General features: G+C 44.1%; 59 protein-coding genes, 1 tRNA gene and 1 pseudogene (1 of these 61 running past the window's edge). 35 read left to right on the top strand and 26 right to left on the bottom strand.

Translation table 11 applies throughout. The features are described 5' to 3' along the window. Nucleotides 1-273 carry the 3' portion of a DsrE/DsrF/DrsH-like family protein gene (locus tag IT392_02520; protein ID MCC6543359.1) on the top strand. It extends 168 nt beyond the left edge of the window, so 273 of the gene's 441 nt are visible here — the last part of the coding sequence; its start codon lies off the left edge, out of view; its stop codon occupies nucleotides 271-273. A gap of 119 nt (nucleotides 274-392) precedes the next feature. On the opposite strand, the gene IT392_02515 is transcribed toward IT392_02520, so the two are convergent. Together IT392_02515 and IT392_02510 are read right to left on the bottom strand one after the other, a co-directional pair. After that, nucleotides 393-1,163 carry a carbonic anhydrase family protein gene (locus tag IT392_02515; protein MCC6543358.1) on the bottom strand — a complete coding sequence of 257 codons (771 nt, stop codon included), beginning with the start codon at nucleotides 1,161-1,163 and terminating at the stop codon, nucleotides 393-395. A 128-nt stretch (nucleotides 1,164-1,291) separates the two neighbouring features. Then, on the bottom strand, nucleotides 1,292-1,792 hold the full coding sequence (locus IT392_02510; protein MCC6543357.1) for a ferritin family protein: 501 nt from the start codon (nucleotides 1,790-1,792) through the stop codon (nucleotides 1,292-1,294). A 281-nt stretch (nucleotides 1,793-2,073) separates the two neighbouring features. Here IT392_02510 and IT392_02505 point away from each other — a divergent pair, with 281 nt between their 5' ends. Then, nucleotides 2,074-2,424, top strand: coding sequence for an acyl-CoA thioesterase (locus tag IT392_02505; protein ID MCC6543356.1), 351 nt, complete (start codon nucleotides 2,074-2,076; stop codon nucleotides 2,422-2,424). 228 nt (nucleotides 2,425-2,652) lie between these two features. Here the strand turns inward: IT392_02505 and IT392_02500 are convergent, their stop codons facing one another. The 3 genes from IT392_02500 to IT392_02490 all read right to left on the bottom strand — a co-directional run bounded on the left by IT392_02500 (nucleotide 2,653) and on the right by IT392_02490 (nucleotide 4,113). Next, nucleotides 2,653-3,105: an SRPBCC family protein gene (locus IT392_02500; GenBank protein ID MCC6543355.1), complete on the bottom strand. Its 453-nt coding sequence runs from the start codon at nucleotides 3,103-3,105 to the stop codon at nucleotides 2,653-2,655. A 40-nt stretch (nucleotides 3,106-3,145) separates the two neighbouring features. After that, nucleotides 3,146-3,925 (bottom strand): HesA/MoeB/ThiF family protein, encoded by a 780-nt coding sequence (locus tag IT392_02495; protein ID MCC6543354.1) that lies wholly within the window; start codon nucleotides 3,923-3,925, stop codon nucleotides 3,146-3,148. Between the two features lie 113 nt (nucleotides 3,926-4,038). Beyond that, nucleotides 4,039-4,113 (bottom strand) — tRNA-Val (locus IT392_02490). Between the two features lie 331 nt (nucleotides 4,114-4,444). On the opposite strand from IT392_02490, the gene IT392_02485 reads away from it, so the two are divergent. Both IT392_02485 and IT392_02480 read left to right on the top strand, forming a co-directional pair. Continuing rightward, complete coding sequence (locus IT392_02485; protein MCC6543353.1) at nucleotides 4,445-4,705, top strand: hypothetical protein; 261 nt, start codon at nucleotides 4,445-4,447, stop codon at nucleotides 4,703-4,705. A 193-nt stretch (nucleotides 4,706-4,898) separates the two neighbouring features. After that, a complete protein-coding gene (locus IT392_02480) occupies nucleotides 4,899-5,417 on the top strand; it encodes a winged helix-turn-helix domain-containing protein (GenBank protein ID MCC6543352.1) in 519 nt (172 codons plus the stop codon). A 226-nt stretch (nucleotides 5,418-5,643) separates the two neighbouring features. Here the strand turns inward: IT392_02480 and lpxC are convergent, their stop codons facing one another. Beyond that, nucleotides 5,644-6,510, bottom strand: coding sequence for a UDP-3-O-[3-hydroxymyristoyl] N-acetylglucosamine deacetylase (lpxC, locus tag IT392_02475; GenBank protein ID MCC6543351.1), 867 nt, complete (start codon nucleotides 6,508-6,510; stop codon nucleotides 5,644-5,646). A 201-nt stretch (nucleotides 6,511-6,711) separates the two neighbouring features. Between lpxC and IT392_02470 the strand changes: the two genes are divergently transcribed. The 4 genes from IT392_02470 (at nucleotide 6,712) to IT392_02455 (ending at nucleotide 10,545) form a co-directional block, all read left to right on the top strand. Next, nucleotides 6,712-7,347, top strand: a complete 636-nt coding sequence (locus IT392_02470) for a radical SAM protein (GenBank protein ID MCC6543350.1) — start codon at nucleotides 6,712-6,714, stop codon at nucleotides 7,345-7,347. Further along, nucleotides 7,331-8,182: a squalene synthase HpnC gene (gene hpnC, locus IT392_02465; protein ID MCC6543349.1), complete on the top strand. Its 852-nt coding sequence runs from the start codon at nucleotides 7,331-7,333 to the stop codon at nucleotides 8,180-8,182. The genes IT392_02470 and hpnC overlap by 17 nt, the downstream gene beginning before the upstream one ends. Before the next feature lie 3 nt (nucleotides 8,183-8,185). After that, entirely contained in the window at nucleotides 8,186-9,037 is an 852-nt protein-coding gene (gene hpnD, locus IT392_02460; GenBank protein ID MCC6543348.1) for a presqualene diphosphate synthase HpnD, read from the top strand. Between the two features lie 152 nt (nucleotides 9,038-9,189). Then, nucleotides 9,190-10,545: an FAD-dependent oxidoreductase gene (locus tag IT392_02455; protein MCC6543347.1), complete on the top strand. Its 1,356-nt coding sequence runs from the start codon at nucleotides 9,190-9,192 to the stop codon at nucleotides 10,543-10,545. Between the two features lie 10 nt (nucleotides 10,546-10,555). Here IT392_02455 and IT392_02450 read toward each other — a convergent pair whose 3' ends face one another. From IT392_02450 to IT392_02440, 3 genes are all read right to left on the bottom strand, one after another. Continuing rightward, nucleotides 10,556-12,175: an FAD-dependent thymidylate synthase gene (locus IT392_02450; protein MCC6543346.1), complete on the bottom strand. Its 1,620-nt coding sequence runs from the start codon at nucleotides 12,173-12,175 to the stop codon at nucleotides 10,556-10,558. A gap of 136 nt (nucleotides 12,176-12,311) precedes the next feature. Then, on the bottom strand, nucleotides 12,312-13,310 hold the full coding sequence (locus IT392_02445; protein ID MCC6543345.1) for a molybdopterin molybdotransferase MoeA: 999 nt from the start codon (nucleotides 13,308-13,310) through the stop codon (nucleotides 12,312-12,314). Then, the gene (locus IT392_02440; protein ID MCC6543344.1) at nucleotides 13,291-13,920 is read right to left on the bottom strand and encodes an HAD family phosphatase; all 630 of its coding nucleotides are present in this window, start codon (nucleotides 13,918-13,920) and stop codon (nucleotides 13,291-13,293) included. The genes IT392_02445 and IT392_02440 overlap by 20 nt, the downstream gene beginning before the upstream one ends. 103 nt (nucleotides 13,921-14,023) lie before the next feature. On the opposite strand from IT392_02440, the gene tldD reads away from it, so the two are divergent. From tldD to IT392_02405, 7 genes are all read left to right on the top strand, one after another. Then, nucleotides 14,024-15,469, top strand: a complete 1,446-nt coding sequence (gene tldD / locus IT392_02435) for a metalloprotease TldD (protein ID MCC6543343.1) — start codon at nucleotides 14,024-14,026, stop codon at nucleotides 15,467-15,469. A gap of 30 nt (nucleotides 15,470-15,499) precedes the next feature. After that, the gene (locus IT392_02430; GenBank protein ID MCC6543342.1) at nucleotides 15,500-16,843 is read left to right on the top strand and encodes a TldD/PmbA family protein; all 1,344 of its coding nucleotides are present in this window, start codon (nucleotides 15,500-15,502) and stop codon (nucleotides 16,841-16,843) included. A 2-nt stretch (nucleotides 16,844-16,845) separates the two neighbouring features. Beyond that, on the top strand, nucleotides 16,846-17,448 hold the full coding sequence (locus IT392_02425; protein MCC6543341.1) for a TetR/AcrR family transcriptional regulator: 603 nt from the start codon (nucleotides 16,846-16,848) through the stop codon (nucleotides 17,446-17,448). A 29-nt stretch (nucleotides 17,449-17,477) separates the two neighbouring features. After that, nucleotides 17,478-17,870: a fluoride efflux transporter CrcB gene (crcB, locus tag IT392_02420; GenBank protein MCC6543340.1), complete on the top strand. Its 393-nt coding sequence runs from the start codon at nucleotides 17,478-17,480 to the stop codon at nucleotides 17,868-17,870. Beyond that, nucleotides 17,870-18,211, top strand: a complete 342-nt coding sequence (locus IT392_02415) for a DUF190 domain-containing protein (protein MCC6543339.1) — start codon at nucleotides 17,870-17,872, stop codon at nucleotides 18,209-18,211. The genes crcB and IT392_02415 overlap by 1 nt, the downstream gene beginning before the upstream one ends. A 366-nt stretch (nucleotides 18,212-18,577) precedes the next feature. After that, nucleotides 18,578-22,003: a CoA activase gene (locus tag IT392_02410; protein MCC6543338.1), complete on the top strand. Its 3,426-nt coding sequence runs from the start codon at nucleotides 18,578-18,580 to the stop codon at nucleotides 22,001-22,003. Further along, complete coding sequence (locus IT392_02405; protein MCC6543337.1) at nucleotides 21,966-23,420, top strand: hypothetical protein; 1,455 nt, start codon at nucleotides 21,966-21,968, stop codon at nucleotides 23,418-23,420. The genes IT392_02410 and IT392_02405 overlap by 38 nt, the downstream gene beginning before the upstream one ends. 31 nt (nucleotides 23,421-23,451) lie before the next feature. Here the strand turns inward: IT392_02405 and IT392_02400 are convergent, their stop codons facing one another. Both IT392_02400 and ispH read right to left on the bottom strand, forming a co-directional pair. After that, nucleotides 23,452-24,336, bottom strand: a complete 885-nt coding sequence (locus IT392_02400) for a DUF4438 domain-containing protein (GenBank protein MCC6543336.1) — start codon at nucleotides 24,334-24,336, stop codon at nucleotides 23,452-23,454. Continuing rightward, nucleotides 24,337-25,191 (bottom strand): 4-hydroxy-3-methylbut-2-enyl diphosphate reductase, encoded by an 855-nt coding sequence (gene ispH / locus IT392_02395; protein MCC6543335.1) that lies wholly within the window; start codon nucleotides 25,189-25,191, stop codon nucleotides 24,337-24,339. 271 nt (nucleotides 25,192-25,462) lie between these two features. Here ispH and IT392_02390 point away from each other — a divergent pair, with 271 nt between their 5' ends. The 17 genes and pseudogenes from IT392_02390 (at nucleotide 25,463) to IT392_02310 (ending at nucleotide 41,336) form a co-directional block, all read left to right on the top strand. Then, nucleotides 25,463-26,317: a polysaccharide biosynthesis/export family protein gene (locus IT392_02390; GenBank protein MCC6543334.1), complete on the top strand. Its 855-nt coding sequence runs from the start codon at nucleotides 25,463-25,465 to the stop codon at nucleotides 26,315-26,317. Between the two features lie 130 nt (nucleotides 26,318-26,447). After that, nucleotides 26,448-27,368 (top strand): ketopantoate reductase family protein, encoded by a 921-nt coding sequence (locus IT392_02385; GenBank protein MCC6543333.1) that lies wholly within the window; start codon nucleotides 26,448-26,450, stop codon nucleotides 27,366-27,368. Between the two features lie 66 nt (nucleotides 27,369-27,434). Further along, nucleotides 27,435-28,013: pseudogene (locus IT392_02380) on the top strand (gliding-motility protein MglA). Nucleotides 28,014-28,419: 406 nt separating this feature from the next. Next, nucleotides 28,420-29,163: a YebC/PmpR family DNA-binding transcriptional regulator gene (locus tag IT392_02375; protein MCC6543332.1), complete on the top strand. Its 744-nt coding sequence runs from the start codon at nucleotides 28,420-28,422 to the stop codon at nucleotides 29,161-29,163. A 79-nt stretch (nucleotides 29,164-29,242) separates the two neighbouring features. After that, nucleotides 29,243-29,728 (top strand): crossover junction endodeoxyribonuclease RuvC, encoded by a 486-nt coding sequence (gene ruvC, locus IT392_02370; protein ID MCC6543331.1) that lies wholly within the window; start codon nucleotides 29,243-29,245, stop codon nucleotides 29,726-29,728. Continuing rightward, nucleotides 29,725-30,312, top strand: a complete 588-nt coding sequence (gene ruvA / locus IT392_02365) for a Holliday junction branch migration protein RuvA (protein MCC6543330.1) — start codon at nucleotides 29,725-29,727, stop codon at nucleotides 30,310-30,312. Before ruvC ends, ruvA begins: the two co-directional genes overlap by 4 nt. Before the next feature lie 87 nt (nucleotides 30,313-30,399). Then, nucleotides 30,400-31,422: a Holliday junction branch migration DNA helicase RuvB gene (ruvB, locus tag IT392_02360; GenBank protein ID MCC6543329.1), complete on the top strand. Its 1,023-nt coding sequence runs from the start codon at nucleotides 30,400-30,402 to the stop codon at nucleotides 31,420-31,422. 142 nt (nucleotides 31,423-31,564) lie between these two features. Continuing rightward, entirely contained in the window at nucleotides 31,565-32,632 is a 1,068-nt protein-coding gene (gene pheA, locus IT392_02355) for a prephenate dehydratase (protein MCC6543328.1), read from the top strand. 58 nt (nucleotides 32,633-32,690) lie between these two features. Continuing rightward, a complete protein-coding gene (locus IT392_02350) occupies nucleotides 32,691-33,773 on the top strand; it encodes a histidinol-phosphate transaminase (GenBank protein ID MCC6543327.1) in 1,083 nt (360 codons plus the stop codon). A gap of 14 nt (nucleotides 33,774-33,787) precedes the next feature. Then, nucleotides 33,788-34,801 carry a 3-deoxy-7-phosphoheptulonate synthase gene (gene aroF, locus IT392_02345; protein ID MCC6543326.1) on the top strand — a complete coding sequence of 338 codons (1,014 nt, stop codon included), beginning with the start codon at nucleotides 33,788-33,790 and terminating at the stop codon, nucleotides 34,799-34,801. Then, a complete protein-coding gene (locus tag IT392_02340) occupies nucleotides 34,798-35,661 on the top strand; it encodes a prephenate dehydrogenase/arogenate dehydrogenase family protein (GenBank protein MCC6543325.1) in 864 nt (287 codons plus the stop codon). The genes aroF and IT392_02340 overlap by 4 nt, the downstream gene beginning before the upstream one ends. Before the next feature lie 9 nt (nucleotides 35,662-35,670). Beyond that, the gene (gene aroA / locus IT392_02335) at nucleotides 35,671-36,963 is read left to right on the top strand and encodes a 3-phosphoshikimate 1-carboxyvinyltransferase (GenBank protein ID MCC6543324.1); all 1,293 of its coding nucleotides are present in this window, start codon (nucleotides 35,671-35,673) and stop codon (nucleotides 36,961-36,963) included. 54 nt (nucleotides 36,964-37,017) lie between these two features. Beyond that, a complete protein-coding gene (locus IT392_02330) occupies nucleotides 37,018-37,701 on the top strand; it encodes a (d)CMP kinase (GenBank protein ID MCC6543323.1) in 684 nt (227 codons plus the stop codon). Nucleotides 37,702-37,750: 49 nt separating this feature from the next. Further along, nucleotides 37,751-38,362, top strand: coding sequence for a 1-acyl-sn-glycerol-3-phosphate acyltransferase (locus IT392_02325; GenBank protein ID MCC6543322.1), 612 nt, complete (start codon nucleotides 37,751-37,753; stop codon nucleotides 38,360-38,362). Nucleotides 38,363-38,444: 82 nt separating this feature from the next. Next, nucleotides 38,445-40,118: a 30S ribosomal protein S1 gene (locus tag IT392_02320; protein MCC6543321.1), complete on the top strand. Its 1,674-nt coding sequence runs from the start codon at nucleotides 38,445-38,447 to the stop codon at nucleotides 40,116-40,118. 15 nt (nucleotides 40,119-40,133) lie between these two features. Beyond that, nucleotides 40,134-41,036, top strand: coding sequence for a signal peptide peptidase SppA (gene sppA / locus IT392_02315; protein ID MCC6543320.1), 903 nt, complete (start codon nucleotides 40,134-40,136; stop codon nucleotides 41,034-41,036). Nucleotides 41,037-41,045: 9 nt separating this feature from the next. Continuing rightward, complete coding sequence (locus IT392_02310) at nucleotides 41,046-41,336, top strand: integration host factor subunit beta (GenBank protein MCC6543319.1); 291 nt, start codon at nucleotides 41,046-41,048, stop codon at nucleotides 41,334-41,336. Nucleotides 41,337-41,341: 5 nt separating this feature from the next. On the opposite strand, the gene IT392_02305 is transcribed toward IT392_02310, so the two are convergent. After that, nucleotides 41,342-42,598 (bottom strand): histidine--tRNA ligase, encoded by a 1,257-nt coding sequence (locus IT392_02305; protein ID MCC6543318.1) that lies wholly within the window; start codon nucleotides 42,596-42,598, stop codon nucleotides 41,342-41,344. A 36-nt stretch (nucleotides 42,599-42,634) separates the two neighbouring features. Further along, on the bottom strand, nucleotides 42,635-43,390 hold the full coding sequence (locus IT392_02300; protein MCC6543317.1) for a hypothetical protein: 756 nt from the start codon (nucleotides 43,388-43,390) through the stop codon (nucleotides 42,635-42,637). Between the two features lie 152 nt (nucleotides 43,391-43,542). Here IT392_02300 and IT392_02295 point away from each other — a divergent pair, with 152 nt between their 5' ends. Next, entirely contained in the window at nucleotides 43,543-44,358 is an 816-nt protein-coding gene (locus tag IT392_02295; GenBank protein MCC6543316.1) for an NYN domain-containing protein, read from the top strand. Nucleotides 44,359-44,380: 22 nt separating this feature from the next. On the opposite strand, the gene atpC is transcribed toward IT392_02295, so the two are convergent. The 12 genes from atpC to IT392_02235 form a co-directional block, all read right to left on the bottom strand. After that, on the bottom strand, nucleotides 44,381-44,653 hold the full coding sequence (atpC, locus tag IT392_02290) for an ATP synthase F1 subunit epsilon (GenBank protein MCC6543315.1): 273 nt from the start codon (nucleotides 44,651-44,653) through the stop codon (nucleotides 44,381-44,383). Between the two features lie 10 nt (nucleotides 44,654-44,663). Then, on the bottom strand, nucleotides 44,664-46,070 hold the full coding sequence (atpD, locus tag IT392_02285; protein MCC6543314.1) for a F0F1 ATP synthase subunit beta: 1,407 nt from the start codon (nucleotides 46,068-46,070) through the stop codon (nucleotides 44,664-44,666). Nucleotides 46,071-46,089: 19 nt separating this feature from the next. Then, nucleotides 46,090-46,941, bottom strand: a complete 852-nt coding sequence (gene atpG / locus IT392_02280) for an ATP synthase F1 subunit gamma (protein MCC6543313.1) — start codon at nucleotides 46,939-46,941, stop codon at nucleotides 46,090-46,092. A 7-nt stretch (nucleotides 46,942-46,948) separates the two neighbouring features. After that, complete coding sequence (locus IT392_02275; protein ID MCC6543312.1) at nucleotides 46,949-48,457, bottom strand: F0F1 ATP synthase subunit alpha; 1,509 nt, start codon at nucleotides 48,455-48,457, stop codon at nucleotides 46,949-46,951. A gap of 158 nt (nucleotides 48,458-48,615) precedes the next feature. Next, nucleotides 48,616-49,161: an ATP synthase F1 subunit delta gene (gene atpH / locus IT392_02270; protein MCC6543311.1), complete on the bottom strand. Its 546-nt coding sequence runs from the start codon at nucleotides 49,159-49,161 to the stop codon at nucleotides 48,616-48,618. After that, the gene (gene atpF / locus IT392_02265; protein MCC6543310.1) at nucleotides 49,158-49,643 is read right to left on the bottom strand and encodes a F0F1 ATP synthase subunit B; all 486 of its coding nucleotides are present in this window, start codon (nucleotides 49,641-49,643) and stop codon (nucleotides 49,158-49,160) included. Before atpF ends, atpH begins: the two co-directional genes overlap by 4 nt. A gap of 23 nt (nucleotides 49,644-49,666) precedes the next feature. After that, entirely contained in the window at nucleotides 49,667-49,903 is a 237-nt protein-coding gene (gene atpE, locus IT392_02260; protein ID MCC6543309.1) for an ATP synthase F0 subunit C, read from the bottom strand. A 31-nt stretch (nucleotides 49,904-49,934) separates the two neighbouring features. Then, nucleotides 49,935-50,717 (bottom strand): F0F1 ATP synthase subunit A, encoded by a 783-nt coding sequence (atpB, locus tag IT392_02255; GenBank protein MCC6543308.1) that lies wholly within the window; start codon nucleotides 50,715-50,717, stop codon nucleotides 49,935-49,937. Further along, a complete protein-coding gene (locus IT392_02250) occupies nucleotides 50,704-51,099 on the bottom strand; it encodes a hypothetical protein (protein ID MCC6543307.1) in 396 nt (131 codons plus the stop codon). Before IT392_02250 ends, atpB begins: the two co-directional genes overlap by 14 nt. Nucleotide 51,100: 1 nt before the next feature. Continuing rightward, the gene (locus IT392_02245) at nucleotides 51,101-51,334 is read right to left on the bottom strand and encodes an AtpZ/AtpI family protein (GenBank protein MCC6543306.1); all 234 of its coding nucleotides are present in this window, start codon (nucleotides 51,332-51,334) and stop codon (nucleotides 51,101-51,103) included. An 81-nt stretch (nucleotides 51,335-51,415) separates the two neighbouring features. Beyond that, nucleotides 51,416-52,570 (bottom strand): aminomethyl transferase family protein, encoded by a 1,155-nt coding sequence (locus tag IT392_02240; GenBank protein ID MCC6543305.1) that lies wholly within the window; start codon nucleotides 52,568-52,570, stop codon nucleotides 51,416-51,418. Between the two features lie 9 nt (nucleotides 52,571-52,579). After that, entirely contained in the window at nucleotides 52,580-53,068 is a 489-nt protein-coding gene (locus IT392_02235; GenBank protein ID MCC6543304.1) for an Hsp20/alpha crystallin family protein, read from the bottom strand. A 95-nt stretch (nucleotides 53,069-53,163) separates the two neighbouring features. On the opposite strand from IT392_02235, the gene IT392_02230 reads away from it, so the two are divergent. Together IT392_02230 and IT392_02225 are read left to right on the top strand one after the other, a co-directional pair. After that, a complete protein-coding gene (locus IT392_02230; protein ID MCC6543303.1) occupies nucleotides 53,164-54,351 on the top strand; it encodes a sigma-70 family RNA polymerase sigma factor in 1,188 nt (395 codons plus the stop codon). 103 nt (nucleotides 54,352-54,454) lie between these two features. After that, nucleotides 54,455-55,351, top strand: coding sequence for a hypothetical protein (locus IT392_02225; GenBank protein ID MCC6543302.1), 897 nt, complete (start codon nucleotides 54,455-54,457; stop codon nucleotides 55,349-55,351). A 172-nt stretch (nucleotides 55,352-55,523) separates the two neighbouring features. Here the strand turns inward: IT392_02225 and IT392_02220 are convergent, their stop codons facing one another. Next, nucleotides 55,524-57,608: an EAL domain-containing protein gene (locus IT392_02220; protein ID MCC6543301.1), complete on the bottom strand. Its 2,085-nt coding sequence runs from the start codon at nucleotides 57,606-57,608 to the stop codon at nucleotides 55,524-55,526. Between the last annotated feature and the right edge of the window lie 63 nt (nucleotides 57,609-57,671).

Genomic DNA, 57,671 nt, shown 5'->3' with positions numbered 1-57,671 from the left:
TTTAGAAAAAAGGATAGGGTTGAATTCAATCTTGACAGTGAGGGTGAGACTCATAAAGATATTCTTGAAGACAATATCAGAAAAGGCCACATACATAAGATATCAGGACTGATCACAGAGGCCAGTGCAATGGGGGTGAAGCTTTATTCATGTACAAGTTCAATGGGGCTTCTTAACATCTCAAGGGATGAACTCATTGATGAGGTTGACATGAGCATGGGAATGACGACATTCATGACTGAGGCCATAAATGACCAGATATTATTTATATGATGAGGAAAAGTAAAATAAATCTGTCCCCTTTCCTTCCTTTACTTCAAAAAACAATGCCCCCGGACGTCATTAAGATCCCCGGGGGCAATTAAACTGACAAAGTTCTTCCGGACTGGACGCTACATCGTATTTATCTTGCGCTCGTTAAGTGGCTGGATCGGTCTGTTGTTGACGTTAATAAGCTTTTTAAACGCCTTTATCTGCGCCGCCGACATCTGTATAGGTTCCTTCAGGACGAGCCATGTCACACTCTCGGTACACGGAGGTGTGGTAAGAGAGCCGGGATAGGTATAGTATGCAAGGGATTCTGGCAGGAGCGTGGAAGCGTCTATGGATGCCCCCTTTACCTCTTTCTTCTCATCCGCCTTCTTTGGCATATTGGCCCATATCTGTTTGAAGGCGTTGTTCTCCTTGCCTTCTTCTATTAACACCCCGATGACTGCCAGGTCGCCATTGTCGTTCTTGTGAACGAGGTGGAGTTCCATACCGTAAGACTTGCCGTCTACCGTGTGCTCGCTGGGGTCGTGGAAGTGGAACTGGAGGAGTTTATACTCGGAGGCGTCAAGGACAATGCTGCTGCCTTCCTCGTAGTTGACCTGTATGGTGTGTCCGTTATTGAGTATGTTGAGCTTCGAGGGCTTGTATTTTATGTCTATATTCGGCAGGCTTGACGTCTCTGCGCCAGTGATGTTTACCGGCGACTGCCTCTTGCCTTCAGCGCAGGCTTCGCCGAATTCTCCCCAGTGGGCCGGGCCATGGTCACCTTCATAAGACCAGTGCGGAGCCGCATGAGAAGCCGCGTGATCAGCGGCAGCCCCATATCCGCCGATCCCAATGACTGCCGACATAATACCCGTTACTATCAACCTCTTAAACAGATTACGCTTCATAAAATTCTCCTTTCTCTATTTGGACTTCGTTTATTTACCGCCTAAGTATCTGCTTTTCAGCGGATAAGGTAGCAGGACGGGATTTTGCTGTCAACAAATATTTAGATTCAAACTACTATTGGACAGTATCAGTCCATAGTGAACTCCGGGAAACCCAGCCAGAAGCCGCTGCCCTTGATACCGTCTATTTCAGCTTCCAGTATCTTGTAATGAGCGTCTTCCATTTCGGCGAGCCTAAGGTACATTTTTTTAGCCGCTGCGTCTGTCATCAGCCCGGCCTGTTTCAGGTAATATTCATTGGCCGCCTGTTCCTCGCTGAGTGCCGTAGATAGAGCTTCGAGGTCGCCTATTCCGGATTCCCGACTTGTATTTTTTCTGGTTTCCTTCAGTTTAGGTATTAATAATTCAATTTCCGATTTAGAGATTTCAGCTCTATCCCAATTGCCCCGGCTCGAAAGGCTTGCCAGCTGTTTCTCGAGTATAGACATATGGTCCCACTCATCTAGTGCTAATATGATGAACATGTTCTTCCCAGCTACATTATTTGTCGCCCTCGCGTATTCCATATATTTTTTCATTGCTTCTTTTTCAACCATGATTGCCTTCTTTAATGCGTTTTCAACTTCCATATTATTTCCTCCTATTCAGTTTGCTTTACTGTTATGATCCGAATGCTTGTTATTTTCTGGAATTATGTCATTCATGAATATCTCTTTAATGCGTCAGAGTATCAGGTAGGGATTTATGTGTCAATCGAGAATTGACCTTACAAATGGGATTGGATAGAATATCCTGCCGGGGCAGCATAAGAAATGTATGCGGGTATTGCAGTGCCGTATAGCAAACCTGCGGCAAGTAAACAAAAAGGGCAAGACCTTTAATAACACAGCCAGGGGAAAGGTACGTAACCATGATAAACCACAAGCTTGTATTACCTGAGCACCTTAATCACTACGGTTTCCTGTTCGGCGGTTACCTGTTACAGTGGGTTGATGAATACGGCTACATCACAGCTAATCTGGATTTTCCCGGTCACAGGTTCGTGACCATTGGACTCGATAAAGTCGTATTCAGGAAGAACATCCGCCTGGGGTCGGTCTTAAAATTTGATATTAACCGTACTCGAAAAGGCAACACTTCAGTGACTTACTATGTCAAAGTTTACTGCGACTACATCGAATCTGGAGAGGAGGAGCTCGTATTCGATACGAACATAACATTTGTCAACGTAGACGAGGACGGAACCAAGAAAGCGATTTAGGAAAAGTCTGTCCCGGTTTTAATACTGGGGGCAAAAAAACGGGCTTCAAATGGAGATTCTGAAGAGTTTCAATAAGGACCATCTGATGGCGCTGTTTCTTGAGATTACATAGAATCAATGCGGGGGTTGTTGTTGCGCATTGGCGAATAGTGTCCATGGGTTGTCCTTCAATATTAATCCTGGTGGAGCAGAGCGTGATAAATTGGACATAGACCAATCAGCATACGGCTATGCGCCATCCGGAATTTCCGGTTCCACCAAATGTGCCAGCTGCGACAAGGATTCCTGCCATCCAAGGTAGCAATACTCGACTGGAATTGCTGCCGGGAGCCCTTCCTGAACTATCGTCAGCTCTGTTCCGCAGGCGACCTTCTTTAGCGATATCGTGACATGCATCAGTCCGGGCATGTTGGGGTCATCAAACTGGTCGGTGTATCTGATATGCTCATGCGGAGTAAGTTCGGCATACTTGCCGCTGAAAGATTGGCTCTTGCCTGTACTGAAGTTCGTGAATGACATTCGATAGCCGCCACCGGGGCGCGCTTCCATGTGATGAACCTTAGCGGTGAAGCCATGCGGGGGAAGCCACTTAGACATCGCGTCAGGATCGAGAAATGCCCTGTAGACACGTTCGGGCGGCGCGCCAAGCACGCGGTGAAGACGGACAGTGTTGGTTGAGATGCCGGACATGGTCAGGTCCTCCTGTGAGTTTGGGAGAAGATTACCCTGCATTTGTTGTGTAAAGGAGTGAACACTCGTCACAATTCTCTCTTCTATTTATCTTAATAATGTCAAAAGACATGCTTTCTCCATCGAATATCAGCAGCCCTCCGGTTAATGGGGTACCTATTCCAAGAATAAGTTTGAACGCCTCCATAGCCTGAAGGGTTGCAAACATAGCCGGAGTTGTACCAAGTACAGGAAATATCTTTTGTTCGACAGGAGGTGTTGGGAATATACATTTTAAACAGGGACCCTTGCCAGGCGCTATCGTAGTCAGTTGTCCCGCAAGTCCATAAATCCCAGCGTGGACAAAAGGAATCTGGTAATGTACACAGGCCTTGTTAATAAGGTACCTGATGCGGAAATTATCCATTGCATCAATTACAACGTCTGCCCCTTTTATCATGTCATATATATTTTCTTCGTTAATTTCGGCTACAACACTCTCAACAAGTATATCTGAATTCATCTGTTCTATTTTTTCTTTCGCAGAGATGGCCTTGTATTTACCGTTACCTTTTATGTCCTCCTCCCAATGTAATACCTGACGATTCAAATTAGTCAGTTCCGGTTTTTGCATGTCAATAATTGTTAGATATCCGATGCCGCCCACAGCAAGGTATATTGAAGCAGGACATCCCAGCCCACCGGCCCCCAATACTACTACTTTAGAGTTTTTAAGCCTTTTCTGTCCTTCAGCGCCCCATCCATTGATCATCATTTGCCGGTTATATCTGTCCAGATCATATTGCGTCAATTCTTTTTGATTATTAATCATGACCCCCTTCACGCGTAAATTTGTTAGAGATAGAATATACAACGATTATCAAGAAATTAACACAATATAGAAGAATGCTGATGTGTAACGGGATCGTAACCAATTGATTTCATTGGTGGGCGATACAGGTATCGAACCTGTGACCTCTTCCGTGTGAAGGAAGCGCTCTACCACTGAGCCAATCGCCCTCAATTTTGCCGTATTATTAACATAACTTGTCTGACCGGTCAAGAGATTTATCAATAGCACTACCAATATATACCCTTCCCTTGAAGGAGACGGTCTTTACAAAATATTATAATCATAACTTATGCTGATTAAGCAGGAGTATGTTGACGGCTATCGTCATGAAATTGGCTATAAATTATTGAAACTTAAATCGTATCGTAAAAACACTTCTCGTAACTAATTGATAACATAAAGAAATAAAAATTATGCTCAAGTATTCTATCTGGTATGCCGTTTGTATATATATTTAACCAAAACACAAGCCCATTAATATAGTAAAAGGAGAATATTATGAAAGAACCTCTCAGCAATGTATCAAGGCAGATCAAAAACCTGATAGACAAAAACGGCAGTATTACCCTTTTTGAATTAGAACAAAACCTGGATACTTCATACAACCTTATATTCCTTGCAATTGACTACATGGTTTCAAGGAACGAGATATCTCTTAGAAGATGCGGAAAGGATTATTTTATATCCAATGCTATAACGGAAAAGAAACTCCCAGTAGTTGATACATATGTAAATGAGTTTCTTTGCCAGGATGTATAATATTTCTTATCTTCCATATAGTTAAGCTACCCCGCATGCAATGCAATCCAGAAAATATTTCTATGACTTCAATAGCTATATTCATTCAACAATACAGATATTCATACAAATCTCTATGTATCTATACAAGCAAGATTCCTTGTATTAAATATTTCTTGACAAATCTTCTTTATAGCGTGTATAGTATGATTGTATGCTTAAAGATGGAAGTTTGATTGAAGAATTAGAAGATATCCTTGGTGGTCTCGAACAGCGAATAATGATGTATCGCAACAGGCTGATAGAGTTGCAGAAAAAACGTGACCGTCTGGATGATGAGATTAAAACCGGAAAAAGATACTTGGAATTAGCAGAAACACTTTATAAGGTAGAAAGAAATAAGTCCCGCGCATCACAGCAGGCCCAGCCGGAAGACAGTGAAAAAAATTCATCAAAACAGTCTGAAGAGACGAAAGACCTGTTATTAAACCAATTCAAATTTTCTGGCCTCAGCATACCCCAGGCCACATATATCCTATTGAAGGAAGAAGGAAGGGCCCTTCATGCAAAGGAAATATACCTGCGCCTACTCGAAGGCGGGGTAAAAATAAGGAGTAAAACACCGATAACGTCTGTGTCAATATCTTTAAACAGGGATAAGAGGTTTCTGAGAGTTTCTCCTAACACGTATAGCCTCTCAGGAGAAGAGACACAGGGTCACGAAAGGAGGTGATATTCATTGGCAACAGCAAAGAAAAAGGCTCCGGCTAAAAAGAAGGCAGCAGCAAAAAAGCCGGCAGCAAAGAAACCAGCAGCAAAGAAACCAGCAGCAAAGAAAACGGCAAGCAAAAAGAAATAATATTTTTGTTCAATTATATCAATAAATGGGGGCTTTAAACATATTTAAAGCCCCCCATCTTTTTCTAATTATTTTGCTATGAAGATTTATTATAATATAGTCAATTAACGTCAACTTCCCGGTGTCCTACCTCAATCCATTTCTCATTGCTGGCAAGTATGGCAGCGGCAAGTCGTGTATTTAGTGTATGGCCGGTACGGCAGGCGGTCACATGTCCGATAAATGACCTTGAAAGAAGGGATAAATCACCAATAAGATCAAGTATCTTGTGGCGTATAAACTCATCTTTAAATCTCAAACCCTCTTTATTTAATATGTCATGCTCACCAAGAATGATAGCGTTCTCAAGTGATCCTCCCTTACCCAGCCCTTTTTTCTTAAGGGTCAGGAGATCCCTTTGAAAGGCAAAGGTACGGGCTGGCGCTATTTCACTTATAAAACCATCTATGGAAGGATGATATAAAAACTCCTGTTTCCTGAGTAACGGGTGATCAAAATCCATCAGGTACGTAATGACAGGGAAAGGTGACGGTTCTATTTTTATATACCCGTTTCCACTTATTATCTCAATAGTATCAAGAATCCTGATGTGGGTCCTGATCTTGTCCTGTTGAACTATACCGCTATTTAGAATAAGTTCTACTAATGGGGATGAACTCCCATCCATAATTGGAACTTCAGGGGCATTTAACTCTACAAGCATATTATCAATGTTAAGACCTGCTGCAGCAGCCAGGAGGTGTTCTACTGTCCCTACGTTATAACCATTTATGCCGAGGGTAGATGAGGACTCAGTTGAAACTACCTTGTCAGCCGTTGCTTCAATCCGCACATTTTTATCACTCCTGATAAATATGATTCCTGTATCAGGCGGGGCAGGATGCAATCTCATGCATACTTTAACACCCGAATGCAATCCTATTCCATTACATTCAACACTATTTTTGATGGTCCTTTGGTAACGCATGATTAACTGTATTAGAGCAAAATTTATGCCACTTGGTACCAACACAGATATATCAATGTAATCAAATGGTTATGGTATTCAAGTGACATCCTGATGGTGTATTATATTTGCAATGTCAACCTTACAGGTGTGTCGTTATTACATCACCTCATTATTTTTATTACCTTGACTTGAAATACTATTATCTGATACAAACGCCTTATGAAGGTATGTGAGATATTTAAAAGTATTCAGGGCGAAACGTCATACGCTGGTATCCAGGTTTTGTTTGTCAGGACTACAGGCTGCAATCTCAGGTGCAGGTGGTGTGACACAACCTATGCGTACAATGAGGGAGAAGACTATTCTATTGACGAGATAGTACGAATCCTTGACAAATATGATTGCAGAAATGTTGTCATCACAGGCGGCGAACCACTATTGCAGGAAGAGGCGCCCCTACTGGCAGAAAATCTCGTAAAAAATGGTTATAAAGTCTTTGTTGAGACAAACGGGAGTATGGATGTGTCTCAACTACATCCGGATGTAATAAAGATATTAGACATTAAGTGTCCGGGAAGCGGCATGGCCGACAATATTATGTGGGATAACCTGAATTTTATCTCCTCCAATGATGAGATAAAGTTCATTGTTGCAGATAATAATGACTATGTTTGGGCAAAATCTGTTATTGACTCATGCCGTCTTACAGATATATGCAATGTACTGATATCACCTGTCTTCAGTAGTCTTGACCCTAAGCAGCTTGCAGCGTGGATAATTAATGACAATCTGGGGGTCCGTCTGCAATTGCAACTGCACAAATATATTTGGGGGCCGGATGTCAGAGGCGTCTAATGCATTCAATTACTGCAGTAAGGTAGCCTTAGAACATTATGAAAACTTTCCCGTGGGTTCATGGCTTATACCAAGGAATAAAAGGAAATATGTGCACGCAATTTATGCCTTTGCCAGAACTGCTGATGATTTTGCCGATGAAGCCGGATACGGAGATGATGAGCGCGAATTACTCCTGGCTGACTGGGAAAAGAGGCTTGATGAATGCGTAACCGGTAATCCTAATCATCCCGTGTTTATTTCTATTAAAGAGGCTATAGAAAGATTCCATATCCCGGACTCCTTGCTTAGAGACCTTATTACTGCCTTCAAGATGGACACCGTTAATAAGCGGTACCTGTCAATGTCAGATGTCCTTAATTACTGCCGCTATTCTGCTAATCCCGTGGGGCGGATTATCCTCTCACTTTTTGAATACAGAGATCCTGAATTGCACAGGTTGTCTGACTTCATATGCACTGCCCTCCAGCTTACTAATTTCTGGCAGGATATCGCGATAGATCTTAAGAAAGACAGGGTATATATTCCATTGGAAGATATGAAGAGGTTTGGCTATACGGTTAATGAGCTTAAATCTCACACATTAAACGATTCATTCAGAGCTCTTTTATCCAGTGAAATAGAATTTACAAGAGATCTTTTCAATATGGGCCGCCCTCTCTGTACCAGTGTCAGAAAAGGTCTTTCTATCGAATTGCAGTCTATCTGGTCAGGCGGTATGAAAATACTTGAGAAAATAGAGCACAATGGATATGACATCTTTACAAAGAGACCGGTGATAACAACGTTTGATAAAATAAATATATTATTACGTGCTCTGACTACAGGACACTAAGCTTTGCAAAATAATCAAATAAAATCAGGAGTAGGCTACAGGATTACAAAAGAGAGCAACTCGAATTTCTATTACTCTTTCTTTTTCCTCCCTTCTGAGAAAAGAAGGGCGCTCTACTCAATATACGCATTGTGCCGCTGTCTGGATGATGTTGCAGATAATTCAGGCAGCAGGCCAGAGGCATCAGAGTCTCTTAAGAGGTGGACGGCAGAGATAATCAATCTTTATAACGGAATACCCTCTCACCCGGTAACTGTTGAACTTAAGACATATATTGACAAATACGGTATCCCGCAAAAATATTTTCTTGAACTCATCAAGGGGGTGGAAATGGACCTTGCAATTAACAGATACAATACATTTGAGGAATTGCATAAGTATTGCTACAGGGTGGCATCCATTGTCGGACTGATCTGTGCGGAGGTCTTTGGGTATAAGAATGCAGAGACTATGGGTTATGCCGTTGACCTTGGCATAGCAATGCAGCTTACCAATATACTCAGGGATATTAAGTCTGACGCTGAGAGGGGACGTATTTATCTCCCGACTGAGGACCTTGAAAAATTTCATTACACTGAAACAGAACTCCTCTCCTCTAAATATAATAAGGCATTTGCGGAGCTGATGAAGTTTGAAACACAACGTGCCCGGGATTTGTACATACGGGCAGAGAAGACACTGCCCCGGGAGGACAGAAAGGCGATGGTTGCCGGAGAAATTATGCGCGCCATATACAGCCGGATACTCGATAAGATTGAGGCTTCCAACTATAATGTTTATGACAATCCACCGAAACTTTCAAAGCTGCAAAAGATTTATATTGCCATCAGCACATGGATCAATATCAGGTTATAGTCAAGCGGCATGATAATCCAATGTTTCATCCCGCCACCCCGTCATCATGATTTTACTTCAGGTTCTCAAAAGTTGCAGGTTCTGGAGATTCCGAAACATGTCCGGGATACCAGTCAGGGTGCTTAAGGATAGGGTTAAACGGGTATTATAAAGTGAAAAGTGTAATCATCATAGGCGGCGGTTTCGCCGGTCTTTCTGCCGCGGCAGAACTCTCGTCTGCCGGATACAGTGTAACCCTTATAGAGCAAAGAAGATTCCTCGGCGGCAGGGCATACTCTTTCTTTGACAAAAATACAGGTCTCGAACTTGATAATGGTCAGCATATCCTTATGGGTTGTTATGAACAGACCTTCAGGTTCTTTGAAAAGATCGGGGCTTCAGATAATCTATTCTTTCAAAAAAATCTTTCTGTTGATTTCCTGGATACAAACGGAAGCACATATAGATTGGATTGTCTGCCTTTGCCAGCCCCTTTTCATATCCTGTCAGGAATCCTGAGATTCAAGGCCATAAGCATTGCACAAAGGTTTCAGATGCTGAAGATGGCAAAGGGGCTGTTGTTCGGCAACGCAACTGATTCATCACATGATTTAACAATTACTGAATGGCTTAAACAGCTCGGACAGGGGGAAAAGGCCCGTGAGACACTGTGGGATATTATTACCCTTGCAACCATGAATGAACATCCTGATAAGTCATCTGCATCCATCTTCAGGAATATCATGAACAAGGCATTTTTCTCACACCGCAGCTATTCCAGGATCGTATTACCAGCAGCGCCTCTAAGCAGAATTTACCCTGAGGCATCAGAAGATTATATTAGAAACAATGGCGGCACTATAGAAAAAGGGTTTGCAGTATCAGGACTGCTGACTAACAAAAATTCAGTATCTGGTGTTAAATTAACTGATGGACGTGTCTTCAGAGGAGACTACTATATCAGTTCAGTTCCATATGACTCTCTTCAAAGGCTGTTTGCAGGGACTGTCTTTTCGGGGATTGAATTCAATTATGTTCTCGAAACCATTGGCAGTCTGGAGCTAAAACCATCTCCGATAATCTCTATACATCTATTATTAAATAAGCCCGTGACAGGATACAACTTTGCAGCCCTGCTTAACTCACCTGTTCAATGGGTTTTCAATAAAGAAGATATATTCGGGGACGCTGCTTACAGGGGTCTATTGTCAACAGTAATCAGCGGCGCACATGAGTATATTGATTGGCCTTCAGAAAAATTGGTGGAAATGGCGGTAAGAGAACTTAAAAAGGTAATGCCTGTTATCAGCGCTTCCAGACTTTTACGCAGCAAGGTTATAAAAGAACGGCAGGCTACATTTTCTCCCCGGCCGGGTATTGATAAACTCAGACCGTCACAAAAGACCGCAATAAATAACCTCTTTCTTGCAGGAGACTGGACAGACACAGGTCTGCCGGCGACAATAGAGGGTGCCGTCCTGAGCGGACACAGATGCGCAGGGATGATTATCCAATCATCGTCCCGGTAGGCAATCTTCTTCAGATCATCCTTCTGTAATTACTCAATCTAAGCCTCCAGACTTTGACGCCGCAGAAGCGTTCTCCTTCCGGGCATATGGGCCGGACATCAGCCATATCTCTCGATGTGCACGGTGGGAGAAGGTATTTGCCAATTACAGGATTTATTATTTTTATCTGTTCTACCTCATCCAGCGAGGCACGCCAGATCTCTTCCTGGGCATTGTAGCAAAGCCTCATGGCATACTTATGTCTGAGGTTGAGCAGGTCTCCTGTTTCAGTAAAACGCACAGCGACCGAATTTGGCAGGAGGTACATGGCAAATTCATCACTTACACCAAGCGCCTTAAGCCTGTTGATGGCTCCCCATGTCTGATTCATCGTCTCCTGATACTCACTTTCAATTTTTTTGTCCTGCCTTATAAGCTCAGGAGTAATATAGTCCGGCACATCTGTTATTTGTCTTTGAAGACATGGACGTGAGGCTGGTGTAGTCCTGTGACGCTGATCCTGCGAGTCTGCAGTATGACTTATCTTTTTTCTGAACGTATATGACACGTGTGACAGCGTCCTGGACAGTTTGGACATAGAAGTAAGATTCAGTGTCTCACCAAAAAGATGATTCTGCGAAGGGTCTGATACAAGTTTGATTGCCTTTTTATCGCTGAGCTTTGATGAAGGGAGTCCAAGCACCTCACGTACAGATTGTGCAAGCACAGCCTCATTATTCAGTTTATAATCTATCAAATGCGATGTCCGGCCGTCCAAGCTTGTATCGAATTCCATTAAAAATTCTTTAGATAGTTTTAATGATTGATTTGGTTTTATGGATTGGATGAACTGGTATTCAGGCATGTCATCACTGTCAAGAGGTTCTTCGAGGATAGTCTTAAAAAGCGGTTCAAAAGCGAGAACCTCTGCTATCATCTTTTCCACTACAAGCTGCTGTTCAACAGGAACGTCAAACATCCTGCATAGACGGTTGTATCTGAACAGGGTTAGAGCGTTTACTGTGTGATAGAGATATGTAAACGCAGCAACAGGAATGACATACCTTGCAACCTCCTGCGCCTTCTTTACAACCTCCTTCTCAAGCCTTTTGACAGAGCTATACATAGGTAGTTCCAACTGCATCAACTTTGCCCGGCTATGACTTCCCTTCAGGTTTTTTTTATATTTCTCATATGCCCTGAAGCGTCCCAGGTACTCTGCCTTAACTATGGGATAAAGCCTTTCAATAAGTCTCCTGTATGCATCCATCTGAAGAGATATGGTTTTTTCGTATACGGCTAATGCCTCACCCTTTAAAGGCGGAATAAGAAAGTTTCCAGGCCTGATAGATACATAACGCTGGCTTACCTGTTCGCTATTATAGAATGGATGACTATGCAGGAAAGACCATACAAACTGGCGCGAGACATTTGATATTGCAAACTGAAAATGTGCATGTTGGAGAGTGGTGTGGTGGCCCGCCTTATAAATACTCTTTGCAAGTTTTCTGTAATCTTCAGTTATGTTGTCATCGTAGATTATTCCTTTGCCTGAGTAACATGTCTGGGCTGTGGCTACCAGGTTCCTGAAAGGATTGGAAAAGGCCTTCTCTAATTTTATGATAGGTTCCGCAGAAAGGAAGCGATTCATTTCAGTTGTACTCGTTCATGCGAAAATCCAGTTTCAAATTCCCCCATCCCCCTTTTTCTAAAGTGGGGGAACCTGTTTTCCCCCTTTGAAAAAGGGGGATTAAGGGGGATATTAATACCACTTGCCAGTCTGAGGCTCATGGCTGTTTAACACCTAATAGCCTGTTGATAGTCGGTTTCCCGAATAATTCAAAACCCCTCATGGCTTCTGGCGGGTATCCTGCTACGCATACTATAGGTTTGTCCGAGAGTACTCCCATAATCAGAGGCTTTCCTGATTTCATTGAAACTCCATTCACAACCACACCCGGGACATCAATGGAATTGATAAGCTCTGCGATAAACTCCCTGCCACCGGCGGCTGTCCCTCCTGAAATAATTGCCATATCAACGCGGGTGAGTCCGCCGCGAAGCGCCTTTTGAAACATGGTTAAATCGTCTTTCATAATATCAACTACAAGCGGCATTCCACCACATTCCTCTACAAGAGCTGCAAGTGTGTATGAGTTTGCATCCCAGACATAGCCCGGCTTAAGAGGTTCAGCATGTCTCAATATATCATTTCCTGTACTGAATATTGCTACTATAGGCTTCCTTGATACGGTGACAGATGAGATACCATGACTCGCGAGCAACATAATCTCTTTTGGGGATAGTCTTGTTCCAAGACTGATTATTACATCACCTTTTTTCTGCTCGCAGCCTTTAGGCTCTATATTGTCTCCTCTGCTTAAAGGTTTTTTTACTATTATCCCATTGGCTGTCTTAACGATGTCCATATGTCTCACTACTGCAAAATCTCCTTCAGGCACAAAGCCGCCTGTTCTAATCTCCATACATGTCATAGCCGGCAGTCCCTCTGAATACGTCTTTCCCGGCTCTATCGTCCCGGCAACTGCAATGGTCACAGGCTTGTTTTCTCCGGCATGAGCAACGTCCGGCAAATTAACTACATAACCTTCTACTAATGCCCTTGAAAAAGGGGGGGAATCTATTGTTGCCTTAACATCAATAGCCGCTATCCTCCTGTTGATCTCACTGATCCCGACCTCCTCAATGCCGAGAGGCCCAGATGGAAATGCATCAAAAAAAGTCTTTAGCGCTTCTGCTACCGGATCATTTTGCTGATTGTTCATTAACTGTCTCCTCTATGAATCTTGTTATCTGTGCCACTGATTTAAACTCTACAGAGTTGATACCCAGACCCTGCGCCCCCAGAACATGCCCCTTTATATCATCAATAAATATTGCCTCTCCGGCTTCAACCCCTGTCTTCTTGAGTGCAATGCGAAAGATTTCAGGATCAGGCTTCATTACACCAACTTCATAAGATAATACCCACATGTCAAACTTGTACACAATAGGAAAGGATTTTTTTATATACTCAAAATGGAGTTCATTCGTATTTGATAAAAGGCATAACCTGAAATCCTTTTTTAATAATCGGATTAAATCTGCCACCCCCTCATTTTCTCTAAAAATGTCGTTCCATATCTGTTTAAATTGATCATAAGAAAGATCCAGATAGAAAGATTCTTTTATGTGACTGTAAAACTCATCTGATCTGATTTCACCTCTTTCATACTTACCGGCAATGTCAGTTAAATGCAGCCGCAGATAGTCAGCAATCTTCCCCGGGTCTTTATATGACATATGGTTAGATGATCGCGCCAGCCCCTCTGCTACAGAGGAAATGGAAAAGTCCAAAATGACCTTACCGAGATCAAATATTATCAGCTTTATCATCTTGAACTTACATATTACATTGAAGCAGACTATTTGTAAATATAGTTGACATAGACACAATCGTTCTATTATCCTGTGATATACAACAACTTTCGGATAAAAAATGTCAAAAGGTATCATTTCACCAGAAGTCTTTATTCCCGATAAATTCGGTATTGATAATCTTACAATGGAAAAGGCCCTTAGCGGATTACTCAGCCGTAAGGTAGACTACGCTGATCTTTATCTCGAGTATGTCACAAGTGAGTCGCTCAGCCTTGAAGAGGGACTTGTTAAAAATACATCAAGGAACATATCACAGGGCGTCGGAGTTCGTGCGCTTGCAGGTGACAAGACGGGTTATGCATATTCTGATGATGTGTCTCTTCAACACATACAGTTGGCAGCGGCTACGGCCGGTTATATCGCGGCAGAGTCCGGAGATAATTCCATTGTCTCTTTGAATAAAATGAAAAAGCCCGGGTTAAATCTATATCCGCTTGATGTCTATCCTACAGATGTTGTTGTCGAGGAGAAGGTCAGGCTCCTGGAGAAAATAGACAGGATGGCAAGAGACTATGATTCGAGGATTCGAAATGTTCTCGCATCCTTTACGAGCCAGTATAAGGTAATTCTCGTAGTTACTTCGGAAGGGCTGATAATAGGAGATATTCAGCCCTTATGCAGGCTTAATGTCACATGTATCGCTGAGGATGCCGGAAACCGTCAGGTTGGGAGTTTTGGAGGGGGCGGACGCGTGGAATTTTCACACTTCTTTGACGAAAACCGTTATGCCCTCTTTACAAGAAGGGCTGCAAAACAGGCATTAATAAATCTCGAAGCAGTTGACACACCTGCCGGCACTATGGATATTGTTCTTGGCGCGGGCTGGCCGGGGATACTGCTTCACGAAGCAGTAGGGCATGGCCTGGAGGCAGACTTTAACAGAAAGAGGACATCAGCCTTTACAGACATGATAGGTAAAAGGGTTGCATCAGAGATCTGCACTGTGATAGATGATGGTACTATTCCAGGAAGAAGGGGATCAATAAACGTGGATGATGAGGGGACAGAGTCATCTCGTACCGTCCTGATAGAAAATGGAATACTCAGAGGATATCTGCAGGACAGGCTCAATGCAAAATTAATGAAGATGCCTTTAACCGGCAATGGGAGGCGTGAGAGTTATGCTCATCCTCCTATGCCGCGCATGACCAATACATTTATGCTGCAGGGTGACTCAACGCCCGTTGATATAATCAGGACCGTCAGCAGGGGGCTCTATGCCGTTTCTTTCGGAGGCGGACAGGTTGATATAACTAATGGTAAATTTGTCTTTACCGCCAGCGAGGCTTACCTGATAGAGGATGGGAAGGTGACTGCACCGGTACGGGGCGCCACGCTGATCGGCAACGGCCCTGATGTATTGAAGAAGGTTTCTATGGTGGGCAACGACCTGGAACTTGATAGTGGAATCGGAACCTGTGGTAAAGATGGACAATCTGTCCCGGTTGGTGTAGGAATGCCCACCATTAAGATTGATGGTATGACAGTGGGCGGAACAGTATAAAATCTGAATAGGGCGTGGGATTCTGAAAAAATGGAAATTACTATTGAAATAGCTCAGGATATTCTGGCGAGGGCTAAAACAAAGGGGGCTTCAGACGGTGATATAATCGTCGTAGACGGACGGTCATCCGATGTTCTTGTTCGCCTTTCTTCCATAGACAAGATTACTGATTCTCAATACAAGACGCTGGGGTTAAGGCTTTTTTTCGGCAAGAGAAGCGCTATAAGTTCAACTTCGGATTTCACACAGGAGTCACTTGAGAAGTTGATAGAAGACACTTGCGAGTTTGCAAGGGTAACTGCTCATGATGAATTTGCAGGTCTTCAATTGCCTAAGTACAGGCAGAGGGCCAAAGAAACAGATGTATACGATGAGACTGTTCATCAGGTAACAAGCGAAGAGATGATAGAGATGGCAAAGACTGCAGAGGCCTCAGCATTCAAATATGATGACAGGATAACAAACAGTGACGGGTCAAGTTGCAGTAAGAGTTTCACGCATATTATTTATGCAGGTACAAATAATGTGTCAGGAGAATACAAGACATCCATGTTCTCCATATCAGCGACACCTATTGCATCAGTGGATGGACTGATGCAGCGTGATTACTGGTATTCTTCTTCAAGACGTTTCAGTCAGCTTGAGAGACCGGAGAGTGTTGGAGAAACTGCTGCGATGCGTACAGTCCGCCGTCTCGGCGCAAGACAGATTCACACACAACAGGCGCCTGTTGTATTTGATCCGGAAACTGCAGCCACCCTGCTTGGAAACCTTTGCATAGCATTGTCCGGTTACTCAGTCTATAAAGGTACATCGTTTCTTGTTAATCTGTTAAACAGGCAGATAGCTGCTCCTGAGGTTACGATATATGACGATGGGACTATCCCGTGGGGAATAGGGTCGAAACCATTTGATGGTGAAGGCACTGCATCAAGAAAAACGATTGTCATAGAAAGAGGGATCCTGACAAACTATCTTTTAGACTCATACTCTGCAAGGAAGTTGGGTTTGACGACTACTGGCAATGCCTCGCGCGGTGCAGGAGACCCTCCGGTTGCCGCCCCTACAAACCTGTATCTTTCTGCCGGCAGGCATTCACCTGATGAGATAATAAGGTCAGTGGATTCAGGACTGTATGTTACCGATCTTATAGGTTTTGGGTTTAATCCTGTGACTGGTGATTACTCCCGGGGTGCGTCGGGGATATGGATAGAAAAGGGTGAACTGGCATATTCTGTTGAAGAAATAACAATTGCAGGTAATCTTAAAGATATGCTCATGCAGATAGAGATGATCGGTAATGACCTCAGCTTCAGGCAGAAGATATGCTCACCGACCATTAAAATAGGGAAATTGACAATAGCAGGACATTGAAATTGCTCAAAAAGAACCGCAGAGAGGAAATACTCAAGTCAGCCATCTCGGCATTCTCACATAAGGGCTACCACAATACAAGCATCTCTGACATTATAGAAAAGGCCGGAATAGCACGCGGTACTTTCTATCTCTACTTTGAAAACAAGCGGCAGATCTTCGACAGTGTACTCGATAATCTTATTATCGAACTTGACCACTGCATAAAGAAGATAGAGCTTGGACAAGGTCTTCCAAACCCTTTAGAGCAGCTCAAGGCAAATCTGATACGGGTTTTGGTTCTATTTATTGAAAACAGGGACCTGACAAGGATATTGCTTCGTCATGCCACCGGACTTGATGCAGATCTGGATCAGAAGATTACAGAATTTTATAAGAATTGGGCACGCAAGATTGAGGAGGCCATCAATCTGGGGAAAAAAATGGGCATTGTCCGCGAGTGCAATTCAGCATTGATCTCATACTGCATCCTTGGCTGTATTAAAGAAGTCATAGAGCATATCACTTTAAACAGGAAGGAAAAACCGGATATCAGCGTTATTTCTGATGAGCTGATTAACTTTGGCCTGCATGGCCTGAAAAACCCGAAACTGCCTCTCTTATGAATTCAAACAAATGAGGAGGTTAAATACGAATGGCGATGGTTTCATTCATAGCTTTTTTTGGCGCTCTCGGCTGTTTGATTCGATACTTTCTTTCAGGGTGGGTTTATAACCTTCTGGGAAAGGGGTTCCCATACGGGACATTTGTCGTGAATATAATTGGGGCCTTCTTTATCGGCCTTGTAATGGAGTTCAGCCTGAGAAGTACTATTATATCACAGGATATGCGCATAGGTCTTACCATCGGATTATTGGGCGGGCTTACTACATTTTCCACATTCAGCTACGAGACGTTCAAACTCCTTGAAGACGGTGAGTTATTGATTGCAACGGCCAATGTTCTGGCGAGCATATTGACCTGCATATTATTTACATGGCTTGGGATTGTCTCTATACGCTATATGTATATTAAAGGAGGTTTGTAATGACTAAACTCATTGGGGAGAAAATTCTGATGAGGATATTTATAGGCGAAAGCGACAAATACGGTCATAGACCACTCTATGAGGTCCTTGTGGAACTGTTCAGACGGGAGGGGCTCGCTGGGGCGACGGTACTGCGGGGTATTGCAGGATTTGGGGCTCACAGCATAAAACATACAGACAAGATACTAAGGCTTTCTATGGACCTTCCAATAGTAGTGGAGGTGGTGGAAGAGCATGAGAAGCTGGACAGAATAATGCCGAAGATAGACGGGATGATGAGTGGCGGAATGATAACCATGGAAAAGGCTACAGTCATAAAATACACTCCAGGAATTCCCTAATCAGGTTCAGTGTGACATGTGACACAATGAGAGGAAGGCACTATTTCCGGATGAACCATCATGAGCCGCGGGCTCACAAAGTACATGAAAATAATCCCCCTTACTCCCCCTTTTTCAAAGGGGGAAATTAGTTGCCCCACTTTAGAAAAGGGGGGCAGGGGGATTTGAAAGGCTATTTCGAGTGAACCGTCATGAGCCGGGGCCCGCAAAGAAAGTAGGATGAGAAAAATCTTGACTACACAATCAGTTCTTAGTAGAATCAGCCAGTAGACTGACATGTCAGTCTACTGATATGTCAGTCTACTGATATGTCAGCGGCAGATAGTCTCTCTGTATCCCTCATTTTAGGCGCTTGACCAGAAATATATGAGCAATATAGTTTCCCATCAGCAGAATCTCTTCATCGGTCTTGACGTAGGCTCTACCACTGTTAAGGCTGTTGTCATGGATGCCGCCACTGACAACATTCTCTGGTACGACTATCAGCGGCACGATACGATGCAGATTAAGAAGGTCCTGGAATTTCTTCATACAATAGAGATTGAATTCAAAGGGCAATCTGACAGGTTCCGTATCTTTATAACCGGGAGTGGCGGGAGGGCCGTGGCAGCTCTGATTGGCGCCAAGTTTGTTCAGGAGGTAAACGCCGTCTCTCTTGCAGTGGAAAAAAAACACCCTGATGCCGGGTCTGTTATAGAACTGGGCGGGCAGGATGCAAAGATTATCATCTGGTCCGAAGACCACAATGGCAATAAGAGAAAGCTTTCCAGCATGAATGATAAGTGCGCAGGCGGTACCGGAGCAGTGATAGACAAGATATCTGCCAAACTTAATATTTCACATGAAGATGTAAGTGCCATTAGGTATGCCGGTACAAGACTGCACCCTGTTGCAGGTAAATGCGGCGTCTTTGCAGAGACAGACATAAACGGACTTCAAAAACAGGGTATACCATCTCAAGAACTGATGGCCTCACTTTTCGAGGCCATCGTACAGCAGAATCTAAGCGTACTGACGAGGGGTAATACATTAAGACCTCATGTGCTTCTCCTGGGGGGGCCCAATGCCTTTATACCGGCGCTGCAGGAGGCATGGTCACATCATATCCCAGAGATGTGGAAGGAACGGGGTATTATCCTTCCATCTGACAATAAGCCGGAAGATCTAATATACGTCCCTTCCAATGCCCAGTACTATGCGGCCATAGGATCTGTAATCTACGGGAAAAGTGAAGACGAGTCTGTCGGGAGATATAAGGGTTCAAGGGAATTGGAAGATTATATATCGGGAGGCCGTAAGACATCTGATGCACGGGCAGCTGCTACAGGCCTTGCGGCTGACAAAGAAGAACTTGAGAGATTTCTTGCAGAGTTTAAAAAGATGCCATTTACCCCCCCTGACTTCTCATCAGGGGAGATAGTGCATGGCTATATAGGCATTGACGGCGGATCAACCTCTACGAAGGGTGTTCTGCTTAATAAAGACGGCGATCTCATTGCCAGGGCATACAGGCTTTCCAAAGGTAATCCAATAGATGATACCAAAGAAATATTAAAAGATCTCAGACAGCAGGTAGAAGCACATGGCGCACACCTTGAGGTGGGAGGCGCAGGTACTACAGGCTACGCAAAGGATATGCTCAAGGAGTGTTTTGGAGCTGATGTAGCCCTTGTCGAGACAGTTGCCCACACTAAATCTGCACTCCGTTATTTTGATGATGCAGATGTTATTGTAGATGTGGGTGGTCAGGATATAAAGGTGATCTTTCTCAATGACGGTAAGGTTAAGGACTTTAAACTCAATACGCAATGTTCTGCCGGAAATGGATATTTTCTTCAAAACACTGCAGAGAGATTTGGTTTTGATGTAACAGAGTATGCAGAAAAGGCGTTCAAGGCGGAACGCCTCCCCCTATTCCATTATGGTTGTGCAGTATTTCTTGAATCAGACATTGTAAATTTTCAACAGCAGGGATGGGAACGGGAAGAGATCATGGCAGGACTCGCTAATGTTCTCCCCAAGAATATCTGGCTGTATGTTGTTCAGGAACCTAATCTGCGCAGGCTCGGAAAGACGTTTATCCTCCAGGGCGGCACACAGCATAACCTGGCTGCTGTAAAGTCACAATATGACTTTATAAAGTCAAGGGTGCCTGAGGCCGTAATACATGTTCACAAATATACCGGTGAAAGCGGCGCCATAGGAGCCGCGCTCGAGGCAATACGCGTGGCTGGAGATGGAAACACAAGCTTTATTGGTCTTGACGCAGCAGATGGTATCAGCTTCAATGCACTGAGGAGCGAGGATACAAGGTGTAATTTTTGCCAGAACAGCTGCCAGAGGACATTCATAGATATTGAGGCCTCTTCTGCCCAACACTCTAAACGTTATATAATTGCAACCTGCGAGAAGGGGACAGTGGAAGATATCAAAGAAGTTCAGGCTATAAAAAAGAAGGCTGACAGCCTGAAGAAGATGTATCCGGACCTGTCTGAGATTGCGGCAAAAGAGGTATTTAAAAGCAGGGCTGCAGAAAAACCATTAATGAGCCCGGGCGTCACAAAAGGCCATGAAAATAATCCCCCTTACTCCCCCTTTTTCAAAGGGGGAAATCTGGTTCCCCCCTTTAGAAAAGGGGGGATGGGGGGATTTGAAAGGTTATTCTCCAAATTGAGCAGGCCTAAATCCGAAGGCCGGAATATAAGGATCGGGATTCCTCGGACACTCAATATGTACTCAGTTGCCCCGTTCTTCGTAGCATATTTCGAAAAACTTGGTGTCCCGTACAAAAACATCATATTGTCTGATGACACAGATGAAAAGATGTATAAAGAGGGTTCAAGACGCGGCGCAATTGATGCATGTTTTCCAAGCAAGGTTGCTCTGTCGCATATGCATAACCTTATATACGGAAAGAAGGTCCGCCCGGATGCAATATTCTTCCCTATGCTGCTTGATCTCCCTTCAGAGATAAAAGAGGCTATAGCAAGTTCTTCCTGTCCTACCGTTGCAGCTACCCCCGAAGTGGTTAAGGCGGCCTTTACAAAAGAAGAAGACCTTTTTGCAAAACATGGCATAAGGCTTCTTGCACCTCACTTGAATATGGGCGAACCAGAATTGTTTGAACAGCAAATGTTTCTTTTCTCGTCTGATGTATTCGGTGTCAGTAAGAGTGAATGCAGGGAGGCTATGAAAGCAGGAGTTAAGGCCCTTGCAGACTATGCAAATAATCTCAGACTGAGAGGACGGGAAGTCCTCAGCAGGATAGAGTCAGAAGGCAAGGTGGGTGTGGTAGTCCTCGGCAGGCCATATCATAATGACCCCGGACTCAATCATGAAATATTATCAGAGATTCAGAAATATGGTTATCCAATATTTACGGTAGATTCACTCCCTGTGGATGATGATGTTCTGGACAGACTATTTGGTGATGAAATAAGGCGTGGTGATATCAGTCATCCCATGGTAATAACAGATGTTTGGAAGAACTCATACAGCGAGAATACCAATAAGAAATTATGGGGGGCAAAATATACGGCAAGGCACCCGAACCTCGTTGCCGTTGACCTGTCAAATTTCAGGTGCGGACATGATTCGCCCATATATGCCGTCGTTGAGGAGATACTTTCTGCGACACAGACACCTTATTTTACATTCCATGATATTGACGAGAACAGGCCTTCGGGTTCTATTAAGATACGGGTTGAAACTATACACTACTTTTTACAAAGATACGAAGAGGAGTTAATAAATAATGAACTCACACGTCCTGCATTACAAGAGACCTGCTGAGAGACCATTTACAAAAGATCAGCGTGATTCGACAACCATTCTCTTTGGCGGCCTCACATATAATCATGACTATCTTATTGAAGGGGCACTGCAGGGAATGGGATATAACGCCAAATATCTTCCAATCCCCGATAATCAATCCCTTTCAGTAGGAAAAGAATATGGTAATCGAGGTCAATGTAATCCTACATATTATACGGTTGGAAATCTTATAAAATATTTGCAAAACCTTCAGGCATCCAATACGGAAAATATAGATGATAAATATGTCTTTCTAACTGCCGGCTCATGCGGTCCGTGCCGCTTTGGGATGTATGAGGCTGAATACAGGAAGGCGCTCAGGGATGCCGGATTTCCGGATTTCAGGGTACTGCTTTTCCAGCAGTCAGGGGACATGAATCAGGGTAGGGAATGGGGTTTAGAGCTTACGCCGAAATTTTTCATTACCCTGGTCAAGACTATTATGGCAGGTGATATGCTGAATGAACTGGGTTATAAAATACGTCCATATGAAATTGTCCCTGGTGAAACAGACAGATGCATAGAGCGCGGACGTGACATACTTTACTCTGCGCTTAAAGAGAATAAACCGCTGCGGAGAATATTGAAAGAAGTCAATCAGCTGTTCTCGGAAATTAAAGTAGATTATTCCCGCATCAAACCCAAGGTTAAATTAACGGGTGAGTTTTGGGCAATGACTACGGAGGGAGATGGAAATTACAGGCTGCAGAGGTGGCTTGAGTCTGAAGGGGCTGAGGTTGTTACAGAACCTGTAAGTAACTGGGTCAGCTTTATTTTCTGGGAACATGTTGAACGGGCTAAAGAACGAATTAAGGTAAAAAAAGGGGCTTATAAGGCAATACTGGGTTTGAAGGCAGCAAGTCTCTTATTCAATTATTATTATACCAGTTACCGCAGTGCCCTGAAATTCAGACCCGATGCACTTTCATCCCAGGATAAGATAGCCGAATATTCAAAACACTATTACAGTCCTAAAATATCCGGCGGAGAAGGACATATGGAGATTGGTAAGCATATCATGTCGTTCAGGGAAAAGAAGGCACACCTTGTTGTATCAGTAAAACCATTTGGTTGCATGCCGAGTACCCAGAGCGACGGAGTTCAGTCCAAGGTGGTAACCGACCTCGGCAACAGCCTCTTTGTTTCCATAGAGACTTCAGGTGACAGCGATGTCAATGTCAAGAGCAGGGTGCAGATGAAACTGTATGAAGCCAGGGAACGCGCAAAGAAAGAAGTCGCAGACATGCTGAACAAGCACAATCTGACGATGAAACAGGTCGAGGAATACAGTAAAATCAACCCACTCTCAGGTATGATACGGCTTCCTCATTGTGAAGCAAGTAGTACCAGCAACTTCATTAATTTGAAGGCTGCAGAAATCAGGAAGGTCAATTAGTAAGGTTAATAGGGACAGCGACTATTTAACCTTACCGCCAGCGCCCGATGCCGAGATATTTGCCAAGGTTTGCATCAGGATCAATCTTAGGGACGATCAGGGCCTTACCCGAAGTCATTATAGTCTGTACACCGGGGCCATGACCTGCAAGGTAACTGTCAGTATGTATCACAATGCCGATAGTAACAGCTCCTTCCCTGTAGGTCCATCCATAACTGGAATCATGGTCCTGTATTGCAACAATGTCCCCAAGCCGTAAGACATCAAGTTTAAGCCTTTTTATCGCCTCAGCGTCCGACGTTTGAATGTCGTAGTCTCCCTTGTAAACATCGTTATGCCCCAGACCTGAACCCATCAATTTGCCGGGAACTAATGCAGTCACCGGTACTTCAATCCTGCCGTCCGCTTCCGCAGCCAGTCCTAACTTTTTCAGGACATCAGGTGAGAGGCTGAAGAGCTTTATTTCCGGATAATCTGTGAGGGAGAGCCCCTGACCATAGGCACGTATCAGCAGCTTGTCATCCTGAGTGAGTTTCTCCAGTGTCTCGTCATCAAAGTCTGCGATTACATGTTCTACCCCGCCGTGATGCCCTGTTACAATCCCCTTAGCGCCTTTTGCATCTCCGGAAATGACGACAGCCTCATTACCAATGCAGGAAAATGTGTTAAAGGCACGGTTGGGGTCTTTGTTTGGTTCTTTGGGGTCACTGCTCAGAGAGACGCACGGCTCAATATGGTCGCCTGCCAGACCAAATACCGGGTCGCCAACTTTAACATTATAGGTTATTCCTCCAACACTCGGAAGCATAAGGCTCACTCCGGTACTTGTAAGCTCCCAGCCAAAACACTTGGGGTAGACCACGCTGCCCTGTACAGCAAACTTAATGAGCTTGTCTTCATTTATCTTTAATGTCATTTATTCCTCCATTTCTTCTATCTTATCTGTCACATCATCAATAAGCCATTGGGGAGTCGAGGCGCCCGCTGTTATTCCAACTTTAACTATGCCGTTAAACCATTCAGGTTTCAGTTCATCTGCAGTCTCTACATGTTCAGTGTGTACGTGTCTGGAACATATTTCGGCAAGCCTCTTTGTATTTCCGCTATTCCTGCCCCCAACGACCAGCATCAGATCTACCATCCTTGCCAGTTCATCTGCCGCATATTGATTACTCCTGGTCGCACCACAAATAGTATTCCTGATCTTCCACTTCAGGTTGTTTGACTTAATGTACTGTTCTATCTTTTTGAATTTTGTAAATTCCTGGGTAGTCTGAAAGACTATCGCAGGGCGCAGAGGCCTTTTCTCTATAATTTGCTCCAGGTCTGAAACCACGTAAATCGTACAATCTGCTACTTCGTGATGAGCATGCCCTACGATTCCTCGAACCTCGGCATGCATCTCATCCCCTACGACAAATAACTCATATCCCCTTCTGCAGAACTCTACCGCATAATCCTGAACATCTTTTACAAACCTGCATGTAGCATCGACGATATTAAGATCATTAGTCTGTGCCCTGTTAAAATCATCCGGAGGTACGCCATGAGCCCTTATTACAAGGTTGCCCTCTTTATATTTGTCGAGATCACTGATGGGTTCGATACCGTAGTCTTTTTTTAGACGATCTATTTCCTGAGGATTATGGATCAATGGACCGTATGTCATAGTAGGAAGGGAAGATGATGCGGCCACCTCAGTAGCCTTATTTATAGCCTCTCTAACACCGAAACAAAAACCTGAATGACGCGCAATCATGATATCTTTCATTTATCTATCATATTACATTATCAGTGTGATGTCTTGCAAATCTCTATTCTCGTGACGAGGTTTAACTTATAATCTCCTTTGTGTTGACATTTTCCGGCTAATATCCTATTCTTGTATCTACAAATTACGGGGAGTCATGCCTTCCATCGTTTATAACCTTGTTTATATGCGACATAAAATAATAATCACTCTCATCGTTTTATCTTTATGCAGCTTTCATTTTCTGCCTTCCAAAGCTGAGTCTGCAGGGACTTCATCTGGCAGGAACAATATGCGTGACGGTGATTTAATTGATATTATAAAGTCTTTTTCTTTAGCCTATAAAAAAGGTTTTGCTGACGAATACATGTCATTCTTTACCAAGACAGCCCTTGAAAATGGCAGCGATCCGGTTGATAAAATCCGGGCAAACTACGCTGAAATGATCTCAAATAATATTGTTTCAGCATATGAATTCGAGATATCAGACATAAAAAAGACCGGAGATTCGGCGGTTGTTGATGCCATATACAATAAAACCCTCGTAGCTAAAACTAACGGCATCGCAGTGCCTTCAAGCGGAAATGCAGTTATACGATTTGTTTATGAGAATGACAAAATCAAGATCTCATCTATAGACTATGATAAGAACACAGAAGGTGATTATGTCATTGGAAAGGAAGATTTACTTGACATCTCTGTATGGAAGTCGCCTGAACTTTCACTTTCAATAATTGTCCGTCCCGACGGCATGATATCTCTACCCCTGATAGGTGAAGTACGGGCTGATGGACGAACGCCGACTGAGTTAAAAGAAGATATACAAGCAAAGCTGAAAGAATTCAAGCAGGAGCCGATTGTCTCTATTATCGTTAAAGAATCAAACAGCAAGTCCATCTTTATCTCCGGGGAGATTGTAAAGCCGGGGAAATATCCTTTACGAAGTGATACCACTATAACGCAGGCAATCTCGCTGGCAGGAGGATTTACCCAGTGGGCAAATAAGGATAAAATAATCATTATACGAAAAAGTTCCTTGAATCCGGAGGGAAACCGGGTCTCGATTAGATATTCTGATATTGTTGCCGGTACAAATATGCGGGCAAATATCATGCTAAGGCCTGGAGATACCATAATAGTCCCTTGACACATGAGGTATTTATATTCGTTCTCCGCTAATACAGATCATGTTGATTGGAACTCCCTCATGGCTAATTAAGCTTTTCATTAATCAAAACAATGCGTGAAATAGAGTTGGGTGGAAAGTGAGGCAGTCAATGAACATACTAATGGTTGGTGCAGGAGGAGTCGGCGGTTACTATGGCGCTGTCTTGATGAGGGCAGGTGCAAAGGTCTCCTTTCTTGTAACTCCCCGCTCTCTTCCTATCCTGAAAGCAAAAGGGCTTACTGTGAAGAGCAGGGGAGAGGTGTGGAATTTCATGCCTCCGGTATCAACGGACCCTCAGGACCTTTGTCCGTGCGACCTTATCATAATAGCAGTTAAACGATATGACACGGAAAAGGTGCTTGATGCCATCCGGTTCGTTATTACGAAAGATACTATAATACTGACGATCCAGAATGGTATTGATGGTGAGGATGACATCCTCCGCCGCTACCCTGATGCCAACGTCATTGGAGGTGTTGCCTTTCTTGCTTCAAAGATTGAGGAACCCGGAGTCATTAATCACATCGGGGCCGGTTCCCTTGCAATAGGAGAGCTGGATGGCTCTGAGAGTGAACGTGTCAGGACTGTTGTAACTCTGTTTAAGAATGCTGGAATACGCACGAAGCTGTCAATGGATATCTTAAGGGCAAAATGGGAGAAACTCTGCTGGAATGCTGTATTTAATCCAGTGTCAGTTATCCTGAACGGCCCTCTCGACAATATCCTTGATTCAGTGGATGCGCTGGATGTGGCATTTAAGATATTTGAGGAGATCAGGGCAGTTGCAGATAAAAAAGGTATTTTCATTGATGCCGGCCTTATGGACGAACAGATAAACGTTACGCAGAAGCTGCGTGGTTATCATACCTCCATGTATGAGGACTTTCTCAAGGGTAAACCGACAGAGATTGATTTCTTTAATGGTTATATTTGCCGGGAGGGTGCAAAACATAATGTGCCAACACCGGTCAATTGTACGGTCACATCACTTGTTAAGGCCATAAATTTACAGCACAAAATCGCAGGTTGACACTTCTTGTCGTTTTCTGATAAAACTATCTGACTAGTTAACAATATTGAGTTTTACTGTTACTCTATGGCATTATTCAATTATACCTCACGGGAAATAAATGCAAAAATAGTTTATTACGGACCGGGGCTGTCTGGTAAGACGACTAATATCAAGTGTATCTATGAGAAAATAGTCCCCGAAAAGAAAGGTAAACTTATAACCCTTCCTACTTATTCAGACCGTACACTCTTTTTTGATTTCTTCCCCCTTGAGGCCGGTGAGATCAAGGGATATAAGATGAGGTTTCATCTTTACACTGTCCCAGGACAGGTGTTTTACAACGCAACCAGAAAGCTTGTGTTAAAAGGCGCTGATGGAGTCGTCTTTGTCGCTGACTCACAGGATGGGATGATGGATTCCAATCTGGAGAGCCTCTACAATCTAAAAAAGAACCTTGCAGACCATGGGATCAATATTAATGACTTCCCTGTGGTGCTTCAGTACAATAAAAGAGATCTGCCAAATGTATTGCCGGTAGAGGTGCTTGACAAGACATTAAACAGCCGCGGCCTTCCATACTTTTCCGCCGCTGCTTCTTCAGGTGACGGTGTTCTTGAAACGCTGACTGCTATCAGTAAGCTGGTGCTCGGAGATCTAAGGGAGATGATCGAGACGGGACGACCCAGAAAGAGGGTACCTGTCCCAAGGGAGGGGACAGAGGCTGAAACGCCGGTATCTGCTTCGTCAGCATCAGGGGAAATCAGGCAGGAGAGAAGAGAGGATTTAAGAAATTGGGTAGACTCTGACAAATCTGTCAATGCTTCAGGAAAAAAGACAGAGGGCCTGGGGGGCCCTGATACTCGTGTTACTATGGAGAGTATAGAGCTTGGCAAACCTGTCCCGGAGATAACGAGGATTACAGATACTTTGATGGAAGGGATACTGGACGTTGCCCTGAATGTTAAACTCAGGGTAGTGACAACTAAGGAAGGCAGTAAGATCAGGATTAAAGAAATAGAAATCTCAGACTATGAGCCAAAGGAGATTGGGGTAAAAGGAGGGGAGTAAGATGTCTGGTCATTCAAAATGGGCTACTACAAAACATAAGAAGGCGGCTATAGACTCAAAAAGGGGAAAGATATTTACGAAGATAATAAAGGAAATAACTGTTGCTGCAAGGATTGGCGGCGGTGATCCGGAAGGAAATGCCAGGCTGCGTACTGTTATTCAGAAGGCAAAAGAGGCCAATATGCCGGCAGATAATATAAAGAAGGCGATACAAAAAGGTACCGGAGAACTTCCTGGGGTATCGTATGAGGAGGCTGTTTTCGAGGGATACGGCCCTGGTGGTGTTGCTGTAATTGCGACAATCATGACTGATAACAGAAACCGTACGGTACCTGAGATACGGCACATCTTCGGTAAGCACGGAGGCAATATGGGTGAGGCCGGCTGTGTCTCATGGATGTTTGATAAGAAGGGCTATATTGTGGTGGAAGGCGGGAAGGTTGATGAAGAAAAATTGATGAACATAATAGTAGAGGCCGGTGCGGAGGATATGAGACGTGATGGGGATAACTTCGAGGTTATTACATCCCCTGGAGATCTGGAAACTGTTAAGAAGATGATAGAAGATGGAGGAATAACAGTAGCCCTGTCTGAGGTCACAATGCTTCCACAGAACTATATGGAACTGGACGACAAGGGCGCTGCCCAGGTTTTAAGGCTGATTGAGGCGCTTGAAGACAATGATGATGTGCAGAATGTGTATTCCAATATTATTGTAAGAGACGAAGTGCTGGAAAATATTTAATAATGGGGTCAGGTCTTGAATTTTGATGTTGTTTCTACATCAAAATTCAAGACCTGACCCCATCATTAAAGGAGTTCACATGCGTGCGTTGGGGGTAGATCCTGGCACTGTTGCAACAGGTTATGGCCTCGTAGATGAAGAGGACAATCAGCTATTCCATGTAACTTCCGGTACGATACAGTTCCCGCAGAAGGCTCATATTTGTAGCCGGCTTCAGCAAATATATACTGAAATTGAAAAAATTATCCAGGCTAACAAACCTGATGCAGTAGTGATTGAAAAGGGATTTTATTCAAAGAACGTGCAGACACTGGTCAGATTATCTCAGGTTAACGGGGTAATTATGCTGACATCCGTTAATGCCGGGATACCTCTGTTTGAATACACGCCACTTGAAGTTAAACAATCGGTCGTCGGTTATGGTGCGGCAAAGAAGGAGCAGGTGCAGCAGATGATCCGGAAGATACTCAGGATGGAGACCCCCCCCAAATCACACCATGCCTCAGATGCGCTTGCTGTTGCCATATGCTATTTAAATTCGTATAAGTTCAGAGAACTGCGATGATTGCACATCTCCGCGGACATCTTGTCGTTAAGTCACCACAGTATGCAGTTGTAGATGTAAACGGGGTCGGGTATAAGGTCTTTATTCCCCTGACTACATTCACGAGATTGCCACATGATAATGCAGAGATTATACTGCAAACTTATACGCATGTTCGTGAAGATGCGATACTCCTCTATGGTTTTTTAAGCGCGGAGGAAAGAGACTTTTTTATAACACTCCTTACGATATCAGGCGTTGGTCCAAAGATGGGTCTTAATTTACTGTCCGGTTCATCACTGTCCGATCTGTTGAAGATTGTAGAGAGTGAGGATGTCAAGAGATTGAGCATGATACCAGGAGTAGGTAAGAAAACAGCTGCCAGGATAATCCTTGAGCTTAAGGAAAAACTACCTGCAATGAGCAGTGCAGAGGGTGAGCCCCATCTGGATCATTCAATCTCGGCTGATGCCCTGTCTGCACTCGTGAATCTTGGCTATCCGAGGGCGCAGGCTTATGAGGTAATCAGAAAGGTGCTGGGTCAGAACAGGGATATTACGGTTGAGTTGCTGATCAGGGAAGCGTTAAAAACATTGATTAGATGAAAATCCCCCTTAATCCCCCTTTTTCAAAGGGGGAAATTGGTTCCCCCCCTTTAGAAAAGGGGGGGAAGGGGGGATTTGAGAGGTTATATGCAGGACCGCATAATTACAGCGCAATTGGAAGAAGAAGAAAAACGGTACGAGGCGACGCTGCGCCCGCCTACCTTGTCCGAATACATTGGCCAGGAAAAGGTAAAGGAAAATCTCAATATATTTATTGAGGCCGCCAGGAGACGTTCAGAGGCACTTGATCATGTCCTTTTTTACGGCCCTCCTGGTCTTGGCAAGACAACGCTTGCATATATTATTTCAAGGGAGCTTGGGGTCGGCATAAAGGCCACATCAGGTCCGGCCATAGAAAGACAGGGGGACCTTGCTGCAATACTGACAAATCTTCAGAAAAATGAAGTGCTCTTTATTGATGAGATCCACAGGTTAAACACTGCTATAGAAGAGATCCTGTATCCTGCCATGGAGGATTATCAGATAGATATTATTATAGGTCAGGGACCCTCTGCAAGGACGATTAAACTGGATATACCGAGATTTACATTGATTGGCGCAACAACCAGGAGCGGTCTTCTTACATCACCATTAAGGGACAGGTTCGGGATTATAACGAGACTCGACTTCTACAAACCGGAGGAGTTGCGGATGATACTACGGCGTTCCGCAAATATACTTGATGTTCATCTTGATGACAGCGGTGCAGATGAGATTGCCCGCCGCTCACGGGGGACACCCAGGATAGCAAACCGTTTGCTGAGGCGGGTCAGGGATTATGCACAAGTCAAGGCAGACAGTATCATAACGAGAGATGTAGCTAAAATGGCCCTTGGCATGCTTGAGATTGATGAACGGGGTTTTGATATTATGGACCGAAAACTCCTCCTGACGATCATCGAGAAATTCGGCGGAGGTCCCGTCGGGCTTGAGACCATTTCTGCCGCAATCAGCGAAGACAAGGATACGATAGAAGATGTATACGAACCATTCCTGATCCAGGAGGGTTTCCTGCACCGGACACCGCGCGGACGTCTCGCAACACCGAATGCATACAGGCACTTTGGAATAATTAAACCTGGAGAAACAGAGCAGGGGAGCCTGCTATAGGGGTTTACACCTATGCAGATTATGAAAAACTTCCTGAAGGGGCGCCCTGCGAGTGCTTATTATGATCTCAGGCAAGCCAAACCATCCAATTAACATCCTTGCTTATTGCAAACACCTATAGAATACGCTATCATATCCCACTATGAAAGAACTTGATAAGTTGCGTCAGGGTATAGACAATATTGACTCTGAGATCCTGAGATTGCTGAACGAGCGGGCAAAAGCTGCTATTGAGATTGGTAAGATCAAGAAGGAAGAGAAAATGGTGGCTCATGTTCCGCAGAGGGAGAGGGAAATATATGAGCGGCTTGAGAAAGAGAATCATGGTCCCTTTCCAAAGGAGGCTATCAGAGTTGTTTTCAGGGAGATAATGTCTGCATCTCTGTCATTAGAGCAGCCTCTTAAAGTGGCGTATCTCGGGCCAAAGGCTACATTCACATATCTTGCATGTATGAAACAGTTCGGGGTCTTTTCCGACCATATACCTGTGAACAGCATTAAAGAGGTTTTTACAGAGGTCGAGAAAGGTCTTGCTGATTATGGTGTTGTCCCCATAGAAAATTCCACAGAAGGCGTCGTGAATCACACCCTCGACATGTTTATAGACTCTAACCTCAAGATATCGTCGGAGATCCTGCAGGAGGTGAGTCATCATCTGCTCTCTCTGACAGGTAACATAGCGGACATAAAGTGTGTATATTCTCATCCGCAGCCGATTGCGCAGTGTTCAGGGTGGATAGAGAAAAACCTCGTTAATATCCCTGTTGTTGAGGTATCCAGTACTGCACGTGCAGCTGAAATGTGTGTGGAAGATTCTTCAGCGGCCGCTATTGCGAGCGAGCTGGCAGCACAATTGTACGGCCTTAAGATAATCAGGAGCCACATTGAGGATTATTCCAGCAACTTTACCCGTTTTCTGGTTATAGCAAAGAATCACGAGCCGAAGAGCGGAAAGGACAAGACCTCAGTAATGTTTTCAATTAAGGATAAGGTCGGGGCCCTCCACAATTGTCTTAAGATATTTACCGATTGCGGGATAAATCTTACAAAGATTGAGTCGCGTCCGTCGAGAAAGAAAATGTGGGAGTATATCTTCTTTGTTGATATTGAGGGGCATATTGAGGATGAGAAGATAAAGAAGGCATTGGATGAGCTTGAGCAGCAGTGTACCTTTCTTAAAGTGCTGGGGTCTTATCCGGTCGGAGAGTAAAAGAAGCAATGAGCAATGAGTAGTGAACAATGAGATAGAAAGAAAGCTAATAATCGTCATGCTTAAGTATGTCAGCGACAACATAAAGAACCTTGTGCCGTACCAGCCTGGCAAGCCCATTGAAGAGCTTGAGAGGGAGCTCGGGATTAAGGGGGTAATCAAACTTGCATCTAATGAGAATCCGCTCGGGGCATCGCGTAAGGCGATTGAAGCTATAAAGGGATGCCTGGATAAAAAGGTACACATATACCCTGATGGTGGAGGGTTCTATCTCAGACGGGCGCTTGCAGAAAAATGGGGCTTGCCTTTTGAGTCGGTAATGCTTGGTAATGGTTCAAACGAGATTATCGAACTTCTTATCAGGACTTTGGTCTCCCCTGGCGATAATGCGGTTACATCGGAAAATACTTTTTCTGTTTACAGGCTGATTATGACTGCGGCAAACGGAAATATTATCACTGTGCCGATGAAAGAAGAACGATTTGATCTGAAGGCAATAGCGGGAAAGATAAACTCAAGGACACGCCTTGTCTTCATAGCCAATCCGAACAACCCAACCGGTACGATGTCAACGGCTCAGGAGGTAAGAGACTTCATGAGTGAAGTTCCACAGGATGTCATGATCGTCTTTGATGAGGCTTATGCTGAGTATGTGACTTCGGATAAGTATCCCGATTCCCTGAACTATCTGAATGAGGGGCATAATGTCGCTATACTGCGCACCTTCTCAAAGATCTATGGACTGGCAGGGCTGCGCATAGGATATGGGCTTACGACTGTTGAGATGGCTGACATGATGAACAGGGTGAGACAGCCTTTTAACACTAATGCACTTGCTCAGGCAGGGGCTCTTGCTGCTCTGGGAGATGATGCGCATGTTGAAGAGAGTCGCAGGATAAACAGGGAAGGAAAGGAATATTTATACAAAGAGTTTGACTCGATGGGGATTAACTTTATACCTACGGAGGCAAATTTTATTTACTTTCGTGCCGGCAAAGACGGGGGCGCTATCTTCAATGCCATGTTGAAGGAAGGGATTATAATCAGGCACATGGGCGGGGCTAATCTGAGGGTTACTATTGGATTGCCGGAGGAGAACAGGAAGTTTGTTGAGCTGCTTCGGAAGGTGTTGGGAAAATAACAGGAGGAAGTTCCATGATAATTGTTTTGAGACCTGATGCTACAGATGAACAGATTTCTCATGTAAAAGAAAAGCTTGAGGCGCTTGGCCTTGCAGTTCATGTATCAAAGGGGAAGGAGCGAACAGTCCTTGGAGCAATCGGAGATGAGCGGGTGCTTGTGGATCAGCCTATTGGCGCATTTCCAGGTGTAGAGAAGGTTGTTCCCATCCTCAAGCCATATAAACTTGCGAGCAGGGAATTCCATGCTGATAATTCTATTATTGATATTAATGGCGCTTTGATCGGTGACAAGAAGATTCAATTGATTGCAGGGCCTTGTGCAGTAGAAGACCGGGAGATGCTGATCGGGATTGCTAAAGAGATTAAGGATGAGGGGGGTATGTTTATAAGAGGCGGGGCGTTCAAACCACGTACTTCCCCATACACCTTCCAGGGTCTGGGGCTTGAAGGACTTAAATACCTGGCTGAGGCGAGAGAAAAGACCGGCCTTAGAGTGGTTACGGAGCTCATGGATCCGCGGGATCTGGAGATGGTAAATGAATTTACAGATGTCATTCAGATTGGCGCCAGGAATATGCAGAACTTCAGGTTACTGCAGGAGGTGGGCAATTACGACAAGCCTGTAATATTAAAGAGGGGATTGTCGGCTACAATAAAAGAGTTCCTGATGTCAGCTGAGTATATCATGTCCAGGGGTAATCATAAGGTTATACTATGCGAGCGTGGTATTCGTACCTTCGAGACAGCAACGAGAAATACACTCGACTTAAGCGCCGTACCTGTATTAAAGCAGTTGACCCATTTACCGGTTATTGTTGATCCGAGCCATGGAGTAGGAAAGTGGGACCTCGTTACTCCAATGGCACGGGCTGCCGTGGCAGCAGGCGCTGATGGGATACTTGTCGAGATACACCCGAACCCTGAGAATGCCCTTTCGGATGGTGAGCAGTCCCTGAAGATCTCTGTATTTAAAGAGATGATGAGGCAGCTGAGGCTTATAGCCCAGGCGATTGGCAGAGAGATATGAGTCCCCTGCCCCATTTCCGGAAAATGGTTATTATAGGTGTGGGACTGATTGGTGGCTCTCTTGCACTGGTCTGCAGGGCCAACGGGATTGTATCAGAGGTTGTCGGGGTCGGACGGAGTGAGGCAAACCTGCGGGATGCCGTTGCCCTGAAGGCTATAGATAGTTATAGCTTTAAGGCTGAAGATGCTGTTAAGGGGGCAGATCTTGTCATACTTGCTACCCCTGTCAGAAGCCTGATAAAACTGGCGCAGGAGATAGCCCCTCATCTGGCTCCAGGGGCAATTGTAACGGATGTCGGTAGTGTCAAGGGCCCTCTCACAGAAATAGAAGATATATTACCTGAAGGAACATATTTTGTCGCCGGCCACCCGATTGCAGGCAAAGAGAAGTCCGGTGTAAAGGCTGCATTCGCCCAACTGTTTCAGGATGCAAGGTGTATTTTGACACCTACCCCGCGGACAAATCCTGATGCTGTAAATGCTGTTCAGAAGATGTGGGAGGCTGCGGGGGCCAGGGTTTTGCGAATGACCCCTGATGCCCATGACCATGTCTTTGCTGCTGTCAGCCATCTGCCGCATGTCATAGCGTATGCACTGGTAAATACACTTCTTGAGCTTGAAAATGAGTCAGACGGGATCATCTCATACTCTGCAGGCGGATTCAGGGATTTTACCCGGATAGCAGCAAGCCATCCTGAAATGTGGCGGGATATATGTCTGATGAACAAGAAAAACATCCTTGATATGCTGGACAGATATGAGGTCAGTATAGCGAGAATCAAATCGTTTATCGAGAGTGATAATGCAGACGGATTGTACAACGAGTTTGAGCGGGCAAGGCTTGTACGGGAGAGGCTCTAAAGACAGCAGATGAGCGTAATGACAATAAAGCCGGTAAGGCGTCTGATTGGTGAGGTGACGGTCCAGGGAGACAAGTCTGTCTCTCACAGGTCCATAATCCTTGGTTCAATAGCAAATGGAGTCACAAGCGTAACAAACTTTCTTCCGTCAGATGACTGCAGGGCGACGATGAATGCATTCAGGGCGATGGGTGTTTCTATCGAAGACAACAGCGGCAGCACTGTTAAGATAGAGGGTAAGGGTCTTTACGGACTTACTGAACCTGCAGATGTGATGTATCTGGGCAACTCCGGTACCAGTGCAAGACTCCTTTGCGGCCTGCTGGCCGGCCAGGATTTCTTTTCTGTAATGACGGGTGACAGTTCTCTTCGGCGGCGACCTATGATGAGGGTCGCGGGTCCATTAAGGAATATGGGGGCAAATATCCAGGGTCGGCGGGATGGAGATCTTCTTCCTCTTGCCATTAAGGGCGGCGATCTGCTGGGTATTCATCACAAACTGACTGTATCAAGTGCTCAGGTAAAATCGGCCCTTCTGTTTGCAGGATTGTATGCAGGTGGAAAGACATCAGTTGAGGAGATCCCACAGTCAAGAGACCACACTGAACGTATGCTGAAACATTTCGGTATCATCCTGGAAAAAGAGGGTAATGTCATTACAATAGAAAGCGGTCAGAAAATTATTGCACGGGATATCTATGTCCCGGGTGATATATCTTCAGCTGCCTTTTTTATGGTTGGCGCGTCTATATTAATGGGTTCTGATGTGATTGTGAGGGATGTTGGATTGAATCCCACAAGGACAGGGGTTATTGATGTGCTGAAGAAGATGGGTGCAACTATTGAGATCATTGACCTCCGGGACCCTGAAGGGGAACCGGTTGGAGATGTCAGGGTCGTCTCGGCGCCATTAAAAGGGACTGAGATAAGGGGAGAGATCATACCAAGGCTTGTTGATGAACTACCGGTAATCTGCATAGCGGCAGCTGTTGCTGAGGGTGAAACAATAATAAAGGATGCTGCAGAACTAAGGGTTAAGGAGAGTGACAGGATAGCTGTCATGGCTCAGTGTCTTGTCTCTATGGGTGTTGATGTTGAGACATTTGGTGATGGCATGAAGATAACCGGGGGCAGGAGGCTGAAAGGGGCTGTTTGTAACAGCCATGGTGATCACCGGATAGCAATGTCTATGGCAATAGCAGGGCTTGTTGCTGAAGGCGGGATTACTATTGAAGACACTGAGTGCATACAGACATCTTTTCCGCGTTTTGAGGAGATGCTGCATCGGATCTGTATAGAATGAGATTGGCTATTAGGGAGCAATGAGTTAAAAACAACGAGTTAAGGGGATTGTCGGATTAATATAATTGCTATAGACGGCCCTGTGGGGGCTGGTAAGAGTACGGTTGCCAGGGCACTTGCAAAAAGGCTTGGTTATGCATATCTTGATACAGGCGCAATGTACAGGGCAATAGGGTGGAAGGCAAATGCTGCCGGTATAGAATGCAATAAAGAAAATATGGAAAAACTATGTGAAAATACTACGCTTGAAGTAACTCTTTCAGAGGGCGAGCAAGTGATAATTGTAGACGGTATGGACATAACTGCAGAGATAAGGACTCCTGAGATGAGCAGGATGTCATCCATTGTATCTGCCTATGGACCTGTCCGCCAATATCTTTTAAAATTGCAGAGGGAAGCTGGATCGAGATGGGCAAAAAAATATGGTGGTGTTGTTATAGAGGGAAGAGACATGGGGACTATAGTATTCCCTGATGCCAGATTTAAGTTTTTCATAGATGCGGATATATCGGAGCGCGGGAGGAGAAGGTGGAAGGAGCTCAGAGAAAAAGGCATTGATGTTGAATTGACCGAGACCATACAGAAAATAGAAGAAAGAGATTCAAATGATAAGGGGAGAAGCTTAGCCCCGTTGAAAAAGGCTGAGGATGCTGCAGAGATAGATACCACCGGGCTTGGTTTAGACGAAGTGGTTGACAATATTTGCAGGATAATTCAATCATCGCAGGTCAAGAATTAATATGTCAGATCAAATTCCAACAATCTAATTTTCAATTATGGTCGGCTGAATGCTCTATTCTATTGCCGTTTTTATTATTTCCATCTTTGCCAGGCTTTTTTTTAGAATAAAGATATCAGGTGTTGAGAATATTCCGGTATCTGGCGGGGTTATAATAGCGGCCAATCATCTGAGTTATCTGGATATACCACTACTAAGTTACAGTTTAAACCGACATGCAAATTTTGTAGGGAAGAGGCAGCTTTTTTCCATTCCTGTTGTCGGTACCATGTTTCGCTTACTCGGAGGAATAGCAATAGACCGGGAGAAGATTGACAGGGCTGCATTGCGTGAAATAATGAAGAAGCTTGATTCCGGTAATCTGATTGTTATTTATCCAGAGGGTACAAGAAGCCCTAACGGAATATTACAGCCTGGCAGACCGGGTGTCGGGTTTATAGTAAGGATGAGTGGTAAGAAGGTTGTCCCCACTGCCATTCAGGGTACTGACAAGGCTATGCCCTCCGGAAGCTGGTTAATAAGACCGCATCCTGTAACGATACGGTTTGGTAAGCCTCTCGACTTCAGCGTAAATCTTCCTAAGGTTGAAAAACAGGGTGCAGATTCCAGAATTACTCAGGAAATTATGGACAAAATAGCCGCTTTACTTGAAGCTGGATAAATATAATAAAATTCAAGGTTTACTATTTTGTTCAAATATGTTAAGGTATCTCAAAAATTATTGAAAGGGGCTTTTCCACGAAATGAATAATATTACGTCTGATAACGAAATGCAGAAGCTGTACGACCAGACATTCCAGGGGATAGAGGAGGGGAGCATAATAACCGGAGAGGTTATTGCCATAAGACCTGAATGCGTTTTAGTAGATGTAGGATATAAGTCTGAGGGTATACTGCCTGTTTCTGAGTTTTCATCCAGGGAGCTTCAGAACCTCAAGATAGGTGATAGTATTGCTGTTTACATTCAGGAGCGGGAAGACTCGGAAGGGAACATCAGTCTTTCCAAAGAGAAGGCTGACAGACGCAAGATTTGGGAGCGAATTGATCTGCTGTTCAAAGAGGGTAAATCTATAGACGGTAAGATCGTTGGGAAGGTAAAGGGAGGATTAAGTGTTGATATTGGCATAAAGGCATTCCTTCCAGGCTCGCAGATTGATGTTCGTCCTATAAAAGACCTGGACAGGCTGGTTGGTCAGACAGGCCCGGTCAAGATTATCAAGGTTGATCAGAAGAGAGGAAATATTGTTGTATCGAGACGTGCATTGATAGAAGAGCAGGTTGAGAAGATTCGTGAGCGCACCCTTGAGGCTATGGAAGAAGGGAAACTTATTGATGGTTTTGTGAAAAATATTACTGATTATGGTGTATTCGTTGATCTTGGTGGAGTAGACGGGCTGTTGCATATTACCGACATCTCATGGGGCAGGATAGGGCATCCATCCGAGGTATTCAAGGTTGGTGATAAGGTTGCGGTCAAGGTATTGAAATATGATCCTGATACCGGCAGGATTTCACTTGGTTATAAACAGAAAACACTGGATCCGTGGTTAACAGTTGAAGAGAGGTACCCTGTCGGCACTAAGCTGCAGGGCAAGATAGTGAGCCTTACGGACTATGGTGCGTTTGTATTGGTAGAAGATGGTGTGGAAGGTCTGGTACATGTATCAGATATGTCATGGGCTGGAGATATTAAACATCCATCAAAAGTGGTTTCACCTGGAGATGAGGTCAATGCTGTAGTCCTTAATATTGATAAACAGAACAGAAAAATATCCCTTGGGTTGAAACAGATGGAAGCAAATCCATGGAGTCATGTTGAGAGCAAATATACCCCGGGTACAGTAATAGAGGGTAAGGTGAGGAACCTTACGGAGTTTGGGGCCTTTGTAGGGTTGGAGGACGGTATTGACGGATTAATTCATATATCAGATATGTCATGGCTGAAACATATCAAACACCCATCTGAGGTACTCAAAAAAGGGCAGAAGGTTCAGGCAGTAGTAGTGAAAGTTGATAAGGAAAAACAGCGGATCTCATTAAGTCTGAAACAGTTGGCCGGGGACCCATGGCAAAATGAGATACCGGATAAGTTTGCCGTTGGAAGTACGGTTGACTGCAGGATTATAAAAATTGCCGACTTCGGAATATTTGTTGAACTCGCAGAGGGGGTCGAGGGTCTTATCCATGTAAGTGAATCCGGAGTGGAACCTCCTGTGAGGGCTGAGGATGTTATGAAGATAGGCGATGAGGTACGGGCCGTGGTAACAAAGATTGATACTGCAGAGAAAAAGATCGCGTTATCAATAAAGGAATATCATAAGGACCTGGAGAGGGCAGAAATTGCTGAGTATATGGAAAACCAGGACAAGGGTGGTATTACATTAGGTGAGGCTGCCCGGAAGATTAACTCTGATTAACCAGAGAAGCCGGTCATGAGGAAAAAACATCCAATACTCTTTGTTTTCCTTTCATTATCTGCCATATCTCTTTTTATATTTATAGCTGCATATGCTATCACCGCAGGATTAGGCAGTTTTTCCCTTTCCACAGGGGAAAAGATTGCTGTTGTGAAGATAGAGGGCGTAATCCTCGATTCAAAAGATATTATTGAAGAGCTGCGCGACTACAGGGATAATAAGTCGGTAAAGGCCATTTTGCTAAGGATAGACAGTCCCGGAGGGGCTGTTGCACCGTCACAGGAAATATATACAGAAGTACTTAAAATAAGGGATGAAGGTAAAAAGAAAATCGTCACATCTATGGGGAGTGTTGCGGCATCTGGCGGATATTATATAGCGAGCGCCTCGGATAAAATAGTGGCAAATCCAGGTTCGGTAACAGGGAGCATCGGGGTTATTCTTGAACTTGCAAATGTCAGTGGTCTTATGAAAAAGGTCGGGGTTGAGAGTGTAGTCATCAAAAGCGGAAAGTTCAAAGATGTAGGTTCTTTATTCCGTACAATGATGCCGGAAGAGAGGGACTTGCTGCAGGGTGTCATTGATGATACGTATGATCAGTTTGTAGAGGCTGTATCTGCAGGCCGCGGAATCAACAAGGAAGAGCTTAGACCTATCGCTGACGGCAGGGTATTTACAGGAAGGCAGGCAAAGAAACTTGGGCTTGTTGATGAACTTGGAAACATGCAGGATGCGATAAAGATTACAGCAGATTTGGCGGGCATTAAGGGAGAACCGGATCTTTTAGAAAAGAAGAAAAAGGTTTCTATTATTGAACGTATTTTAAGAAGCAGTTCTCTGACAGGTTTAATAGACAGCGGAAAAAAGATGACTGTGGGGGATGGGACATTCAGCATGAAGTATATGTTGTCATTTTAGGAGAAAGATATGACCAAGACCGATCTTATCGAAAAGGTATCACTTCAGACAGATGGACTCACTAAGAAGCAGACAGAAATTATTGTTAACATGCTTTTTGATAGTATCAAAGAGGCCCTTGCCGGAGGAGACAAAATTGAGATAAGAGGATTTGGCAGTTTCAGGATCAGACAGAGACGTACACGGGAAGGACGTAATCCCAAGACCGGGCAGAACGTCTCAGTACCTGAAAAGAGAGTCCCATTTTTTAAAGCCGGTAAGGAATTGAAGGAACTTGTGGACGGCAGGATTGAGGCTTAGTAATTTTACCCCTCGCGTGTGACCTGATTTTTTAATCTGTTAATTATTTCTGTTACGGGTAATTCTATCTGTCTTTTGTTTACCATATCTCGCAGTACTACTTCACCCCGTGATATTTCATCATCACCTATAATAATGACGTGAGCTGACTTCAGTTTATCAGCCTTACGCATCTGACTTTTCAGGCTGCCCCCGCTGTAATCCATGACCGTTGCGATCCCTTCTTTATGCAAGTTGTTTATAATATTGAAGGCTTCCTTCCTTGCTTGATCGCCAAGAGCCACAAGGAAGGCCAATGGAGACTTCTTAGCGACGTTAACTCTGTCAAAAAGTGAGGATAACCTTTCCATTCCTATAGAAAAACCTATTGCTGGAGTTGACGGGCCACCCAGTTCTGTTACAAGATTATCGTATCTGCCTCCGGCTGCAACAGCGTTTTGAGCGCCAAGTGCCCCTCCTACGAATTCAAAAGTTGTTTGTGTATAGTAATCAAGCCCACGGACGAGCCTGGGATTATTTGTAAATGGGACACTCGCTGCATCAAGGGAATGCTGCACTCCCTTGAAATGTGAAAGACAGTCACTGCACAGATAGTCCAGAGTCTTAGGTGCTTTTTCAGAAAGTGCATGACAATGTGTGGATTTACAATCGAGTATCCTGAGGGGATTGAACTCAAACCTTCTCTGACAATTATCACATAATTCAGACCTTTTGTCAGTGAAGAAAGCCTTAAGCGCATTCCTGAAGGAAGGTCTGCATAGCGGACAACCAATGCTGTTTATCTGTAATTCGACACCCTTTATATTCAGTGAACCGAAAAACATGTGCAGCATGTGGAGGATTTCTGCATCAATCATGAAGTGTCCAATTCCGAAGACCTCTGCTCCGATCTGAAAGAATTGCCTGAAGCGGCCGGCCTGAGGTCTTTCACGGCGGAACATCGGGCCCATGTAGTACAGTTTAGAGAAAGGCTCTGAATCGCGAAGGTTATGTTCAATGTAAGCCCTGACTACCGATGCGGTTCCCTCCGGCCTTAGGGTAATCTTTTTGCTATCCCTGTCCTCAAAGGTGTACATCTCTTTTTCTACTATGTCAGTGTTTTCACCGATGCTTCTTGAGAATAGTTCTGTGAACTCTATGATGGGAACAATAATCTCGCTGTAACCAAAGGTATTGAATATATCACGGGCCTTCTGCTGAATGTATTGCCAGACGACCGATTCATCGGGCAGTACATCTTTAACACCTTTAATGCTGTGTATCTGGTTCACTATACCCTACTCATTGCTCATTGCTTTCTACTCATTGCTTCTTCCCGTTGCCGTAATCATATACAACCGGCCGCCCATGAAATCACCTGTTATCTTATCTCCAACTTTTAGATTTGAAGGCTGGGCTAAGCTGCCGTTTCTCATTGCCATCAGTCCATCGTACAGGATCACATTGATGCTTTTCATAAAGCTCTCTTTAACTGTTACGATGTTCAATTCGTCATTGATAGCAGTAATATCGCCTTCAATTCTGCCTGCGCCCAGTTCATTGCCATGATATATTGTGGATATATCAATTTTTCTGACCGGATTGTTATCCTGAGGAGGCTCGCCTGCTGTAACAAAAACAAGCTCTCCGCCGGTGGCAGGACATGCTTCAGCCCCTGACGTATATGTATAAGTCCAAATCTTATACTGCGTTCCCGGTTCCAGAGGCGCTTCCGGTGTTACAGTTTCCTTATTACCATCCCAGACAACCTTCCCACCTGCCCCCCATTCTGTAGTGAGAAGCACACCAAGCAGATACCTGCCGCCTGCAATGTTCAAAGACTCCAGCATGGGTTTATAGTCATATGTACCTCCGGCGAGGTTGTCGGCAGTCTTATCCCATGTAATAATAATGGGCGCTGATGGGTCTATCCCTTTTGATCTGTCGGCCGGCACTGAGGAAATTATTTTAACAACAGGCGTACATCCTGCAAATGTATATGATATTGGAAGGAGTAGAGAAGGTAAAGACAACCCTATGGTAATTATCAAAAATAATTTAAATAAAGAATTCATATAATCTCCTGTTAATGTTATGAATAAAATAATCCCTCATTATTATTGAATATGCAAAAAAAGTAAAGAAAATATCAGGGCAGCGAGTTTATGTTTGAATAACGACGCATGATATGATATAAAATCAATCTAATATATCAAAGCGGGTGGATATGACTGTTAAGTCTAAAACGGAAAATATGGCGTTGTTTTGCGATCTTGAAAATGTAGCACTGGGGGTGCGCGATGCCAAATATGAGGCGTTTGATATACAAAAGGTGCTTGAGCGACTCCTTCTCAAGGGGAGTATTGTTGTTAAGAAGGCCTATTGTGACTGGGAGCGTTACAGGGAATTTAAAAAGACCATGCACGAGGCGGCATTTGAGCTGATCGAAATCCCACATGTTCGCCAGTCAGGGAAGAACTCGGCTGATATTCGCATGGTTGTGGATGCCCTTGATCTTTGCTATACAAAAGCCCATGTTGATACCTTTGTCATTATCAGCGGCGATTCTGATTTTTCGGCTCTGGTAAGTAAACTGCGTGAGAACAATAAAATAGTCATTGGAGTTGGTGTAAAAAAGGCAACATCGGACCTTTTAATCTCAAATTGTGATGAGTTTATTTTTTACGACGACCTCGTACGCGAGACTGAGAAGCGGCGTAAGGCCAGGCTGCTGCGTTCAAAGAAGAAGACTGCGCCCAATACCGTCACCAAGACTAAGGATGAGCGCAGGCAGGAAGGATTGGATCTGGTCATGGGGACCGTAGAGGCCCTGTTTGAGGAACGTGGAGAAGAAGAAAAGGTATGGGGCTCCATGGTAAAACAGGCTATTAAGCGCCGAAACCCGGGTTTTAGCGAGGCGTATCATGGTTTTCAGACATTCGGTAAACTTCTGGAGGCGGCCCGGGACCTGAAACTTCTTGAACTTGAGTTCGACGAGAAATCTGGCGGGTATATCATCAGGAGTTTTACCCATGAAGAATAAAGCCATTTAAAAAGAGAAGCAGCTATGCCTGCCCTTTTTCAGGCATAGAGTCAACAAGGATTGTGGCGATATTTTTCACGACCTCCATGAAACCGCCATTAATCATCATGGTGTTCTTTGAGCCGTTTGAATCGGTTATTTCAAGTTTTCCTGCTGTCAGACTTGTAATGATCGGTGCATGGTCTGCGAGGATGCCGAGGTATCCCAGGTCGCCAGGGGCAACGATGGAAGATACCTCGCCGTCAAATATGATATTTTCAGGTGTCACAATTACCAGTTTGAAATTCTTTGCCACTTATCCCCCGCTAAACCCCTGCCTTAAGTTTCTCGGCCTTTTCAAATACCTCTTCTATTGCACCAACCATATAGAATGCCTGCTCCGGGATATCATCCATCTGACCATCAATGATCATCTTAAAGCCTTTGATCGTATCCTGCAGTTTAACATATTTGCCGGGAGATCCGGTAAATGCCTCTGCTACAAAGAATGGCTGGGACAGATATTTCTGGATCTTCCTTGCGCGGTTAACAGTCAGTTTGTCTTCTTCAGAGAGTTCGTCCATACCAAGGATGGCAATAATATCCTGAAGGTCTTTATATCTCTGTAATATCTTCTGAATTGATCTCGCAATATTATAGTGATCATCCCCGATAATCCTCGGATCCATTATGCGTGATGTAGAGTCGAGCGGATCCACGGCAGGGTAGATGCCGAGTTCCGAGATCTGTCTGGACAAGACGGTTGTTGCATCAAGATGTGTAAATGTAGTTGCCGGTGCAGGATCTGTAATATCGTCTGCAGGAACGTAGATTGCCTGCACTGATGTGATAGAACCTTTCTTTGTTGAGGTAATCCTCTCCTGAAGCTCACCCATCTCTGTTCCAAGGCTTGGCTGATATCCGACTGCTGAAGGCATCCTGCCGAGGAGTGCAGACACTTCAGCGCCTGCCTGAACGAATCTGAATATATTGTCAATGAACAGGAGCACGTCCTGATTCATCTCATCCCTGAAGTATTCTGCTATCGTAAGTGCGCCCAGAGCTACCCTCAACCTTGCTCCGGGTGGTTCGTTCATCTGACCAAAAACAAGAGAGGTCTTGTTAATAACGCCGGATTCACTCATCTCAAGGTAGAGGTCGTTTCCCTCCCTGGTCCTCTCACCAACACCTGCGAAGACTGAGTAGCCTCCATGTTCTGTTGCAATATTTCTGATCAGTTCCATGATGAGAACTGTCTTTCCGACGCCGGCACCGCCAAAGAGACCAATTTTGCCTCCCTTTGCGTAAGGAGCCAGGAGATCAACAACCTTTATCCCTGTTTCGAGAATTGATGTGACCGGAACCTGTTCCTCAAATGCAGGACTCGGTCTGTGTATCGGCCACCGTTTTTCAGGACGGGGTATAGGCCCCTTTTCATCAATCGCTTCCCCGAGTAGATTGAATATTCTGCCGAGTGTCTGCTCATCAACCGGAACGGATATTGGCGCCCCTGTATTCAGCACCCTCATACCCCTTACAAGCCCGTCTGTTGATGACATGGCAATACATCTCACAATATCATTTCCAACGTGCTGTGCGACTTCAACCACGAGGTTGATCCCCTTTTCCTTATCCTCGATCTTTAATGCATTCAGGATCGAGGGTAGGGTTTCCTGCGGGAAGCGCACATCCACTGTGGGTCCTATAACCTGTACTATTGTACCGTAGTTCATGATACTAATACCTCCTTGCTTATTTTAAGGCCTCTACACTCGTAACAATTTCCGTAATCTCTTTAGTAATTGCGGCCTGACGCGCCTTGTTACGCATGAGGGTCAGCTTATCTATCATCTCGACGGCATTGTCAGTTGCAAGTTTCATTGCCATCATCCTTGATGCATTCTCTGACGTAAATGACTGTGCAAGGGATATGTATATCTTGGTAGTTACATATTTAGGCAGCAGTTTTTCGAATATCCCGTTTACGTCTGGTTCAAAGATATATTGCACTGCCTTATCGTCATCTTTACTGGCAGGGCTTTCTATTTTAAGAAATTTATCCATCGTTGTTTTATATGACATTAAAGACCGGAAGGATGTGTAGAGCAGTTGTATCTCGTCAACCTGGCCTGACAGATAATAACCGATTAACTTGTTGGTAATATCCTCAATCCTTTTATAGTCCAGTTTGCCGCTGATGTCTGTAACCTTGTCAAGTATCTCCCAGCTTCTTTTCCTGAAATAGTCAAACCCCTTCTTGCCAATCAGGAACAATTTGACATTTTTATCCTGGCTCCTTAAAAAAGACTCTGCCTTCAGGATGATATTAGCATTATATGAACCGCAGAGGCCTCTGTCGCTGGTTATGATAACAAGGCAGACATTCTTTATTTCTCTTGTTTCAAAGAATGGATGACTGAACTCTCCTGTTGCGGACAATCTCTTTAATAGTTCTTCCAGCTTATTAGCGTATGGCTTTGCCTGTACCAGCCTTCCTTCCGATTTTTTGACCCTTGCTGCTGCCACCATCTGCATGGTGCGGGTGATCTGCTTCGTCTTCTGAGAGGCTACAATCTTCCGTCTGATTTGTCGTATAGTCAGCATAAAAAACCTATTTTTCCCACCGTGCCTTTAACTTTTCTACAGCAGAAGTTATCTTCTTTCCTGTTTCGTCTGAAAGGACCTTGGTCTTTTCTATTTCATGAGCCACGTCAGGATATTCTTTTTCCATATATGCATGAAATTCTTTTTCAAATGCACGGACGTCATGCGCCGGTATGTCATCGAGAAAACCCCTGGTTCCGACAAAGATGATCATGACCTGCTTTGCTAAAGATAGTGGTTCATACTGGTCCTGCTTCAGTATCTCCACCATTCTTTCACCCCTGGTCAACTGGTCCTGAGTGGCCTTATCAAGGTCTGAACTGAACTGGGCAAACGCTGCAAGCGCCCTGTATTGAGCGAGGTTAAGACGAAGGCTCCCTGCAACCTTTTTCATTGCCTTTGTCTGAGCGTTTCCACCGACCCTGGAGACTGACAGACCAACGTTAATAGCCGGCTTCACACCTGCATAGAAAAGATCCGCTTCAAGGTAAATCTGACCGTCTGTAATCGAAATAACATTTGTAGGTATATATGCAGATACGTCGCCTGCCTGTGTCTCTATGATCGGAAGCGCAGTTAAAGATCCGCCGCCGAGTTCATCTTTCAGTTTTGCCGCCCTCTCAAGCAGTCTGGAGTGAAGGTAGAATACGTCTCCGGGATATGCCTCTCTTCCCGGCGGGCGTCTTAGCAGGAGCGACAACTGACGGTAAGCCTGGGCATGCTTTGAGAGGTCGTCATACATAACAACTACATGCCTGCCGTTATACATAAAGTCTTCACCAATAGCGCAGCCAGTATACGGGGCTATGTACTGAAGGGAGGCAGCATTATCTGCCGTTGCTGAAACTACAATGGTGTAATCCATAGCGCCGTGCTTGGTGAGAATCTCCACTACGGCGGAAACGTTTGATGCCTTCTGTCCTATTGCCACATAGATGCAGATTACACCGGTTCCCTTCTGATTAATTATTGTGTCAAGAAGTACAGCAGTCTTTCCAGTCTGTCTGTCTCCGATGATAAGCTCTCTCTGTCCCCTTCCGATTGGGATCATGCCGTCAACTGCCTTAATACCTGTCTGGACAGGTTCAACCACAGGCTGTCTCTGTACGACGTTTGGGGCCTTTCCTTCAATAGGGCGGAACCTGTCTGTAACAATAGGTCCTTTGTCATCTATAGGCCTTCCAAGGGCGTCAACGACCCTGCCGATCATAGCGTCGCCAACTGGTATACGGGCTATATTGCCCGTCCTTTTGACCGTGTCACCCTCCTTGATCATGGCATCCTCGCCGAAGAGGATGGCTCCGACATTGTCTTCTTCAAGGTTAAAGATCATCCCCATTACGTTGCCTGGGAATTCAAGAAGTTCTCCGGCCATTGCATCTTCCAGTCCATAAATCCTTGCAATACCGTCTCCAACCTGCAGCACGGTTCCGACACTCTCCATATGGAGATCTGTCTGGAATCTCTCTAACTCCATCTGAATGATTGAGCTAACTTCTTCCGGTCTCAATGCCATAGCTTTTTCTCCTTTATCCTTCCAGATTCATCCGGGAATATTCCCATTCCCGTTATTCTGAACTCATTTCAGAATCTCCTGTTCCGGCATCTTGTGAGATCCTGAAATAAATCCAGGAAGAGATGAATACATGTCAAACATCAAATATATATTCTTATCTACACCTTCAACGAAGTCATAGCGTAGCTGAGGTCATTCAGCTTTCTACGTATACTCCCGTCAATAATAAGATTAGGGGTCTTAATAATAACACCACCCAATATCTTAGGGTCTACATAGAAACACAACTTTACAGATTTCTTCATTGAATATTCTATTGCAGTCCGCAGCCTTGCGACGGTCTCATCGTCTAATGGATATGCCGATATAACATCCGTCTTCTGAACAGACCTTACTATGTCATAAAGTCTTTCATACTCCTCGATGATCTCTGTAAGGAATTTCAGTCTGTATTTCTTAACAAGTAATAAAAGAAAGTTCATAGCTGTTTCATCAAAAGACTCACTGAAGACCTTTTTTATAAAGGCCATCTTGTCTTCCTGTGTAATGTGAGGGCTCTCAAGAAATATCCGCAATGAGACATTTTCTGAAATCAACTGTTTGAGATTTTCCAGGTTATCAAAGACCCGATCTGCTGTCTCCCTCTTCCTGGCAACATTCAGGAGGGCACTGGCATATCTCTCAGAAATTATCCTTTTTCTCACCTTAGCTGACCTGCCTCATCAATAAACTCATTTACGAGGCGCTTATGACGTTCATCCGAGAGTTCCTCTTTTATAACTTTCTCAGCAGCACTTATTGCAAGGGAAACGACCTGATTCCGCAGCTCGACCCGTGCCTTGGCGATCTCTAAATCAATGTTATCCTTTGCCTTGTTAAGGATATTTTTTGCCTCTTCCCGTGCCTTTTCCTGTACATCCACTGCAATCTGATGGCCTTCAGCGATTGCCTCCTGAATCTTCTGCCTTGCCTGTGCGTCTATCTCTGCGAGTCTGGCCTTATATTCCTGCTCCAACCTTGAGAGTTCAGACTTCGTACGCTCAATGGACTGGAATTCAGATAATATCTTCTCCCTCCTTTCATCGAGGAGGGAGAGTAGAGGCTTCCAGGCTATCTTCTTCAGGATAAAAAGGAGTACAAGAAAACCAAGCGCCTGAGTCAGTATCTGTTGTATTTCAAGATTCAAAGTATCTCCCCTTATATCTCTATTTATCCGCCAAGCTTGCCCTGGAAAATAAAGACTGTCAGAAGTGCATAGATGGTCAATGCCTCGATGAATGCTGCACCGATAACCATTGCAGTCTGGATCTTACCGGCAGCCTCAGGCTGTCTTCCCATAGCCTCCATGGCAGAACCTACAGCCCTGCCGAGACCAAGACCTGAACCAATAGCCGCTAATCCTACCCCTATTGGAAGCGCTAATCCTAAACTTGTTTGAAAATCCATTGTTTTACTCCTCCTTTCTTACGTTGATGTTCTAATGCTCCTCATGCGGCAGCATCAATGATATATAAACAGTACTCAAAAGTGTAAAGACCAGTGCCTGAATGGTACCTGTTATTATTGCAAGGAGCATAAATGGTATCTGAAGTGGAATGCCAATCGGGCTTCCCACAAAACTCAATGCCAAAATACCCATTGTAACAAATGCACCAATAAGAACATCTTCTCCAAAGACGTTTCCAAAAAGTCGGAGAGAAAGGCTCATTGGCTTAATGAATTCCTCGATCACATGCAGTGGAAGCATCAAGGGCACAAATACCCACCCCATAACATCTCTTGGCTGTCCAAGGAGATGAAAGATATATCCTCCGGGCCCAAGCCTTCTCAGGCCCGTGTACTGTACATAGATGAATACTATTACTGCAAGACCTATTGTTGTGTTAAGACTTGAGGATGGAGACTTAAAAAACGGGATAAGTCCGCTCAAATTCATGACTAATATATAGATAAAAAGTGTGCCTATGAAAGGAGCATAATGTCTTCCATGATGACCGATGACTTCATTTGAGAGATTATCAAGGCTCTCAAGTGCGAACTCAACAAAATTCTGAAGTTTGCCAGGGATCAAAGCCCTCTTTCTTGCTGCCATTCTTGCTACAATAACAAGTCCTGTAATAATGATGACAGAGAAAACCGGATTTTCCCAGTGGTGCAGAAAAGAGACTATGGATGACTCATGGAAATAACTATTAAGTAAAGTGATAATATTTGCTACTTCAGGCGCTCCGCCGCCGTGTGCGCTGTTAGCTGCTTCCATAACTCTTCTTCCCCTGATAAGAAATGTTCAGGTAATAGATCCCTATTGCCTTCAATAAAATAATTCCGAGTATGAGAGTAAACCCGGCCATAATACCATAGACTGATGGGTTAGTATAGCTTAAGATTACATATCCTATACCATAAAGGACCGGAAACTTTAATATGCCTGCCACCGCCCCCAGTTTCTTATTAGACGGATGTGGGGTAATAAGGTTAATGACCACCTGGGACAACAGATATACATTAACGATGTTCCATGCCGACCCTGCCACAAACCCCCATCCTGTATGAATTCCAAAATAGTAGAGTGTAAAAGGGAAGAGTATTACTGTAACTATTACAGATGCCCGAATAGATCTTTTTAAGAAGTTTCTTTCCATATTATTTTCTATTACTTGCCCTCGTAATGAACTCTATGGTCTGTCTAATGCTGGCAACAAAGCCAACTACGATGAAGAAGATCATAAACCACGGGTCTGTACCCAGCTTTTTATCCAAGTAATTTCCTATGAAGAAGCCTATTGCGGGCCCTGCCACAAGAAGAACAGGGATTCCGGTATAAAGCCCTACCTGGCGAACATAACGGTACTTTTCATTATCGCTGTTCTCCACCATGCGACTTTTTCCTCACTTGAAATAACCCAATCTTTTAACATCTTACAGATGTTTTGTCAATTGTTTTTTTATGAGCTGATGTTAACTATGGGAGTTTTGCTTATTTGTGTAAAATGGTATGACGGTGACTACTGCAGAAATCTGATGAGAACTACTGTCTATTCTAACTTCGGTGCCCGGTTCACAATATTTCATACGTAAATAACCAATCGCTATAACATCGTTGAGAGTTGGAGAAAAGCAGGCGCTTGTAATTATGCCTATGCTATTTTCAGTGTTTTCCGTAACAGCGTATATCCGGTCCCCTTTGTGCACTATAATTCTGCCTTCGGTAACATGATTTATTCCGGTCCCCGGATGGACCGTAAATCCTGTCAGCTTCCTGTTTACATGACCCTTGAAATTAATTCGGGCGATCGTCTCCTGACCTATATAGCAGCCCTTTGTGTAGCTGATTGCATTATCAAGATTGGCCTCAATAGGTATTGTATCCTCATCCATATCAATAGAATATACAGGGATTCCAGCCTCGATGCGTAGGGAGTTATATGCGTCATGACCGGCCGGTATTATTCCGCCGGCCCCTGAAGATGATGGCATAAGTACGGCTTCCCAGACATTCTGAAGACTATCCCATGGGGTATAGATGCCATAACCTTCTTCTCCCGTATATGTAGCCTTAACAAGCCTGCAGTTTATGTCCTTTATGGTGAGGTTAATGTTGCTGCATTCTTCCATTTCATTAATATCCGCTCCGCTTATCCTGGATATAATATCCCTCGAGTGTGGACCTTGCACCGTTATAAGACCATTTTTCAGTGTGACATCCTCTATCTTAACCTCTTCCCTGAACAGATAGCGATTGAGTATTTGTATAATCTTATCTGACTGGCCGGATTCTGTGTCAATAAGGAATGCACTCTCATCACTGTATATCCGCATATAGGCAAGCATGTGTCCTTTAGTGTTTAAAAGGGCGGCATGTCCGCCTGTCCCAGGTGTTAACTTGTTTATGTCCTGCGAAAGGATATTCTGCAGAAACTTTGTTCTGTCTTTGCCTGAGATACGGATCTTTCCCCTATGGGTAAAATCCATCATGCCGGCATTGCTTCTGACCGCAAGGTGTTCTGTCTCAGGGTCTCCGTAATGTGCCGGTATCTCCCAGCCATTGAATTCAGTGAATGAAACACCGATGGATTTATGTATTTCGTAAAGTGGTGATCGTTTCATAGACATATAAAGAAACTAATCAACCTTGATCTTTACTTCTTTCTTCTTCGCAGATTCTACCTTGGGTAATCTTATATTAAGTACGCCATTCTTAAGCGCTGCTGTAACCTTGTCGGCCTGCACATCGGCAGGAAGTTCAATCGTTCGTGTGAAACTTCCGAAATATCGCTCACTGTAAGAATAGTCCTTATCCTCGATCTTTTCTTCCTTTTTCTTCTCTCCTTTCAGGGTGAGAGTGTTTCCCTCCAGTGATATCTCAATCTCATCTTTATCCATGCCGGGAACCTCGGTCTTGATTACCACATCATTATCCTCTTCGTAGACATCAACCTTAGGAGCCGCTGCCCATTCTTCTGCCCTCTTTAATGCCTGCCAGCGGCGTAAAAAAGGCATGCCGCGTTGTCCCCAACCACGTCCAAAGGAATCCTCTGCAAAACGCTCCATTTCTTTTGCCATACGCGAAATCTCTGAAGGCCCCCTCCAGGGCACAGGTTTTCTATTCATCTTAAGACCTCCTTTCATGTGTAAGATTACTATAACCCATTGTAATTTCTATTACAACCTCCTATTATAATGAATCTGATATAATATATTGTGACATGAAATCTTCTGATACTGTAAAAACATATTTAGAAAAGATTCGCGCTGTACCTCTGCTGACAGCGGAGGAGGAAATTGAGCTTGCAAGATCCATGGAAGATCACCGCATTGCCATCTTACAAGAATTATTAGATTCGGGAGTACTGACGGAGGAGATATTCAAGTTGAGGCGGGATCTTCTGAAGATGTCTGAACGCAAAGAAGAAGGAACTAATTTAGTTTCAGAATCTCTGCCTGACGACGAAGTAACCGGAGATGATTTATTGAAAATTACAGATGAGATTATTGATCTCATCGAAGGCGGGAGGGACAACGGCTCACTTAAATACCGTATCCTTGATGCAGACAGGCTCACGGGGATAATTGAAAAGACAGTAGAAAGGATCAGGGGTGAAAGGCAATCAGGTGAAGAAACATTCAAAGAGACAATGTCCTTGATTGACGATCATGAGAATAAAATGCAGGAGGTTAAAGACAGGTTCATCAGGGCAAACCTCAGGCTTGCAGCAGATATTGCAAGAAAGTATTCCATGAATGATGCTCAGCTTATGGACCTTATCCAGGAGGGTAATATCGGACTTATGAGGGCAGTGGATAAGTTTGATTACAGAAAGGGTTACAGATTTTCTACCTATGCTACATGGTGGATAAAGCAATATATTATGAAATCTGCCCTGCTGTCAGCTACCTCGTTAAATATTCCGGCACATATCTTGTCTAAGATAAACAAAATGATGCGGACCTCCGTGAGATTTATTCAGGAAAACGGCAGAGAGCCAACACCGGAAGAACTCTCAGAAAAGATGGGCCTGCCAGTTGAGAAGATTACAGGACTAATGGCTATGATTCACAAAGAAGTCTCTCTTGAAACGCCTGCAGGTGAGGATGGGGAAAGTACAATTTCAGATTTTGTGGAGGATAAGGAACAGGCATCGCCTGCCGATGATATTATAAGTGATGAGCTCATGAATGAGCTTGATGAAGCCCTGTCGGTTCTTTCGCCTAAGGAGGAAAAAGTACTTAGAATGAAGTTTGGAATAGGTGAATCAAAACGGTATTCCATGGAAGAGATTGCAAAAAAGTTAAAAATAAATCGTGAGAGAGTCAGCCAGATTGAGACCAAGGCGATGAGAAAACTCAGGCATCCTAAGACTCACAAGAGTCTTAAGATCTTCCTTGATAAATAATTGCCGTCCCTTTTTAATAATTCGTGAATCCAGTGAAATTATCTGTTGACCATTTAACATACATTTAATAATATAGCGTATCATGTGGAAAATTAAGAAATCCTTGTGCACAGCCCGATCTCATCCTGCTACTGTATCATATCAAGGTAAAATATATGTGTTTGGAGGAGGAGGTCCTAATTTCCTTAGTCTTGATACTGTAGAGATATATGATCCTGCAAGAGATGAATGGTCGTGGGGAAGGACGATGCCGACCCATCGTTCAGGCGCTGCAGCAGCCCTGATTGGAGAGAAGGTTTATGTCATTGGCGGTGGATATAAAAAACCTGATGGCAAATTTAAATTCCTTGCCACAGTAGAGATATATGATCCCGCAGAAGACAGTTGGGAGACGGGACCTGATATGATTATGCCTCATGACTATCCCGGTGTTGCCGTGTCAGGTAATGATATCTATATTATGGGGGGGCATCATCCGGATGCGACAGAGGGAGGCCCTTCAAAGGATCCTGGCTTTTCGTTCTGTGAGAGATTAAACGTCTCTGAAGGGCGATGGATAGAAATTGCACCGCTGCCAGTTCCAAGATTTGCTCTAAAAGGTGCCTTGTCAGGAAATAAGATACTGGCAACAGGCGGAGTAGCATTTACAGGGAAAAGTCTTACTGAATATGATCTGATTGACACATATGATCCTGCCAGTAATTCATGGTCGAAAGAAAATGGCTTCTCACTTCCATGGCCTGCCGCTGCACACGGTATTTGTATACACAAAGGTAAATTACACATTTTTGGCGGCTACAGTACGGATGGAATTCATTCAAGGGTCGCATGGTATGATAAGGGCAATAAATCGTGGCAGAGGCCCTCTGATATAGACAAGCCGCGTGCAGCTATGGGTGTTGAATCAGTGGAAGATACTATCTATCTGATAGGCGGCTGGGAATCCGATGGCAGGACGGTCATGGATACAGTTGCATCTCATCACATTCCTGATCTTTGACCTCATTGCTCATTGCTGAGTTTTCCCTTTCTTTCAATGGTCTCATAGAACCCACCATTATATAAATTGCATTTATATGACATATGTTGCATTACTCATCAAACAGGAAGCCGGAATCTTGCAGGGAAATTAGGACATCATACGATTCTTCTTGAGTGATTTGAATTGACAGCTATTTACAATAGGGCCCTGTAGAGGAGTTGACTAATCTAAATTGCCAATCTTTATTCAGAAAGTGTTCAAAATCGTTTGCAGGTACAGGTTTTGAGATCAGATATCCCTGAACCTTTTTACAGTTCAGATCGCGCAGCATCAGTAATTGCTCCATGGTCTCCACTCCCTCCGCAATTACATCTACATGAAGACTATCAGCCATAGCGATGATTGCATGACATATTGCCCTGGAATTTTCATCTTCAGTTATGTTGTTTACAAATGACTGATCTATCTTGAGTATATCTATTGGCATGTTCTTAAGATAGGCAAGCGATGAATAACCAATGCCAAAATCATCTATTGCAATCCTGACGCCTGTCTCCCTTAATTGGTTGAGCAAGTTGAAGGTAGTTTCAGCATCATCCATGATGATAGATTCAGTAATCTCGATTTCAAGAAGGGTTGGATCAATGCCTGTCTCATTAATATTTTGACGTATAGAGTTCAGAAAGTCTTTTTTCTTGAATTGGAGCCTTGAAACATTAATAGAGATCACGGCAGGGTTCAGTCCTTTATCCTGCCATGCTTTACTCTGCCGGCAGGCCGTTTCCGCTATCCATTTACCTAATGGAATAATCAGCCCTGTTTCCTCAGACAGGGGGATGAACTTTCCAGGTGGTATAAGGCCCAGCTTCGGATCATCCCATCGAACAAGAGCCTCTATACCAATGATTTCCCCCTTGTCGATATCCAGCTGGGGTTGATAATGGAGTAAAAACTCATTATTCCCAAAGGCCCTTCGAAGCTTCTCCTCCATCTTAAGCCTTTCAATGCTGACTACGTGCATATTTGCTGTGTATAGCTGACAGCTGTTCTGCTTTTCTCCTTTAGCTTTGTACATGGCGGCATCGGCCTTGCGGATCAGGGTCTCCAGGTCAGTGCCATCCTCCGGATAGATGCTTACGCCTATCGAGGCTGTCGCTGTATACTCATGTTCTTTTAATTTTATTGGAGGCTCCAGGACTGCAAATACCCTGTCTACTAATTTTGATACATCCTCTGTCGTGTTGACCTCAGGAAAGATCATGATAAATTCATCTCCACCAAGGCGGGCCATTGTATCCCTGGCTCGAATAAACCGGTTGAGCCTTGATGCCACCTCCTTCAGCACTTCATCCCCCACGGTGTGCCCCAATGTATCATTTATTATCTTGAAGCGATTCAGATCAATATATAAGATGGCAGCATGCAGCCCCTGTCTTGACGTGATGGAGACAATCTGATCAAAGTCAGCAATAAGCCTGCTCTTGTTTGGAAGGCCCGTGAGGTCGTCGTGATAGGCAATATGGTTGATAAAACTTTCCTGTTCCTTACGCTCCGTGATATCCAGCCATGAACCCACGATCTCCAGAGGTTGTCCGTTCTGATCTCGAATCAATCTCACACTGTCATGTATCCACCGATAGGTGTTGTCTTGAGTCCGTAAACGGTATTCGTAATTGATGTGGTTGTCCATATATAATCTATTAGATAATATTGATAACACATGTTCCCGGTCATCAGGATGGATACGATCTTTCCACCAGTCAGGATTATTTAAGCATTCATCAATATTATATTTCATGAAGTCATTTGTTTTGCAATTAGCATAGTTAGGTATTAACTGGTCACCTTCGATCCTGCAGCTATATATAATTGCAGGTACGGACTGAAGCAGGTGTTCAAGCCGAAGCGCGGTTTTTAAAGACTCTGCTTCTGCACGAGTACGTTCTGCAATCTCCTGATATAGTATCTCAATGGTTCTGTTAAGATCAACTGTTCGTGTTAATACCTTCATTTCTAATTCGTTTCTGGCCTGTTTAATCTCCTCTTCAGTACGGATGCGTTTTTCAATGTTCTGTTCCAGGGGACGAACTAAGGAGAAATACAGGGTTGGAACTATTAATAAGGTGAGTAATGACGCATCTAAGAGCATGATAGAAAAAGGGATTGGGAAAAAAAAGAGATTTGACAGGATGAGCATGACTAATGCTTCACTCACAAAAATGGAGATTGCAGTGATTATGAAATTGTAGAGAGGTTTGTGGTGCTTTATTGTCATTATATATCTCTGACCTGTTATCATGTTTGTAAATAAGGTCAGATACCTAAATGTCGGTAATTG

This window comes from Nitrospirota bacterium (assembly GCA_020846775.1).
Classification (GTDB): domain Bacteria; phylum Nitrospirota; class 9FT-COMBO-42-15; order HDB-SIOI813; family HDB-SIOI813; genus RBG-16-43-11.
Note: the sequence above shows the minus strand (reverse complement) of the source record. Positions and strands in the feature narration are given on the sequence as shown.

Coding starts and splice junctions, on each gene's coding strand:
- IT392_02480 (MCC6543352.1), top strand. CDS start 4,899: ATGCTTAAAGATGGAAGTTTGATTGAAGAATTAGAAGATATCCTTGGT.
- IT392_02220 (MCC6543301.1), bottom strand. CDS start 57,608: ATGACAATAAAGCACCACAAACCTCTCTACAATTTCATAATCACTGCA.
- IT392_02245 (MCC6543306.1), bottom strand. CDS start 51,334: ATGGTGGAGAACAGCGATAATGAAAAGTACCGTTATGTTCGCCAGGTA.
- IT392_02325 (MCC6543322.1), top strand. CDS start 37,751: ATGCTCTATTCTATTGCCGTTTTTATTATTTCCATCTTTGCCAGGCTT.
- tldD (MCC6543343.1), top strand. CDS start 14,024: ATGTCAAAAGGTATCATTTCACCAGAAGTCTTTATTCCCGATAAATTC.
- IT392_02350 (MCC6543327.1), top strand. CDS start 32,691: ATGCTTAAGTATGTCAGCGACAACATAAAGAACCTTGTGCCGTACCAG.
- atpG (MCC6543313.1), bottom strand. CDS start 46,941: ATGCTGACTATACGACAAATCAGACGGAAGATTGTAGCCTCTCAGAAG.
- IT392_02250 (MCC6543307.1), bottom strand. CDS start 51,099: ATGGAAAGAAACTTCTTAAAAAGATCTATTCGGGCATCTGTAATAGTT.
- IT392_02415 (MCC6543339.1), top strand. CDS start 17,870: ATGACTAAACTCATTGGGGAGAAAATTCTGATGAGGATATTTATAGGC.
- IT392_02495 (MCC6543354.1), bottom strand. CDS start 3,925: ATGATTAATAATCAAAAAGAATTGACGCAATATGATCTGGACAGATAT.
- atpE (MCC6543309.1), bottom strand. CDS start 49,903: ATGGATTTTCAAACAAGTTTAGGATTAGCGCTTCCAATAGGGGTAGGA.
- crcB (MCC6543340.1), top strand. CDS start 17,478: ATGGCGATGGTTTCATTCATAGCTTTTTTTGGCGCTCTCGGCTGTTTG.
- IT392_02240 (MCC6543305.1), bottom strand. CDS start 52,570: ATGTCTATGAAACGATCACCACTTTACGAAATACATAAATCCATCGGT.
- hpnC (MCC6543349.1), top strand. CDS start 7,331: ATGTCAGAGGCGTCTAATGCATTCAATTACTGCAGTAAGGTAGCCTTA.
- ruvB (MCC6543329.1), top strand. CDS start 30,400: ATGCAGGACCGCATAATTACAGCGCAATTGGAAGAAGAAGAAAAACGG.
- pheA (MCC6543328.1), top strand. CDS start 31,565: ATGAAAGAACTTGATAAGTTGCGTCAGGGTATAGACAATATTGACTCT.
- atpB (MCC6543308.1), bottom strand. CDS start 50,717: ATGGAAGCAGCTAACAGCGCACACGGCGGCGGAGCGCCTGAAGTAGCA.
- IT392_02470 (MCC6543350.1), top strand. CDS start 6,712: ATGAAGGTATGTGAGATATTTAAAAGTATTCAGGGCGAAACGTCATAC.
- IT392_02230 (MCC6543303.1), top strand. CDS start 53,164: ATGAAATCTTCTGATACTGTAAAAACATATTTAGAAAAGATTCGCGCT.
- IT392_02510 (MCC6543357.1), bottom strand. CDS start 1,792: ATGGAAGTTGAAAACGCATTAAAGAAGGCAATCATGGTTGAAAAAGAA.
- IT392_02300 (MCC6543317.1), bottom strand. CDS start 43,390: ATGAATTCTTTATTTAAATTATTTTTGATAATTACCATAGGGTTGTCT.
- IT392_02375 (MCC6543332.1), top strand. CDS start 28,420: ATGTCTGGTCATTCAAAATGGGCTACTACAAAACATAAGAAGGCGGCT.
- IT392_02445 (MCC6543345.1), bottom strand. CDS start 13,310: ATGAACAATCAGCAAAATGATCCGGTAGCAGAAGCGCTAAAGACTTTT.
- IT392_02440 (MCC6543344.1), bottom strand. CDS start 13,920: ATGATAAAGCTGATAATATTTGATCTCGGTAAGGTCATTTTGGACTTT.
- IT392_02390 (MCC6543334.1), top strand. CDS start 25,463: ATGCGTGACGGTGATTTAATTGATATTATAAAGTCTTTTTCTTTAGCC.
- IT392_02405 (MCC6543337.1), top strand. CDS start 21,966: ATGAACTCACACGTCCTGCATTACAAGAGACCTGCTGAGAGACCATTT.
- IT392_02450 (MCC6543346.1), bottom strand. CDS start 12,175: ATGAATCGCTTCCTTTCTGCGGAACCTATCATAAAATTAGAGAAGGCC.
- sppA (MCC6543320.1), top strand. CDS start 40,134: ATGAGGAAAAAACATCCAATACTCTTTGTTTTCCTTTCATTATCTGCC.
- aroF (MCC6543326.1), top strand. CDS start 33,788: ATGATAATTGTTTTGAGACCTGATGCTACAGATGAACAGATTTCTCAT.
- IT392_02340 (MCC6543325.1), top strand. CDS start 34,798: ATGAGTCCCCTGCCCCATTTCCGGAAAATGGTTATTATAGGTGTGGGA.
- IT392_02515 (MCC6543358.1), bottom strand. CDS start 1,163: ATGAAGCGTAATCTGTTTAAGAGGTTGATAGTAACGGGTATTATGTCG.
- IT392_02320 (MCC6543321.1), top strand. CDS start 38,445: ATGAATAATATTACGTCTGATAACGAAATGCAGAAGCTGTACGACCAG.
- IT392_02275 (MCC6543312.1), bottom strand. CDS start 48,457: ATGGCATTGAGACCGGAAGAAGTTAGCTCAATCATTCAGATGGAGTTA.
- IT392_02400 (MCC6543336.1), bottom strand. CDS start 24,336: ATGACATTAAAGATAAATGAAGACAAGCTCATTAAGTTTGCTGTACAG.
- IT392_02485 (MCC6543353.1), top strand. CDS start 4,445: ATGAAAGAACCTCTCAGCAATGTATCAAGGCAGATCAAAAACCTGATA.
- atpD (MCC6543314.1), bottom strand. CDS start 46,070: ATGAACTACGGTACAATAGTACAGGTTATAGGACCCACAGTGGATGTG.
- aroA (MCC6543324.1), top strand. CDS start 35,671: ATGAGCGTAATGACAATAAAGCCGGTAAGGCGTCTGATTGGTGAGGTG.
- ispH (MCC6543335.1), bottom strand. CDS start 25,191: ATGAAAGATATCATGATTGCGCGTCATTCAGGTTTTTGTTTCGGTGTT.
- IT392_02430 (MCC6543342.1), top strand. CDS start 15,500: ATGGAAATTACTATTGAAATAGCTCAGGATATTCTGGCGAGGGCTAAA.
- IT392_02410 (MCC6543338.1), top strand. CDS start 18,578: ATGAGCAATATAGTTTCCCATCAGCAGAATCTCTTCATCGGTCTTGAC.
- IT392_02505 (MCC6543356.1), top strand. CDS start 2,074: ATGATAAACCACAAGCTTGTATTACCTGAGCACCTTAATCACTACGGT.
- ruvA (MCC6543330.1), top strand. CDS start 29,725: ATGATTGCACATCTCCGCGGACATCTTGTCGTTAAGTCACCACAGTAT.
- IT392_02385 (MCC6543333.1), top strand. CDS start 26,448: ATGAACATACTAATGGTTGGTGCAGGAGGAGTCGGCGGTTACTATGGC.
- IT392_02310 (MCC6543319.1), top strand. CDS start 41,046: ATGACCAAGACCGATCTTATCGAAAAGGTATCACTTCAGACAGATGGA.
- IT392_02295 (MCC6543316.1), top strand. CDS start 43,543: ATGACTGTTAAGTCTAAAACGGAAAATATGGCGTTGTTTTGCGATCTT.
- lpxC (MCC6543351.1), bottom strand. CDS start 6,510: ATGCGTTACCAAAGGACCATCAAAAATAGTGTTGAATGTAATGGAATA.
- ruvC (MCC6543331.1), top strand. CDS start 29,243: ATGCGTGCGTTGGGGGTAGATCCTGGCACTGTTGCAACAGGTTATGGC.
- IT392_02235 (MCC6543304.1), bottom strand. CDS start 53,068: ATGAATAGAAAACCTGTGCCCTGGAGGGGGCCTTCAGAGATTTCGCGT.